Origin of the sequence: Micromonospora sp. NPDC049274, assembly GCF_040678875.1 — a bacterium.
In the GTDB taxonomy this organism is placed as follows: domain Bacteria; phylum Actinomycetota; class Actinomycetes; order Mycobacteriales; family Micromonosporaceae; genus Micromonospora.
The window spans coordinates 57672-112080 of sequence record NZ_JBFAQS010000023.1 but is presented as its reverse complement, the minus strand read 5'-3'; the positions used below and the strand labels follow the sequence as shown (position 1 = coordinate 112080).

At 69.7% G+C, this 54409-nt stretch carries 22 protein-coding genes and 1 pseudogene (1 of these 23 running past the window's edge); 12 read left to right on the top strand and 11 right to left on the bottom strand.

The genetic code is table 11. From position 1 onward, the window contains the following. The 3 genes and pseudogenes from AB0K10_RS30300 to AB0K10_RS30290 form a co-directional block, all read right to left on the bottom strand. Window positions 1-10163: pseudogene (locus AB0K10_RS30300) on the bottom strand (hypothetical protein); the annotation flags it as partial. A gap of 66 nt (window positions 10164-10229) precedes the next feature. Further along, window positions 10230-10544: a hypothetical protein gene (locus AB0K10_RS30295; protein WP_363689176.1), complete on the bottom strand. Its 315-nt coding sequence runs from the start codon at window positions 10542-10544 to the stop codon at window positions 10230-10232. A 569-nt stretch (window positions 10545-11113) separates the two neighbouring features. Further along, window positions 11114-12766: a VWA domain-containing protein gene (locus tag AB0K10_RS30290; protein WP_363689174.1), complete on the bottom strand. Its 1653-nt coding sequence runs from the start codon at window positions 12764-12766 to the stop codon at window positions 11114-11116. Window positions 12767-13449: 683 nt separating this feature from the next. Here AB0K10_RS30290 and AB0K10_RS30285 point away from each other — a divergent pair. From AB0K10_RS30285 to AB0K10_RS30260, 6 genes are all read left to right on the top strand, one after another. Beyond that, a complete protein-coding gene (locus AB0K10_RS30285) occupies window positions 13450-14328 on the top strand; it encodes a tetratricopeptide repeat protein (RefSeq protein ID WP_363689172.1) in 879 nt (292 codons plus the stop codon). Between the two features lie 273 nt (window positions 14329-14601). Then, window positions 14602-16659 (top strand): hypothetical protein, encoded by a 2058-nt coding sequence (locus AB0K10_RS30280; RefSeq protein ID WP_363689170.1) that lies wholly within the window; start codon window positions 14602-14604, stop codon window positions 16657-16659. A 238-nt stretch (window positions 16660-16897) separates the two neighbouring features. Next, window positions 16898-17230 carry a transposase gene (locus AB0K10_RS30275; RefSeq protein ID WP_363689168.1) on the top strand — a complete coding sequence of 111 codons (333 nt, stop codon included), beginning with the start codon at window positions 16898-16900 and terminating at the stop codon, window positions 17228-17230. A 642-nt stretch (window positions 17231-17872) separates the two neighbouring features. After that, complete coding sequence (locus AB0K10_RS30270; RefSeq protein ID WP_363689166.1) at window positions 17873-18535, top strand: hypothetical protein; 663 nt, start codon at window positions 17873-17875, stop codon at window positions 18533-18535. Between the two features lie 9 nt (window positions 18536-18544). Then, window positions 18545-18862, top strand: coding sequence for a hypothetical protein (locus tag AB0K10_RS30265; RefSeq protein ID WP_363689164.1), 318 nt, complete (start codon window positions 18545-18547; stop codon window positions 18860-18862). 40 nt (window positions 18863-18902) lie between these two features. Further along, complete coding sequence (locus tag AB0K10_RS30260) at window positions 18903-19649, top strand: hypothetical protein (protein WP_363689162.1); 747 nt, start codon at window positions 18903-18905, stop codon at window positions 19647-19649. Window positions 19650-19661: 12 nt separating this feature from the next. On the opposite strand, the gene AB0K10_RS30255 is transcribed toward AB0K10_RS30260, so the two are convergent. Continuing rightward, window positions 19662-20291 (bottom strand): hypothetical protein, encoded by a 630-nt coding sequence (locus tag AB0K10_RS30255; protein WP_363689160.1) that lies wholly within the window; start codon window positions 20289-20291, stop codon window positions 19662-19664. Window positions 20292-20356: 65 nt separating this feature from the next. Between AB0K10_RS30255 and AB0K10_RS30250 the strand changes: the two genes are divergently transcribed. Next, on the top strand, window positions 20357-20614 hold the full coding sequence (locus AB0K10_RS30250) for a transcriptional regulator (RefSeq protein ID WP_363689158.1): 258 nt from the start codon (window positions 20357-20359) through the stop codon (window positions 20612-20614). A 416-nt stretch (window positions 20615-21030) separates the two neighbouring features. Next, window positions 21031-21534, top strand: a complete 504-nt coding sequence (locus AB0K10_RS30245) for a hypothetical protein (RefSeq protein WP_363689156.1) — start codon at window positions 21031-21033, stop codon at window positions 21532-21534. Window positions 21535-21784: 250 nt separating this feature from the next. Here AB0K10_RS30245 and AB0K10_RS30240 read toward each other — a convergent pair whose 3' ends face one another. From AB0K10_RS30240 to AB0K10_RS30230, 3 genes are all read right to left on the bottom strand, one after another. Further along, window positions 21785-26398, bottom strand: a complete 4614-nt coding sequence (locus tag AB0K10_RS30240; protein ID WP_363689154.1) for a LamG domain-containing protein — start codon at window positions 26396-26398, stop codon at window positions 21785-21787. Window positions 26399-26443: 45 nt separating this feature from the next. Continuing rightward, complete coding sequence (locus tag AB0K10_RS30235) at window positions 26444-32236, bottom strand: RHS repeat-associated core domain-containing protein (protein ID WP_363689153.1); 5793 nt, start codon at window positions 32234-32236, stop codon at window positions 26444-26446. A gap of 107 nt (window positions 32237-32343) precedes the next feature. Continuing rightward, entirely contained in the window at window positions 32344-38520 is a 6177-nt protein-coding gene (locus tag AB0K10_RS30230) for an RHS repeat-associated core domain-containing protein (RefSeq protein WP_363689152.1), read from the bottom strand. 500 nt (window positions 38521-39020) lie between these two features. Between AB0K10_RS30230 and AB0K10_RS30225 the strand changes: the two genes are divergently transcribed. After that, window positions 39021-39395, top strand: a complete 375-nt coding sequence (locus tag AB0K10_RS30225) for a VOC family protein (RefSeq protein ID WP_363689151.1) — start codon at window positions 39021-39023, stop codon at window positions 39393-39395. A 41-nt stretch (window positions 39396-39436) separates the two neighbouring features. Here the strand turns inward: AB0K10_RS30225 and AB0K10_RS30220 are convergent, their stop codons facing one another. The 4 genes from AB0K10_RS30220 to AB0K10_RS30205 form a co-directional block, all read right to left on the bottom strand. Next, on the bottom strand, window positions 39437-39835 hold the full coding sequence (locus AB0K10_RS30220; RefSeq protein ID WP_363689149.1) for an integrase: 399 nt from the start codon (window positions 39833-39835) through the stop codon (window positions 39437-39439). 118 nt (window positions 39836-39953) lie between these two features. Continuing rightward, window positions 39954-40889, bottom strand: a complete 936-nt coding sequence (locus tag AB0K10_RS30215) for a fatty acid desaturase (protein WP_363689147.1) — start codon at window positions 40887-40889, stop codon at window positions 39954-39956. A gap of 31 nt (window positions 40890-40920) precedes the next feature. Continuing rightward, window positions 40921-41832, bottom strand: a complete 912-nt coding sequence (locus AB0K10_RS30210; protein WP_363689145.1) for a pyridoxal-phosphate dependent enzyme — start codon at window positions 41830-41832, stop codon at window positions 40921-40923. Window positions 41833-41858: 26 nt separating this feature from the next. Further along, window positions 41859-48800, bottom strand: a complete 6942-nt coding sequence (locus tag AB0K10_RS30205) for an amino acid adenylation domain-containing protein (RefSeq protein ID WP_363689143.1) — start codon at window positions 48798-48800, stop codon at window positions 41859-41861. A gap of 386 nt (window positions 48801-49186) precedes the next feature. Between AB0K10_RS30205 and AB0K10_RS30200 the strand changes: the two genes are divergently transcribed. From AB0K10_RS30200 to AB0K10_RS30190, 3 genes are all read left to right on the top strand, one after another. Then, entirely contained in the window at window positions 49187-49441 is a 255-nt protein-coding gene (locus tag AB0K10_RS30200) for a three-helix bundle dimerization domain-containing protein (RefSeq protein WP_363689141.1), read from the top strand. 253 nt (window positions 49442-49694) lie between these two features. Then, entirely contained in the window at window positions 49695-53552 is a 3858-nt protein-coding gene (locus AB0K10_RS30195; RefSeq protein ID WP_363689180.1) for a Pls/PosA family non-ribosomal peptide synthetase, read from the top strand. Beyond that, on the top strand, window positions 53549-54409 hold the 5' portion of the coding sequence (locus AB0K10_RS30190) for a M1 family metallopeptidase (protein WP_363689139.1). Its footprint extends 480 nt past the window's final position; the window shows 861 of its 1341 coding nt (coding positions 1-861); it begins with the start codon at window positions 53549-53551; the stop codon falls past the right edge of the window. The genes AB0K10_RS30195 and AB0K10_RS30190 overlap by 4 nt, the downstream gene beginning before the upstream one ends.

The window sequence follows — 54409 nt, the reverse complement described above, 5'->3', positions numbered from 1 at the left end:
CGTGGAACCACCACCGCAGCCGAGCCATCCGCGCGCCCCGCATCCGGGCCAGCCCCCAACCCCGGCGTCACCCTGGTCGGCGGATCAAGCAACGCACCGACAGCGGAACTCGCACCAGGAGACACCGTGGTCGCCTCGTCGCCAGACGGGTCGTCCTGCGTGATCTCGACGAGATGCACCGATCCGTCGTCAAATCGTTCGGTGACAGTGAAGCGGGTACCGGCGGGGATGAAAATCTGGATCCAGTCGCCGTGAGTCAGCCCAGTCCTCAGGGTGAAGGTGACGATGGGTGGTGGCCGGCGTCCTCGCAGCGGTCTCACGACGAGCGGGTGACTCAGGGTCAGGACGTCGTTATCGACGCCGAGCGCGGTCATGGCGACATCAGACAGCTTCACGACAGCCTGACCTGTGTAAGTGCTCGTGGGGGTTACGTCCAAGATCCTGCTGACGTACTGCGCGGTAATCTTGGCTAGGTCATGCTCTTCGTGATCGAGATCATGCAGGATCTCGACAAATTGCGTCATGCCGGCGACGCGGAATGCCCGGAGCAGCATCTCTCGGCGGCTCGCCGTGAACACCTCCTCCGAATCCATGTACTCAGCACCGAAGTACGCAGAAGCCATCGCGAATTCCTGCTGGGTCAGGTCGCCCTGGCCCCACCTCGATGCCCGCATGAGATGCCCCGCAACGGCTGGTAGCGGGGTCCGACGGCGCAACCCATACCGGTTGGCGTGGACCGCCGCCCGCTCGATGACCTCAGCTACGGGGTACGAGGGCGATTGCCGCAGGTCCCTGTCGATCTCACTCAGGAACGTTCTGAACAACTGGGCGCCATCGCCGCCGGGGACCAGGTACGCGTCGGCGATGGCCTCAGCCTGCACACGCATCCGCAGATTCGTCAGCCTCGGCGTGCTCATCGGGGGATCCAAGGTGCGCAGGTCACTCTCAGGTGCCACGAACACGGTCTCCCCGAGTTGCTCCGACAGCATCGCGGCGACGTTGCCGAGCCACCACAGTCGGTCCCGGTTGTACACCTCCCCGCGGGTCCCGACCATATAGCGGCCCGATGAGTCGTTCACCTCCCAGCGGCGGCGGTCCTCGCGCCAACGCAGCTCACCACTGATCCGAGCCGCCTGGACAACAACTCGGCCGCTCTCGTCGAAGGCCACAGCGACGGAGGCATGCCCGGTATCCAAAGCAACGGCGAGATCTTCGGCGCTGATACTTTCACCCGCCGAGGAGATGTTTGCAGCCAGCTTCTCCAATTCCCCTTCGTCAAGCCCTTGGCCAAGAAGTTCCGCGCCAAGGTTCAACTGGCCCGACTCGGTGACAGTAAAGGTCCAGGCGAGCTGGCGATTATCGGTGACAAGCCCCGGCGGCAGGTCACCGAGCGGACGCCACAACGCATTGAGCTTGCCGCGCTCCTGGACCCGTATTTCGCTTGGACCCACGATTTCGCCGAACCGCAGGTCGAGTTGTCGACGGAGTTCAGCCGTACTACCGAACGTACCGAGTATGTCACTGGGATCCAATGCGACCGCTCCTGGCGGTACTGACACCGCGGCGGTCAGCGGAAGGAAGATCAGCTCGGCATCAGGTGGCGTCGGCCGCATCAATGTGCCGCGCTGGCCATCGAGGAAGGTGACCCCGACCGAGTCGGCGATGACATTGAAGGCACGGGTTGCGCCACCACGGCCTTCAACCAGAATCAGGCCTCGCGAACCCAGCGGCGATGCCCACAGCGCCCAGGAGACGGCGTCCAGGTGCGGCACCCGGAAGATCGGGTGGACCTGGTCGTCCCGCAGTCCGAGGGCCCGACGCTGATAGTTCAGCAGGTCCGCTCCCGGCTGATCGCTCGCGGGCGGCGCCTCGTGGCCCAACGACCTTTCGAGCGAGACGTCCGTGGCGATCGCAGCCATCAGAGAGTTGGTGTCGAGCGGTTCGCCGCGGTCGCGGTCCGGGTTCACTCCCGGCAACCAGGGGAAGTCGCGCATCACCTCCTCGGCGTCGCGTCCCCGCGGAGGCACTGGCCCTCCGGTACGACCGGATGAATCCGTCACCTTCGCAGCCAGCAGCACGAGCGGTGTCCCAGTGGGCACGAGCACCGTTGCACGTCGAACTCGCGACACGTCGAGGCCGTATGGGAAAGAGATTCTCAGGTACCCGGGAGGGATCGGCCTGGACGTTGTGCGCGCCACCACCGGATGAGCGAGGACGAACTCCCCAGCGCCGTTACCAATTAGTCCCAGCCGCTGCGCCTGCGGGAGGGCGAGTTGAACAGGGCGGGCGTAGCGCGGCACATCGGCCAGGCCGATCACAAACTGAGCGATGTCAGCGAGCGCCTGGGCCCCGGCGCGGAGACTTTCCGACCCGGTGCCGCCCACCAGGTGCCGCAGATAGGCGGCCATATCGGTGCCCAGAAAGGCTTGGGTGAGGAGCCACTCCTCCGCCGCGGCCGGCGACTCTCGGCCGGGGCCCCACCCGGGCGGCTGCGCTTCCGATCCGTGGGCCTGCTGGGCGGCCCTAACAGTGTTGAGATACATCCGCGCAACATGACGCTTTCTCAGCTGGTTCACTTCGTTCGGGCCCGGCAGATCTTGGTAAACAACCCTGCCACCCACCTCGGGCCCGCGTCGCCACAGGGCCGTTCCGGGATGAATGAGCATCTTGCCGGGCCGAAGTTCTTTGATGTCGACGGCATGGTCGGTGTCGATGACCACATGCACGTACTGCGGGGGGACCTCCATCGGCTCAACCGAGGCCAATAGCGGAAATGGCAGGAACAGACCGGGATCCGCCCCACCGAGCCGACGAAGTTGTTCGCGGGGCAGCACCACGTGGACCCTCGCCCGATAGGCGGTGGTGGCCTCGGCGCCGAAAACTTCCTGCACCAACTCCGCGAGAGCGACAAGAGCATCATGTCGGGGGTTGTTCCCGTCGGCCCACACGCCGACCAGTTCCGACATCTCTATGCTCAAGTAGGCATCGGCCAGCGCGATGCGGTACTCCTGCTCAGGATCGGGCACCTCGCCGGGACCCCGCAGACGCTCGACCCGCTCGGTCAACTGCTCCTGCGGAAAGTAACTTGCCGCCAGCGCGAACGGCTCGGGTGCGCGCTCCGGGTAACGGGCGAGGATGTCGTCGCGCCGCCGCACCAGGGTACGTGCGACGGAGAAGTCGAGGCCCACTTCGGCGATGGTGCGGTAGATCTCGTCGTCGGTGATGTCTCGGAGGCGGCGGGCGGAACGCCGGACATGATCGTCGGTGACGCCACGGAAGACGGTGCCGTTCCGGCTGTGCTCTGGATCTCGCAGGGTGTCCAGTTCGTCGACCCGCTCGCCCAGCCGCTTGGGTAGGCCGTGGCGGTCGAAGAGCAGCGCGGCAGCAAACCCTGTACGCCAGGGCACACCCTTGGCGGTGACCACCCGGTCGTACCCGGAACCAACGACGTCGTCGTTGCCCAGCCAGGCATCCACGGCGATGCCGTCGCCCAGCACGGCCAGATAGCCGGCGTCGCCGAGTCGATCTTCTAGATCGCGCTTAGCCGATGGTACAAGTCCAGTCGCTTGCAGTGGGCCTGCCGGCAACTCGGGGGCGTTGATCGCCATCCGCACTAGGGGCACGTTCACTTTAGCGAGCTGGTAGAACCTTGCGACCACGACCGCATTCTGGGCTTGCAGCGGTGACGCGACCGCCTCCACATACCAATCTCGCCCTTTTGAGTCGACGAAATAGCCGGCACTTTCGGCCACGTCGCCAAATCGCAGTGCTCCGGTGAGGTCGCGAGAACGGCCGAGCTTGGGAAGTTTATCGTTGAGTCGGAGCCGACTCCAGGTGTCGATCAACTGTTGTTCGAGTCGTTGCCGGCCGGCCACGCGTTCGTAGTGATACCGCAGCGTAGCGGGTTCGGTGAACATCGTGTCGAGTTCGGCGATCTTGTCGGCGTACGTCCCGCGGTAGACGAACAGCCCGTCACGCTCGATCAGATCGCCGGCCGCGTCCGTGGCGAAGTGCTCATCGAACGTGACCTCACCGGTTCGGATTTCCCCATCCCGCGGATACGGCTCGTATCGACCGTGCCGAGTATACGACGAGAAGTCCGCCTGAAAATACTGATGGACGCGGTAATAGGTTTGCCGGACGGCGAAGACGTCCGCGTCGCGCAACGGGCCGGGCGCGGTCGTGTCGCCCAACGCCAGCCGCACCACGAACGAGAACGCCTCGTCCGCGCCATGCTTTCCGGTCAGGTAGAAACCAAACGGATCGGAATCGACCAGTCCCAGGACGAACCGCAGCTGCCGCTGCTCATCGCGGTGCCCGGACCCGCGCACCAGCAGATCCCGATACCGTCGGATCAGCTGCACCGCCAGCCGGTGCTCCGGCACCGCGTCGTGCGTGTGCTGATCCTCGCCGTACTGCCGCCTCGAGTTGACTTTGTCCATGTCGTGGAACAGGATCCCCAGCGCCACAACAGCGGTCTCGCCGCTCCCGCGGTCGGCGTAAGTCAGCCGTCGATACTGACCCAGCACCATCTGCACGTGCGCGTCATAGGTGTAGTCTTCATCCAATGCCGCGATTTCGTCGAATCGCCGGTCGAGTTCAGGTACCTCCTGGCGCAGCAGGTCCACCATCTGAACCACCGCGCGCGGGTCGTCACCGGCCCACAACTCGACAAGTCGCGTGCGTAGCGTCGCCAATTCCTGGGCCCGCTGCGCCGCTGTCGCTCTCAACTCGACGAAATTCTGCGCCTGGTGCTTGTCGGTGACGCTGAGATCGACACTCAACTGACGGTGGTTCTCCGCCAACGCGAGAGCGATCGCCGCCTGATCAGCCCAGGGCACCACCACCCGCTCCATGAAAGTGTCAGTGGCGGCGACGTCAGCAGGCTCCACCCCATGGGCGGCAAGAAATTCCTCCCACATCTCCCGGCGGGCGGCGAACGGCAGCAGCTCGTCCTCTGGCGCCAGCGGATAGGCGCGGCGCTCAACGTAGGGCTCGCGCGCCTGCCACCACGTCACCACCATATTACGTAGCAACGCACCCTTACGCGCCAGGCTGGACTCATCAATTGAGCCCTCCTGCAATTCATGAATGGACGGCCACGGATCGAAATCGGGACGCAGCCGCTCAACCGGCACATACAACCGGCTACGCAACTCATCCAACCCCCGAACCTCACCCGCCCAATCCGCCATCGGCCCCCGCACCGGCAATGTCTCCGGATGATCGGTAAACGTCACCAACGAGCCGCGCAACACCGACGGCGCCACCATATTCCGAACCACGTCAGCCGGCACCGAGAACACATTCGGCTCCAACTCCCCCCGAATGCCGAACACCCGTTGCCCCGCCAACGCCGGATCGACCAGCGCCGACGCGGTTCGACTCACCTCGACGTAGTCGGGCACGGCCATCAGGAACGAGCGCACCAACGGCGTAGCGTGATGCCCCTGCGGAAGATTCAACTCGGCCCGGAACCGCACCATCGATGCCGCGATCTTCAAAGCCGCCAACGGCCGACCACCGATCAACGTCAACGCCCCGTCCACCGGCAACGCCAACACCACCCGACCACCCGGCCCCGGCTCCTGCTGCACATCCGCAGCATCAGCCACCGCCACCTCCGCATCGCGGCCACCGCTGAGATCCTGCCGCTGCGACGCGACGACATACACCCGCACGAACTGCCGCCCACCACGCCGCTCCACCTCAAACGGCGCCCGTGCCACCACCCCCGACAACGAGGCCGCGCCGTCCCACGGACCCGTATACCCGGGCCTCGTGGATACCGGATAACCAACCCCGTCAATCAACGAACCCGAAAGCACGACCTCTGCCGACGACGGCCGGCCACCCCCCTGCCGAGACATGACGGGCCTGGCCGAGACACGATCCGGCTTCTGGAAAAGCGGATTCCGCCACTCAGGTACCCATTCTTTGCCGGCGCGCCGCCAAGCCCGCACAACATGCTCGATCCGGATACCGCCCGGAAAAACAACCTCCGCTTGCATAGGGAAGTGCGAACGCCGCATCGTCGCCGGGATATCCACGCCACCCGGTGGCCTGACTTCGTACAGGTATCCCTTCTGGAAAGCCACCACACTGCTGTCGGTTGACGGCTTTACCCGCGAGGTGGAGACGAAGCCCTGCGCGCCCTGGAAGAACTCTTGGTAGGCGTGCAGATCCGACGGCAGCGTCGGGTCACGTGGCGCGAACCCGCTCCGCACGATCTCTGACCAGTGTCGGGTGTCCACGCGATACAACGGCTCATCATCGACCCGCCAAATCAAGACGTCACGTCCGTCAGAGTGTTCGCTCCGCTGCAGCCTCAGCAGATCCGTTTCCGATACCTTGACTCCGGGAACGGCCGCGGCGAACGGGGCGCGCGGCCAATTTGGTGAGACGCGCCGACGGTACGGGAAGAGGACCGAATCTTCATAGAAGAAGTTTGAATGTTCCAGATATGGTTCGGTCCGGCGCCGGGAACGGGTCGAAAGCAGATCCTTTTCGTTTTCTTGCAGAACGTCGATGGCCCGTCGCAGCCGCTCGACGAAGTCCTGGCGGAAACTCTCCGGGTCGGCGCCCTCCAACGTCTCCGCGTGTCGGCGCGTAAGCCATTGGTAGGTCTGGATCAGGCCTGCCGCCACAGCCGGCAGACCACCTGGACCACCCGCCTCATCCAGCAACAAGCCGGCGCCGCCGAGGCTCGGGTTGATGACCAGGAACACGTCGCGCAAGCGGTGGATCGCCGACTCCATCACGGCAGACGTCACGACCTCGGCGGTCGCCTTGTTCAGCGTTTCCGAGATCGCCTCGAGATTTTGGGTGAAGGAGGCTTCCGCATCCGAGGCGGAGTCGGTGCTCTGCTCGGACGAGCCGTCCGGCATGTTCTCGTGATCGCGGGGCGAATCCGCGTCGAACTCGCTCTGGGTGGTTTCCTCCGAGGAAGAAGTGTCCTCAGTTTCGGAATCGGGTGACGGGTTGTCGCCCCTGAGAACGCGTGCGCCCGGCATCATCCGCGTCGGTGAATCGACGAGGGCATCAGAGTTTCGGGCTCCCTCGATTGAGCCCGGCTGCTCTCGCCCGTCGACTGTTGGGTCGCCACCGTGCTGTGCGAGGACGCCCTGCGCGGTCACCGGCATCGACAGCGGCCCCTGCAGAGCCAGAGGCAGAGCCTCCCAAGTCCCCCGCTTGGGCAGCGAGAACAGGGTCAGATGGCGGGCGGCGCCCTGTTTCTGAGCAGCGCCTTCTCCTTCGGCAACCTGCGTCTCGACGAGGACCAACCCGCCGGTGTCCAACCGGTGCACGAGGACGATGTGCGTCGGGATCCCCGGCTTCCTGCTCAAAACGGCCGTGTAGGCGCCACGGCGTAGCTCAGCCAATGACGTAATGCTCTGGGCAGCGAACGACCCACCGAACGACCGAGCCACCGCATCGGCGTCGGTCACGCCGGAGCCGTCATCCCGGACGCCCACCGGAATCGACAACGCCCGCATCACCTTCCGCACACGCGACACGCAGTCCGGCGTCCGCCCATCCCAAGCCGGCAGACCCACTAGCGCGGCAATGAGCTTCGGGTCAGGCGAGAGACGCGCCTCCTCCCCATTCGACTTCTTCACGGCCTGGTCGACGGCAACGGACAACTGCCCTGGCGGCTCAGACACATCGACGCTGTCGGGGATCGGTTCCGGTGCGACAAAAAGGTTGTCGGTGGCCGGACGCTCACCATCGGTCATCGATGCCAGCTCTACGGGTCGGCCAGCGGGTCCTGGCTGGTTCGCGGCGGGCCCAGACAAGGGCGGAGCTGACGGTCGAGGGCCGAGCTGCGGCGTCGTGTCGAGAATCGCTTGTTCTGTCCCGGTGAGGGCTCGCGAATCGACTCGTGTCGGCGTGGGGTTCAGGTCACCGCCGCTGCCGCGCACACCGGACAACGAACTTCTGGGCGCAGCGCCACCATCGAGGGCTCCGCTGCCCTCCACATCGACCTGCCCCCGACCCGCCCTCTGTGGCCCGACATCTGTAGCCTGCGCCGACTCCGGTGACACACCCACAGAATCTGACGGCCCCACGGCAACAGCGGAACCCTCGACCGACGCCGGCCCAGAAACCGGGGGCGCTCCGGAAGCCGGGACTGGAGCGGACGCCGGGGGCGCCGGGACAGGATCGGGAGCTGGAGGCGGGGAGACGGGAGCAGGAGTCAGGGGGGTGGGGACGGCCGGGGCGGGGCCGAGGATGACGGCTCGGGTGGGGTTGGTCTGGTCGAGGCTCGGTGTTGTTGATGTGTGGGGGTGGGTGAAGGCGCTGAGTTCGTGTCCGGCGGGTAGTGAGGTGTGGGCGCTGGGCAGTCGGATCGCGGCGGGTGGGATGTCCAGCGGGACCGACAGTCCGCCGTGGTGCGCCACGACTGCGGCACGTACGGCGTCGACCGGTACCGGCCCATCGAGGGTCGGCGGCTGCTGGGGAATGAGGGTGCGCCAGTTCGTGACGCTCGCCCCGGGCACCTGCGCGGCAAGGTCCTGTGGGATCGTCGGGCTTGTCGTGTCGATCCACACCTGCACGTGCCAGCCGTTGCCGGTGGCGTGCGTGACCCACTGCTGCACCTGCGCCACCGTGTCCTGACTCCACGCACCGGTGTCGGCGGGCACCAGATGCACGACCTGCGGCACCGCGCCCGGCGTCGACACCGAAGCACCCACCACCCACCCACCGCCACCCAAACCGGCGCCGGCGCCCGCTGTCTGGGCATTGCCCACGACCGGGGTAGCCCACTGACCGGGAGCCGCCGACGGCGACGGTGACCCCACCGCCCAGCTGCCCACGGTCGGCGGTGACTGCCCGCCCGCCGCGACAAGAGCTGCCCGACCCGCGGCGTCGCCAACTCCCGACGGATCGGCCCCCGACAGGCCGACGCCGGACGGATCGGCCGTCGTCGGGTCGACGCCCGCGCGCGTACCCGTCGCATACCCCGGGTTGGCCGCATGCTGCGGGCCGTTCGCATGCTCCGGGTTCGCAGCGGACTCCGGGTACGGCGAGTAACCCGCGCCGTACGCGTGCCCCGGGTTCGCAGCGTCCTCCCGGACAGGCGAGTAGTCCGGGGGTGAGTAGGCCGGGGGGGCGCCCGCGTCGTCGCGGATGCTCGCGTCGTCGTCGGTCTCGGGTGGTGTGGGTGGTGGTGTCGTGGGCACCACGCTGGTGTCGATGTCACTCGGTGGGATTGCGGCGCGGCCCGCCCACGACGGTGGGTGATGTGCCCGTAGCCATTCACCCGCCCGGGTGCCGGAACTACCCGCCAAACCCGACAGGGCTCCCGACGCGCCGGTCATCAACGGGCTCTGCACCGAGAACCCCTGCCCCTGAATACCGTTCGCGGCGCCCTCGGTCAACACCTCCGTGAACGCCTCGACCTGCATCTCACCCAGCGTCCGAGCGTTCTTCTCCCCCACGCTGTGCGTGAACGCCTCACCCACCGTCTTGAGCTGCGTGTGCGCGAACCGCTTCGCCACCGCCGAGCCCGCCGAGTGCACACCCAACCCGACCACACCACCCAACGACCCGATCCACGCCGACGTCGCCAAACTCTTACCGTTGAGCCCCCGCCGGTCTCCATCGGCGACCTGCACCGCCTGCACGAACAGGTCCATCAACACCTGCATGCCCACACCCACGGCCTGCATCGTGGCCACCGCGACCACCAACTCCGCCAACCACTTCGCGATCGTCAACTTCCCCGTCAACAGACGCACCAGCATCTCGCTGAGCACCTCAGGAAAAAACCACGCGATCGCCAACGCCGTCGCCAACTCGATCATCAACTCGACAATCGTCGCGACGATAATCAGCTTCGTGTACTCCACCTGCAACGCCGCATCATCAAAACCCTGCGACACCCGATGCACATACTTCGACGCCAACGGCAGATAACCCGGATCCTCCACATACCGCCGAGCATGATCCACAAAAGCCCGCTGCGTGTTCCCCTGCACACCACCAGCGATCCCCGCCAACACCGTCGCCAACTGCGGAGAAACATCACCCAGACTCGCACCCACCTCCGCCAACCGCGCGGCCAACAGACGCAACGCATCCTCACTCAAACCCGGGAACTGCTCACCGGTCAAGAAAAGGAAGAAACTCGCCACATCATCGGAAACCTCGATGGCCACGCTGCCACGCTCCCACTGCAATAACGAACCCGCACGCCACTCCGAAGAGGCGAGAACGTACGAACGTCAGGGATGACTTCTGTTGCGCCCGGCCATCATTTGGGCATCCGCTTCCGCTCGCGCGAAAAATTCGGCGGCACTCTGTACCCCCTCATGGGTCGGGTTCGTGAGCCCCGCCGTGAGGATTGCGAGATTCGCGGTAGCGGTACTGACCGTGCCCACCAGCTCCATGATCTGCTTGTCCGCCTCGCAACGGGGATGCGCCTGGTCCAGGAACTCCTCAACCGCCGACTTGGCGTCCTTCGACGCGTCGGTCAGCAACGCCATCACCGGCCGCAGACCGTCCGGATTGAACCGCGCGTCAACACCGATGATGGTCACGGAGCCCCTCTCCTGAGCCTAAGAGCCTTGCCGCACACTCGTTTGACGCGCCTACCGCGCCCCTCGCCATCGCCACCGACACCGCAGCCGCCCCTGGGGTGCGAGCATCACCGCGGCGCAGACTGGCGGTGAGACGATCAACAGGCACGACACCACGGACGGCCACGTCGGCGGGAACGCCACGGGACGATGCAGAACGCCCCGCAGCAACAGTCATGCCTGTCACAACGGATCCGGAAACAAAAAGTTCAGTGGTTGTTTCAAGATGTTTCCGGAAGCTGGCACTGCCCAAGATCAGCAGACGACGGTGAGATGCTCTGCCCCCGTGGAGCGCGTCGAGTTGCAGCCGAGGGCTCGCAGCAGCGTCCAGCACTCGGCCGCATCCACCGCGCCACGAGGGCACCCGACCGGCGACGGGCCCAAGCGGACGTCGTGCCGCCTGCCTGGCTCACCGTCACGGGTCGAGGCTGCACATCGACGAGCGGTGTGCAGCTCTCATCGAAGTGACGCCACCGCCACAGAACGTGGAGGTAGGCCGAGGTACGGGATCCTCTGGTGACCCACTCCCGCTATTTCGCAGGTAGCGCCACGGCCAGGAAGATGCGCGCCATGGCAGAGGCGAGATCCTTCGGGTCCTGGGCGGATTCGGCTTGACCACCGGTGGCTGCCGCCACCGAGCGCAATGTTTCCATATCTGCGCTCGCGCCGACACCGATGGAGAAGACCGGCACCTGCGGCTTGCTCTGCTTCAGTTGCGCGATCAAGGTTTTCTTGTCGATGGCATACGTGGAGTCGTCATTTCGGCCGTCGGTCAGGACGACGAGGATGGTTCGGCGATCCGGCCTTGCCTTCGGTCGCATGTAGTTGGTGGCGTCGAGCAACGCCTTGTACAGCGGGGTTCCACTCTTCGCGGCCGGCGTGTATGTCGCAATCTTTCGCGCGAAAAGCGCACGACGCGTCTCGCCGCCGACGGCAGCCGTGAGGGGTCCTACCGGGACCGCAGCCTCCGTGGGTGGGCTTCCGGGAGTCGGCATGCCGAAGAACCACAGGCCCAGGTCGGTGTCATCGGTGAACGTTTGCGCAGCCACGGCACCGAATGACCGGAGGAGGGATGCCTTCGTCTCGGTCCGGCCCCGCCCCACATCGACCGGAGCCGCCATCGAGCCGGAGCGGTCGATGATCACGAGGACTTGAAACAGTTCCGGCTGATAGCGGGCCCACTCGGTCACTGCTTGCCGCAGGTCAAGGTCCGGCAGGTTGATAGCTGTCGGCTCCGCGATCCTCACCGGCAGACCCGGCGGAACGGACCGAAGCGATGACGGCCCCCCATAACCATTGGGACGGAAGCCGGCGGCGAGAAGAGCGTTGCTGGTCTCAACCGAGCGAAGCTCGCCAATGAACCTGGTCAGCAGCCGACGTTGCGCCACCGTGGCGGAAGATTGTGCCGCTACGGCCACCGGGTAGTTGGCCTCGACTGTGATGCCGGTGGGATAGAGGCCCTGCACCTCGGCACGTCCGACGTCGTGTTGGTATCGCCAGAGCTGCTGCTCAAGGACGGGGAACACACCGAGATCGGCCAGCGCTTGCGAACCCGAGGGCAGGGCCGCAACTCTGCTCAGCAACGTGTCGGCAGATGTGCTTGCGTCGTACAGTCTGCCCCTCAGCGCGAGGGCCTTGAGCTGCGCCACACCGGCGTCGGTCCCGGCGGTGGCAACTGCGGCCTGTACCGCCAGGAATGACAGCAGGCCGACGGTGTCCTGACTCGGGTCGGGCATGCTGACCTTGACCGGTTTTCCCGTGACATTGGCCAGCAGCGTCTCCCAGGAGAACCCGGAGTGGGCCCAGGGGGTGGCTTCCACCTTGCCGGGCACGCCCAGGATCACCGGTGAGTGCGCCAGGGATTCGTCGTGGATCGGGTACGTGCGTCGATCTGGGTCGGCACCGTCCAACCAGCGGCTCGAAGACGGTATCCAGACCTGGAGGCCCTGAGGCAGGCCCTTCTGCGCGGTGACGGCGGACTCCTCCACCACCAGCTGGACCCGGTCGCACGCTGAGCCGCCGGTGTTGACGTCCTCGATCGCGGCAGCAACGACTGGCGCGATGTCTGGCGCTACGACAACCCGCAAGAACTCCGGCTTCGCTGTGCACGACAGACCGTGAGGAAGGACGCCAATGATCCCCGCGTGGTTCGCCGACACGGCAGCGGTGACGCCGACCAACACGACAGCGAGAAGGGCCGCCAATTTGCCCCGACGACGGCTACGACGCCTGTGACTTCGCGGTTCCGCGTTTTCCCCGGCTCGGTTCGCGTGGTCATTCTGCTGTCGTCCGTCCCCCGCCTCGCTGCCGCCTGGCGGCATCCTGTCTGCCGAGGCGGACTGGGGTGACACTTGGACAACCTGTTCTCGATCGAACGGTCCGCGGCTGTTCAGGTCCCTGGGGAGACGACCTCCTTCATTACTTACGGTAGCCATTCACGTCCTCACAGTTCACAGTGGTGCCTGTTTGGCCACCACTCGCGTGCCGAAGTGTTCGAGCAGGCTTGGCTTCGGGGGACCAAGGGGTTCGACCTGCTGCGACTCAACGGCCGGCGACGCCGCGAGGTTCAGACAGCCTTGAGCCGGGCCCCGGTGTTCGCTGCGCCGACAGAGGGGCATCCCGTCTGAACCAACACCGTCCGCAACGCGTTGAACTGGTCGCCCCCGACCCCTCGACAGGGCGCCGGGGTACGAACGTCCGAGGACGGCCACGCCGGCCGTGGGCGTCCCAGCTGCGCCCAGAGAGGAAACCATTGCCGGACGGGAGAAGGGACGCAATGGCCGCCGAGGCTGTCGGCTCGGGCCCAGGTGTGCCACTACAACTGTTACCCACGAGATTGCTCGTCTGCGGTCTCTGCGGGACTTCGATGGTGCTGTTCTGGTCGCAGACGAAAGCGCTCTACAGCTGTCGGGAATCCTGCCGCTCGTCTCACCTCGTCGCCGTCGCGACCACCCTCACCGTCGTACAGGCAATCCGAGCTCGAGCGCCGAAGCTCCTGCCGACGCGGCACGTGGCCACCGCGGCGCTGTTGCTGCCCGAGGTGGTCGCGTCGATCCGCATCGGGCTGAACATGTCGGACCTGTGGGTGCAGTGGCGCCAGCATCCGGCCATCCGCAGACAGCCGGGGGTCGAAGTCTCTTCGCAAGTGCGGCATGCTCGGGAGCTGGTGGCCAGTGGCAGCCTCGGGAAGGCTCTCCACGTGCTCGGAAACGCGCTCGCCACGGTAGACCCCGATTCCGTCCAGATTCGTCCGAGCGAAGCGGAAGGAGCCGTCCTGCTCGCCGAACTCGCGGTGCGGTGCGGCCGTCCCCGTGCCGCGACACGCTGGGCGGAGTTCGGTCTACGGGCATGCCAGTCGATGCACGGCATCCACTCCGCACCAACGTTGGCAGCCCTTCGCGTACTCGCTTCCAGCTATCGGTACGCCGGCCAGTACCACCTCGCCTGCCCGCTCTATCGCGAGCTCGCGGACACGTCCGTCGCAGTGCATGGCGATCAGGCTCTCAGTACGCTTGCCGCCAGGGCGAGTCACGCGTTGATGCTCTACGAGACCGGCCACTGCATTGCGGCCCGCCGGCAACTCAGCGCGACAATTTCGGCCCACCGTGACGCTTATCCGCTGCATAGCGACAGCGTCCGGATGACCGAATACCTCAACGTGATGCGGCAGCGCTGTGAGGCGTCACAGCACGTGCATCGCAAGCACGAACGCGATGCGGACCTTGCCAGCTCCTCGGGATCCTGAACGGGACCAGGTCCGCGGTCCGGGTTGCGCGGTCCTTGGCCAACTGCGGAAGGGCGGGCCCTGCTCACCCAGGCCGCCGTCATACGCCCGTCGCCAGGCTGACCACCGTCACACTGATCGAGGACGCGTCTGCCCATCGTCCGCGTCTCTCAGCGGACGCGTCGCGCCCTGACGGCCGGCACCGTTTTCGTCGACTCGAGTGCACCAGATGCCGAGCCGAGCGGGTGACGACGGGTCTCTCGCTAGCGTCGATCGGGGACGTAAGCTGCGGCCGTGCTGCAGGGACTGGACGAGGTCAGCTGGAATGAGTTGAGCCACGCGTACGGGGAGGCTCTCGACACGCCGAACCTGTTACGGCAGGCGGCCTCGCCGGACGAAGAAGCTGCTCAGGAGGCAGTCTCGGAGCTGAACGGCAGCATCTTCCACCAGGGCACCGTCTACCTCGCGACAGTGGCGGCCGTACCTTTCCTGGCCGAGCTGGCGCTGGCCGCGCCTCACGGCCGGGCCGACCTTGCCTGGATGCTCGGACAACTGGCCGACCCACAGCATGCGTACGGCGACGACTTCCCCGATGTGCGTGCAGCAGTCGTCGGGCAACTGCCGGCGCTCCTGGCGCTGCTTGAGGACGGCGATCAGGAGGTACGCGAGGCTGCGGCTTACGCGGCGGCTCAGGCCCGGACAATCCCCGAACCGCTCTGGCAGACATGGTGGGTGGAGACCAGTGAGCCGGTTCAGGCGTCACTCGCTCTGGCGCTGGGTCTCATCGATCCGGCCGCCGCCGAGCCGGTGCTGGCCGACCTGGTCCTACGTGCAGCGCCGCTGGTACGGGTGGCCGCAGCGGTGGCGCTGCTCCGGGCCGGGTTACCGTGGCCGGACGGTGCGATCGCCGCGGTGGTCGCAGCGATCGACGATGGCGCTTCGGTTACCTACTGCTGGGCGCACGGCGGTGACTGGTCCGACGAGCTGATGGTGGCGCCGCCGGCGCCGATCGCGCGGGATCTGCTCAACCGCCTCTTGCGGGCCCGCAAGCCGAAGACCCGGGAGCTTGGACTGTGGGCAGCATCGGCACGGTGCGACGCCAGCCGTTCGGCACCGCCGCAGATCGCTCCGTTGGTCGCTACTGCGTTGCACGACCCGGATTCCGGTGTGCGGAATCATGCTCTCGACACGCTCAGCCGGGCGGGAAAGGCTGCAGGGCGGTTCGCGGACCTGTTGGCGAGTGTCGCCGCCGGCTTCGCGCGGGAGGCCGGGGCGCCCGGGTTCACCGCCGAGTACCGAGCGGTCAGTGCCCTCGCCCGGCTCGGTGATCCTCGCTGGATCGAACCGGTGTGTGCGGCGGCAGCCGCAGGGCACCCTGCGCAGCGGTTGCTCGACGGCGCCCGCTTCGAGCCTGCGGTGCTGGCTGCGGTCCGCCAGCGCCTAGCCGACGAACCGGCCCGTGCCGATGTGCTGGCCGGGGTGCTCGGCACGTGGCGCGCCGCGGAGGCGGTGCCGGAGCTGCTTGCCGCCCTGCCGTACGAGGGGCCGCAGGTGGCGTGGGCGCTCCTGGAGATCGGACACGATGACGTCGCCGCTGTGCCGCACCTACTCGCACGGGCGACACAGACCGACGATCAGGTGGCAGCCCTGGCCATTCGACGAATCTCCGGCGACGTGCAGCCGCTCCTCGACATCCTCGACGCTGCCCTGTCCGGAAAGCGGCGTCTGCGGCCCGGCCCGCAGACGTTTGTCGACGAGTTGGGCGACGAGCTGCGCCCGGTACTGCCCGCAGCTCGCGGTCAGCTCACCGGCACGGCGGCCAGGACGCACCCGCAGCGGGAGGCACAGATCCTCGCCGCTCGGATGGTCGCCACCATCGACGGTGTGCAGCCCATCCTGACAACCGTGCGCGCGGTGCTCGCCGGTGGGCACACCCCGGCTCGCGCCGCCGCGGAGCTCGTTGCAGACCTGGCCCCTGCCCACCGCGACGCTCTGACCGATCTCGATCCGCTGCTGCGCAACCGGCTGGGCGATCGGTGGAGCCGAGTGGCGGCGTCGCGTGCCCTTGCTCGGCTTGGCGTGCCGTCCGTGGACCTGACCGAGCCGCTGGTCCACGGCGTCACCGACTACGCCGGCCGGTACGGCCTGGCAACGATCCTGGAGCTACAGGCGGTCGAGACGATCCCCGGTCTTGAGGAACTCGCCGCACGTGACAGCCGCCTCGGTGCCACCAGCTTCGCCGACGACATCGTCTGGGCCGACGAACTGCTGACCGACCGCATCTGTGCGGCCGTCGCCGCCCTGCGCCGCCTGGTCACGAACCCTCATGGTTCCGTCCATGGTGTGGCGTGACAGACCAACGCCACGGTGCGATGCCGACAAGATCAACAGCAGGTTGAGGCGCAGGATCCAACCGATCATGGCTCCTTCCACAGCAGCGTCGCGAAGTTGGCTGCGATGAAGCCGATGACCAGGCGCGGCGGTACTGGCGGGCACTGCGCTGGGCATGCCAAGAACGTCGACGGTGTTCCGCAGGCCCTGCGCGACCGGCTGCGCACCCTGTCGCTGCCACCAAGCGGTGCCGCAGCTCATGGCGATCAAGAACGTTGGAGCAGACACCGGCGGCCGGCTGCTGGTCGCGGCCGGCGACAACCCCGAGCGGCTGCACCACGAATCAGCGTTCGCGCACCTGTGTGGCGTCGCGCCGATTCCGTTCTTCTCGGGCATGACCAACCAACACCGGCTCAACCGCGGCGGTAACCTGCACGCCAACCGCGCCCTCTACGTCCTGGCGTTGGGCCGGCTCAGCTACGACGAACGCACCGCGGATACGTGGTCCGGCGCACCGCCGAAGGCAGGACCAAACGGGAGATCATCCGCTGCAGCAAGCGCTACCGCGCTAGCGAGATCTTCGGGGTCCTGACGGCCGCCGGGCAGACCCCTGTGCGTTCAGCCGGAGCGTCGGATCTTGCGCATGAGCATCGCCCAGACTCCGTACCCGGACCCGACACTCCCGGTGATGGCGCCTGCGGCGGAGCCCATGAACAGGGCGTTCGCGCAGTCCGGGCAGACCTCCCGGCCAGTGATGGTCGTCTCGAACGGCTCGCGGACACTGCGACCGCAGTCAGGGCACTCCCTGCCTGAAAGACCCATCATCACCTCGCGGTATCCGCCACGCGAACTGCTAAGCGACGTGCAAAGAGCGCGCCATGTCGCCAACGTAGCAACTGGAAGCACGGACGATCGCCTGGATTGTCACTGCTTCGCCGAACTCCTGCACTGAGCGCTTGGCCTTAGGAGCATCGCCAACGGGTGCGGCCGGCTCTTTGGCGGAGATCGGTGCCTCCAGCGGTCCCACCGCCCGAGGGGGTCGAGAACCTGAGCGGATCGATGTCCTGTGTCAGCAACCCTCCGGGCATGTCCGCCCCGGCCATGTGCTCGCCGGGCCGAGACAACCAGCCCAGCGCCGGGGTCACCCGGATCTCGGTCATTCACGTACCGTGGTCCTACCTCGCCGTGACGGGCGCATCACGGAAGGCGTTGACCGAGCAGGAAGCCGGGGCGAATGCAGCAGGGCGACGGACATGAACGCCACAAACTGGCGAGTCTGGACTTCCTGGGCGACGACTCCGCCCTGCGGGAGCAGGCCGATCGTGCGCTGCACGAAGCGGGACGAGAACTGCGAGCCGGGCAGTGCTCCGGGACGGACCACACGGGCTCCGTCCGCGTGATGGTCGACGCCCGGCGAGAGGTCTCAGCTGTCGCGGTCGCTCGCGACTGGCGCAGCCGGCTCGGCCCCAGCGAGTTCGCCGGTGCGCTCTTCGAGGCGTACGTCGCCGGCGTGCAGGCTGCCCTCGAATTGGCGGCGCTTCTCCGTCTGCAGGCGGAGGAGAGGGAGAGTGGTCCTGCAAGGCTGCAAAAGAGACCGCCGGACAGGGGCTCCGAGCGCGACGTCGACGAGCACGCCTGGCTGCGCGACACCTGGCGGACGCTGCACGACCTGGACGTGAAGTTGGAGGCTGCAGCTCGCCTGGGCAGATTGGACGACGAGTCGAGCATGTCGAGCCCCAACGGCTGTCTGACGTTGCGCGTCCGCAGAGGCGGCATCACCGGCATCGCCGGAGATGTCAGGCGGATCGCACGGGTGGATGCGGGTCAGCTGCAATTCGAAGCCCGTTCCCTCTTCCGCGCGTTCGAGCTGGCCAGCGCCGGACGGACTGGATCGTGAGGTAGTGAGATGATTGCCCTCAATGTCATCACCGACTCGCTGCGCGATGAGGGAGGCAAGTGGCTGACGTTGTCGGACCGGGTCGCCGCCATCAAGGTCGCTACGGAGCAGCTACATCTCGACCCCTCGGCCTTCTTCATCGGTGAGGCGAACGTCCTCATCCACTCGCTGGCGTACAACGACTTCCACGCCTTCATGGTCGCCGTCCTGGATGGCGCGGTGACCGAATTCGAGCAGGTCGGCACGGCCCTACGGCGCATCGCCGACGAGTACGACCGAGCCGACGAGGTCGTCTCACTGGACCTCAACAAGATCTACAAAGCCTAGCGACTCGTCGGGCGGCGTTCGGAGAAAGGGGGAGCACCCCGTGCCAGGTACGACTGATCTCGAGTACGGCGAACCGTTCAACAAGGCGTTCGACTACATCCGCTCCGGCATCGACACGGCGATCGCCAATTTCAACGAGATCGTCGAGAAGGTGCGGGAGTGGAAGTGGCTCCTCGGGCCGGCGGCACTCTTGTGGATCAAGCAGAGTCTGGAAACCACCCAAGCGGCACTGAACGCCGTCCTCGACCGCGTCGAGCAGTCCTTGGAGCGTCAACTGCCGGTGCTCTCGCTGATCGAGGTCAGCTTCCGCTGGGTCAACGACGTGAAGACACCGATCTCCGAGCTTTCGTCGGCCACCACCGATCCGGTCAACGAGAACCTGCCCAAGTGGACCGGTGACGCGGCGAGTGCCTACAACACCAAGGCCCTCAAGCAGAAGGCCGCGGTCGACGAGGCCGTCGTCAAGTCGGAGTTCATCAGCCAGTGGCTGTTCACGATCGCCAAGGCGAACGTCGACTATGCCGTCGAACTCGCAAAGATCGTGACGGGGCTGGTCGGCAAACTCGTGCAGGCAGCGAGTGAAGGCGGAACTGTGATCGACCTACCGTGGGCCATCTCCACCCTCGCCGAGTCGGTCGGTGAGTTGGTGACGGCCGGCCTGGACACTCTGCTCACGATCGGCCAACGCTTCGCCGACGCGCTGGGCAACATCCGGGACATCGCCACGCAGGTCGGCGACCACTCGAAGCTACCTGGTGGGCGGTGGCCGGAGGCCGTCCGAGGGTGACCGACGGGCGCATCACACAGTGGGTACGACCGCCTGGGTCGCCTTGAGGAACGTCAGCGCCTTCGACGCGAGCGTTTCCGTGGCGGCGTACGAAACACCGCCGACGGCCAACCAGACCTTCACCACCAGGTTGCCCGTGCGGGCGTGGACCATGTACTCGGCGTACTTGAAGCCGGGCTCGGAGCGCCTGGTGAAGGCTTCGGCCTCGTCGCCCACACCGGTGACGGCGCCGGCCGGAGTCATGACCGTCACCTGCGCCTTAGCTCGGTAGAGCAGCCGAGCCTCCTGCTCGCTGGCAGGCGTGGAAGCCTCCACCCGCAGGGTCGCCTCATGCCCGTCCTTCGTCCGCATCTCGAACAGACACGCCGCACCCGGCTGCCCGAGAGGTGGCTTCGGATCGGTACGGGCCACCGTCAGGGACAACTCCGCCAACGGCCGAAGATCAGTACGCTTGCACAGCTCCAGGTCCTGAGCGCGGTAGAGGGGGCCGGCCGAGGCGGTGGGCGCGGTGGAGGCAACGCTGCTCGTGGCCGGCCCGGCGATCGGCGCACCCGCAGGAGCCGAGGCACCGTCACAGGCGGCAGTGGCGAACACCGCAACAAGCGCCACGACAAGGCGAACGACACCGGCGGACGCGGACACGCCTCGAACATACCGGCTGCTGAGCTCGCCGACTGCCCGAGCGACGAGCCACTATGGTGCCGGATATGACCGCCGCAGAGACCCCGGAGCACATCACCCGGACCCGCATGGTCACCGCCCGGGCGATCCTGCAGGGCCAAGCCGATCTTCGGACGTACCCCCATCGTCTGCTGGCGGTGGTCTCCCATCACGGCCTCGGCGGCGACAAGGTCAGCGAGGCGGTTGCTGCCGCCGAGGTCCTGGGCCAGTTCGGCTGGGACCTCGTCAACATCTCGGAATTCGCCTCCAACAAGATCGTCTACGCCTTCCTGCGGAGACGGTGACGATGACTCTCAGCGCCTGTTGACCTGACCTCACCAACCTGCGTCAGCCGACCCGCTTCGTCACCGATGGAGTAGGCCTCCAGGCAGCACAGATATCCGCACCATCGACGAGTAGCACAATGCCGGCGTAGAACTCGTCGTCGCTGATGTCAGCCGACACTCGTGCACTGGATGACAGCGTGGCCGGCGCTGCGGCGTAGCCCACAGCAAAGTGGACGGTCACGCAGCCGCACCCGCACCCAGACCGACCCTGGACTGTGGCGAACGGCATCTGCGCGCAGGTGCCGGTGGGGCGGGATCTCTGAAGCGGTATCGCAGGCAGGCCCTCATCCGACATGTGCAGGCACCGCCGGGGGTCCTCTGCTGGACGGGAGAACTGCCCTACAGTCGACGGCACGCTCGACGGGAGGAGCCTCATGGACGAGAACGAAACGGTGTTCCGTACGTCCGCCCGTCTCATCTTCGTGTTCATGCTGCTGATGGGCTTGCTGGCTTGGGTTGTCGTCCAAGCTGTGCTTGCACTCCTCGCCGGACGGCCGCCTGCCGACTTGACGAGCATCGCCGCTTCGGGCGTCCTCTACGCCGTCGTTTTCAGCGCTCTCTCGATCGTGCTGCACCGCAAGAACTGGCCATCGGTCGAAGTCACCGACCGGGCACTCGGGCTCGTCGAGAAGGGACGCACCGCGATCCTCCCATGGCAGGCGATCCAGTCGGCGACGGTCCGCCGGCCTGGCCCGTTCGCCGTCCTCCAGGTCACTATGCTCCCAGGAGTGGTCGTGCCGTCGGGCACGACGCTTCGTCCACGGATCCAAGCCGGTCAGCCTGTCTACACGGTCAACGTCGGACTACTTCGGCCCGCGACGGGCGTCCTGCGTACCGAACTTGCTGACCACCTGCCACAGGTCGCCCACGACGCCTGATTTTCGCCGCGAAGTCACCCGGACGACCACCGCCAACACCGGCTCAGGGCCGCCGCGCGACCCATCGTCCGTCCCCGCTGCCAGGCGCCGAACAAGACACAGCGCAGGTCTTTCCTCTGCTCGGCCGGAATGGATCTTGCCGTTCAACGGTATGCAGCGGCCCAGTTTCGCCGGTTGGTCCGCCTGGCTGCCGAACATACTGAGGACGTCAAACGGTGACCAGGGATGCTGGGATCCGCCGCGGCGTGGATCAGCCGCCCGGGCAGCCCGCCATCATGGCCTGGACGTCTGCCTGGCTGGAAGCGCGCCCGAGAGCCCGTGCGTCGTCGATCAGCCCCGGCCAGCGGTCCACCAGGTTCCCGTTCCACTGGGCCGCGCCGATCCTGGTCATGCCGACGGCGTCCCAGGTGGCGCTGACTGCCGTCGCCGTCGACGGCACGCCGTTGACGTAGAGCCGCATCTCGTGTGCGGTCGCGTCGTAGACGCCGGCCAGGTGGGTCCAGACTCCCGACCGGGCCGGACTGGTCGAGAACGCGACGACGTCATCGGGGTTCGCCGAGTCGGCGGTGGGCAGGATGAACCACCACTTGTTGAGCTTCACGTTGTAACCGAGGTAGAAGCTGCTGGCGAGCAAGCCGTCCTGACTCATGGCGGCGAAGTCACCGCCGAGGCGGTCGAGGCGGACCCAGGCCGCCACGGTGAAGCTCTGGTCGGTGCGCAGGACCGGACCGGGCGCGGTGGCCCCACCGGTGTGCCCGTCCAACTGAAGCGCGTTGGCGCAGCGCCCGGTGGTCCAGCTCGCACCGCCAACCAGAGCGAGTGGGAAACCGTTGCCGGAGTCGTCTGAGGCGTTGACGCCGGTGCCGGCATTCAGCGACCACCAGGCGCCGGGCCCCAGAATGGTCACGTCCAACAGGTCCCGAATCTCCTCGGGAGCCGAGGTCCGGTCGATGATGTGGACCTCGTCGACCGCGCCCGGCAACCAGTTGACAGGTCCGCCGGCGGCCATGGCGCGGCCGAGGACGGCCGGTCCGGTGGCGGTCCAGGAGTTGGTGTGTGCGACGGTGCCGACGAGTTCGCCGTTGACGTACAGCTTGATCTCGCGTTTGAGGCCGTCGTAGGTGGCTGCCAGGTGGGTCCAGGTTCCCGCCACCGGCGACTGGACCGACCGGACGACTGTGCTGCCGCCGGGCCGGGTCGGGCCGTCCTCCTTGCTCATGGCGAATTCCCACCGTTGCGACGTGGCGTCATAGCCCAGGCTGAACCCGCTGGCGGTCTCGCCGTCCTGGCTGACGGCGGTGGCTGGGCGATCCAGCCGGTCGAGCTTGACCCAGGCCGCGATCGTGAAGCCACTGTTGGTCCGGGCGACCGGCCCGGCGGTCCAGGCGGCCGCGCCGGCGGTACCGGGGAACGCCAGGGCGCTGCCCCGTTTCCCGGCCTTGCTGCTCACGCCGGATGCGACGAAGAGAGTATGCCCGTTGCCGGTGGCGTCCCTGCGGGTGGCGCCAACGGCGATGTCGTCCAGATCCCAGGTGGCCCGTGGCCCGTACGAGACGTCGCTGGCCATCCACTCCCGAATCTGGTCGGCGCCGGCGGCGACGCCGACGGCGTGCACCTCGTCGAGGGCGCCGGGCCAGTACACGTCCCGACCGCCGAGTCGACCCCGGCCCAGGACGAAGGATCCACGGGCGTCCCACGTGGCCTCGTGGCCGGCCGTGGCGGCCAGTCGGCCGTTGATGTAGAGGGACAGTTGGCGCCGGTCGTGGTCGTACACTCCGGCGAGGTGGAGCCACACGCCGAGTTGCGGGGGCGCGCGGTACGCGGCGACGTCGGACGGGACCGTGTCAGCCGTGCTGTCGGCGCGTTTCCTGCCGAAGACCCAACCCACGCCGGCCCGGTAGCCGAGGACGAATCCGCTGTCGGCCTGACCGTCCTGGCTGACCGCCACGGCGGTGGCGTCCCGGTCCAGGCGCACCCAGGCGGCGACGCTGAAGCTGGCGTCGGTGTGCACGACCGGGTTCGCCGTGTATGCCTGCGCGGCGGCGCCGTCGAGGGTCAGCGCGTCGGTGCCCTGCCTCCGGGTGGTCCAGCCGGTGGCGCCGATCCGGGCGAGGGTGTGCTGGCCGCTGGTCGCGTCGACGTCGGTGCCGTCCAGCGGCCACCAGGCGGTCGGACCCCAGCGGCCGAAGGCGCCAGTGATCTCGGCGACCCGGCGACTGGAGGCGGCGTACGGATAGGCGTGCACCTCATCAAGGAGGCCCTGCCAACGCGACGGCGTGAATCCGTACCAGTTGCGGTAGCCGACGGCGAACGGACCGGCGGCGTCCCAGGTGCTGCGGTGGGGCGCCCGCCCCGCGAGCCGTCCGTCGACGTAGATTCGCAGTTCACCGGCCTCGTGGTCGTAGACGCCGGCGAGGTGGGTCCAGACCGCGACCTGTGCCAACGTGTCGGACAGCGCGATGTCCTCGGTGCCGGCCTCGGTGTCGCTGGTGCGCATGACGAAGGCCCACCGGTTGGTCACGTCGTACCGCAGTTCCATGCCGGCGAAATTCACCCCGGACTGGCTGACCGCGACCCGCCAGTCGCCGGAGGCGTCGAGCCGCACCCAGGCGGTGACGGTGAAGCTCCTGTTGGTGTGCACGACCGGGCCCGGGGTCTCTCCGCCGGTGCCGTCGGCGCCGTCCAGCCCGATGGCGTCGCCGCCGGACTGGCCCTCCCGCCAGGAGTAGCCGCCGCGCAGGGTGACGGGGTTGGCGGTACGGGTGTCGGCCAGGACGCCGCTGTCGGTGCGGTCGACCGGCCAGCCCGCCGCCTCGGCGGGCAGGCCGGTAGCGAGCAGCGAGTAGTCGGTGGACTGGCTCCGGTTGCCGGCCCGGTCCACTCCGTAGACCCGCAGGGTGTCCAGGGTCTTGATCGGGGTGACGGTGATCGTCGCCTGACCGTCGACGGCGGGCACGGTGGTGGCCGAACTGTCCTTGAGGTGGTAGGCGAGGGCGACGACGTCCGGCATGGCCCGGGCGTCGAGGCGGAACTGTGCGGGCTGGTCGACCTTGAACGTCGTGGGGCAGGCCCCGACGCATACCCGGGTCACGGCTGGCTTACCGGTCGGTGAGGTGGTGTCCACGACGAACCCGCACCACGGGCTGGCCGGACCGATGTCCACCACCCCTTCGAACTCGTTGTTGTAGGCCGACGCCCGCCATTCGTAGACGCGATCCTGTTCGAGGGCGGTCGGCACGGGTACGGCCACCTCCTGTCCCGAGGCGTGGGCGTCGGAGTCGGTGGAGAAGATCGAGGACGAGCCGGCCTCGCGCCACTCGAACCGGGTGAAGATCGCCTGACCGTCGTCGGCGTCGAAGAGCCGGACCCGGAACTCCGGACGGGCGGTGTCCACGAAGACCGGGGTCGTGGCCGAGCATCCGGCGACGCGCGCGGTGCTGACCTGGGTGGGCGCCGCGGGCAGACTGTTGTACCAGACGTCGACGAACGGGTCGTTGTCGAACACCTTGCCGCCGTTCCCACCGCCCGACTCGTCCGACGCGACGGCGAGGGTCACCTGTGGCAGGTGTCCGGCAGCCGCCTCGGTGATCAACGGTTGGAGATCGAACTCAACCGTCTCCAGCGTCTCGCAGTCCGAGGTAGGTGTGGTGACGGAACCGAGGTTGCGTAGCAACGCCGGCTTGGCGTCCCAGCTCCCGGTCGCCGCGATTGATGCGCTGGTCCACAGGAACACCGGCTCCGGGTTGCACGAGTAGCGCCACTTCTCCTTGAGTGTGAAGATCGCCTTCTTGATCTGCTTGTCGGCCAGGTAGCCGGTGTCCAGTTGGAAGTACGACCGGAACCGGTCCGTCGTCGAGTCCTCCGGATCACGTCCGACCCGGGCGTCGTAGGCGGAGTCCCACCAGCCGTAGTACGAGAGGTCCTGCTCCACCATGAGCCAGTGCTGCCGGTCGGCCGACTGCGGCGGGTCGAGATACACCGGGAAGGTGGTCCGTGGGTCGGTCAGCAGGCGCCGGTCGGGCACGACTGTGAGCGAGTCCCGCTCGACGCGCAGACCCATCCGGGCCCGCCGGTCACCGGGCGCCGGCTCCCGCTCGCGGGACACCACCGGTTCGGCCCGCCCAGACACCCCGGTCGTGGCGGCTCGCCGCCGGGCACCGGAAGAGTCCCACATCCAGGCGGTTCCGAAGGTGACCGCGGGCGTACCGTCGGCGGCCACCGCCACGGCCGTGCCGGCCGGATCGGTGCGCACGGTGAGGCCGGCGGTCCGCAATCCGAACCGGATCCGCGCCAACTCCGGTCGCCGGGCCGCCTCCGCCGTACGGACCACGAGTACCTCGGAGAAGCCGACGTCGGTGGCGTGCATCAGCAGGTCCACCCCGGGGATGACGTCCGGGTAGCGCGCGGTGCCGGCAGTGAGCACCGGACGGGGCAACGGCTGGGACCAGCTCAGCGCCAACTCCGCCCCGGCGGCGGTGCGCAGCACGGCGAGGTCGCCGGTTCCCCCGCCGGACAGGGTCAGGTCGACGGTGGTGGCCCGGGGCGAGATCCGCCCGTCGGGCCGCCGGTGCAGGGTGGTGTCGATCGGCACCCACCCCGCCCCGGAACGGGCGCGCACCGGGCGGGCGTGGATGCGGGCCGAGTAGGTGCCGTCGGGGTGGGCGAAGACCTCCCGGTTCGCCGAGCCCGACGCCGCGTCCTCGGTGGGCCGCCCGGTCTGCCGGGCCCGGGCCATGGCCGAGCCGTCCTGCCCGGCCCCGGGCGGCTTCGGTGGCCGGAACTGCGTCGTGGTCGAACCCGACGGGACGACCAGCAGCGCCGCCCCCACCAGGGCCGCAGCCGCGGCGTACGCCAGTCGTCCCATCGTGTTGTCCTCTCCTGCGGTTCCCGGTCGAAGCGTGCGGGGTGGTCAGCCGAGGTAGTAGACGCCGCCGCTCGACGGCCAGCCACCGGTGGAGCGGCCCGTGCCGCCGCCCGTGCCGCCGTGCAGGAACCGCTGTATGTCGATGCTGCTGCGCGGCGCGCCAGTGCTGCCGTCCGGTTCGTCGTCGTAGACCTCGGTCCGTACGTTCTCGTGGGGCCGCGGGCTGAGGCAGTCGTTCCAACCCACGCAGTCGCGCTCCAACCACTCGTAGACCACCCGGGGCGCCGGGTCCGGCCGGTTACCGCAGGCGATCGCCGGTGCCGGATCACCGTTGTCGCAGGCGTTCCACCCGTTCTCCCGGATGTCCCGGCCGTAGTTGCGTGGGTAGACCTCGTAGATCGGCAGGTCGATCACCCACGAGTCGGACTCCCGGACCGGGGAAGGTCCGTTGATCTCCCCCGTGACGGAGCAGGTGCCGGCATGGCACTGTGGTCTCGGTACGGGCTTGCCGGTGCTCGACTGCGATGCCACCCGGACCGGGTCGCCGACGCCCAGCCGCTTGAACAGGCTGTCGTACGGTTCCGGGATCCGGACCCGGCGGCCGTCCGGGTCGCTGAAGGTGGTCGGGTTGTTGTTCGCGTACGCGTACCCGTTGACCTGCTGTCGGTCCTGGTGGTCGACCACCGGGTCGGCGGAGCCGAACCGACCGGTGCCCGGGTCGTAGTCGCGTGCGCCGAGGTGGGTCAGGCCGGTGAGCGGGTCGACGGTGCCGTCGAGGAAGCCCCGGTCGCCCGGCCAGTCGACCGAACCACCGCGCGGGTCGCCGAACGGCAGCGCGTGGCGGCGGGTCACCTGGTGCGTCGCCGCGTCGACGGCGAGTACGGCGGTGCCGCGCCGGTCCGGCACCAGCCGCGTGACGCCGCCCTTGACCCGCAGCGCGATGGTCTCCCCGGCGTGCCGGTAGTACCGGTTCCCGGTCGTCGCCGCGCCGGACCGGCGCACCTCGGTGTCGCCGAGATAGAGGGTGCTGCCGCCCGGGTCCCGGCGGATCAGCCGGTTGCCGTCGGCGTCGTAGACGTACGAGGTGGTCTGCCCGTTCGTGGTGACCGACGAGACGCGGCCCTCCACGTCCCAGGTCAGCGACTGACCGGGCCGGCCGGTGGCGTTGCCGGCGGCGTCGTGGCCGTACTCGTCGGAGCGGTTGCCCGCCGGGCCGGTCGTGTCGACGGTCCGCACGGTGTGCGGCTGAGCCCCACCCGGCGCGGGGTAGGTGTAGGTGCGAGTGACGTCGCCGCCCGCCGCGTGCCGCACGTCCCTGGTCCGGTTGCCGGTCGGGTCGTAGGCGTAGGACTGCCAGTAGGGTGCCGGACCCGCCAGGTCACCGGTTGACGGGCCGGCGGCGCAGTCGCCGGAACCCGCCCACGCCTCGGTCAACCGGCGCAACCGGTCGTAGCGGAAGCACTGGTCATCGCCGGTGGCCAGGTCCGCTGCCCGGGTCAGGTCACCCGCCGGGTCGTACTCGTGCACCGTGGCGGTCAGCAGCTCCTCGCCCAGCACCACAGTCGACTGGGTGAGGGCCCGGGTGCCGTCCTGGTAGCCGAAGCCGCGCACCACCTGCTGACCCGCCGGGCCGAGCGCCGACTCCTCGGGCTCGCCGAGGCTTGTGTAGCTGGTACCGGCCACGTAGCTGTCCAGGGGCGAGGTCAGGCTCGTCGGGAAGCCCAGGTTGTCGTAGCCGTGTCGCAGGGTCTCCGCCGGCAGGTCCCCCGCGGCCGGCAACCCGGTGGAGGTGACCTGGTCGCCCTCGTTGTAGGTGTAGGTGGTGGGGTAGGTGCCGGCCAGCCCGGTCTCCGTGGCGGGAACCACCACCGCGGTCGCGGTCCGTCGGCCCCGCAGGTCGTACTCGACGACCCGGTTCTCGTACCGCTGGCCGGCCTCGTAGCGGACCGCCGAGGCCGGTAGTCCCTTGCCGAGCGTCGCGGTGTCGTACGTCCACTCGGCCAGCCGCGGGCCGTCTGTCGAACCGGCGTACGCGCCGATGCGGCGGCCCAACGGGTCGTAGCTGTACGCCACCGTCTGGCCCCGGCCGTCGCGGACGCTTGTCACCTGACCCCGCGCGTCGTAACCGGTGAGCGTCGTGCCGGTGTCCGGGACCTCCTCCCGCACCTGCCGGCCGCTCAGGTCGTAGCCGTAGCGCCACACGTTGCCGACCGGGTCGGTGACCGTCGCCAGTTGGCCGCCCTTGGCGTACGTGTAAAGGGTCTCGTCGAAACCGCCGGTCGGGGCCGGTCCGGCGTACTGCCGCAGCGCCGCCCGCCGGCCGTGGGCGTCGAGGATTTCGGTGGTGGGGGTGCTACCGGCAGGCGGTGTGACGGAGATCCGGTCCCCGCCGTACGTCGTCGTGGTGCGCCACCGTTCCGGGTCCTCGCCAAGGACCTGGAGCGCCCTGGAGATCTGGCGGTCCGCGCCGTCGTAGCCGTACACCGTCTGCGCCGTCACTAGTTGCGGATCAGGTGCCAGCGCCCCGTTGACGAGGCCGGGATCGTGCCGGGGTCCGACGACGACGGCGACCCGGCCGTGCGCGTCGTACTGGGTGTCGGTGACGATCCGCCCGCCCCGGGGCGAGTCCCGCTGCGTCTGGCGTTGCCGCAGGAGTCCGTCGAAGAGCTCGTAGCTGTTCTGGTAGCTCGACCCGGCGAGCAGGGTACGGGCTAGCACGGCGCTCGGCCCGTCGCTGCGCACCGTGTAGCTGAACTCGACGTTCGCCGATGCGCTCGCGGGCCGTCCCGGCCGCCACACCCGCGTGATCCGGCCCAGGGGGTCGTACGCCCTGGTGGTGGTGCCCCCGTTGGCGTCGGTCGTGCTGGTCTCGACACCGCGCAGCGGCTCGTAGTCCGTGGAGGTGGCGAAGCCGAGGGCGTCGGTGACCACCGTACGGGTCAACGGTCCACCCACGGACGGGGTGTAGGCGGTGCGGGTGGCGTTGTCCAGCGCGTCGTACACCACAGTCGGCCGGCCGTGCTGGTCGAGGGTGCGCCGGCTGATGGTGACGTACGTCGGACCGCCGGTCCCGGTCTGCGCCTCCTCGACCCGGGTGACGTCACCCGCGCTCGGCGGGGCGCCCCACGGCGTGTTGTCGTCGTGGTAGTAACGCTTCTCGGCGACCAGCTCGGCCGGGTAGGCCCCGGCGGCGTCGCAGGCCACGCCGAGGGTCATCTCCCGCTTGACGGCGCTGACGACCCAGTCGGTGGTGTTCTCGGCGTACTCGACCCGGGAGCAGGTGTCGTCACCCGGTTCCGCCACGTCACCCCGGTCGTGCGTCTCGATCAGGCGGCCCCTGGCGTCGTACGTGTAGGCCCGCTCAGTGGTCCGGGTGCCACCGCCGGCAAGTGCGGTCTCGACGCGTTCCCACTCCAGGTCGGTCAGGTGGGCCTCCAGGGCGCCGCCGGTCCCGCCGACGCGGGGGCGCTGGGCGGTGAGCCCGAGGTCGCGCGGCTTGGCGACGGTGCGGCTGACGAGCGCACCACCGTCGCCGTCGAAGACCGTGACGGACCGGTTGAAGCCCCGCCACATCGGCAGGTCCGACTCACCGTCGACACTGACCTGATCGGCCTGGCCGCTGCGGTTGACGTCGCCGTTCATGCCCCGCATGAACAGGTGCTCGGTCAGCGTGCGCCGACCGCCCGCCGCGCCGGTACGGACCTTCACCCGTTGGTAGCCGCGCCACTGTCCCCAACTCTTGCGCCCGGCCGGCACCAGTTCGGCGTCGTCGTGATGCCAGCCGCTCCCGCCGAACACGTACTCGTAGGAGGTGGTCTTCGGTGGGTTGCCACCGACCAGGTCAGACTCTGTCACCTGACTGACCACATACTTGTGGAACCAGTCCTCGGTAGGGGTGGTCCCCCAGATCGCCGGAAAGCAACGCTTCTCGTTGCTGTCGACGGCGGGCACCGTCCCCGCCCGACACTCGGTCGGTTGGTACGCGACCTGGACCAGCCCGCCGGTCTCGGTGTAGATGGAACTGATCCGCCGCTTGTACATGGCCGGTCGAGTGTCGGCGCGGTCCACCCGGTTCTCCGCCGGCTGCCCGTCGAAGGTCACCGCCGGCAGGGTCGCGGTCCCGCCGACCAGACCGGCCCGGGTGATCGAGTCGAGCCACAGCGCCGCCGGCTGCCGGTCGGCCGGCACCGGGTACGACTGGCCGAAGGTCCAGGAGTCCACGTCCCGGGCGGCGCCACCGCTGACCACCTGAGTGGTGATCTTCGAGAGCCGTCTGGTCGACCAGAAGGTCGGTGACAACACCTGACACCCGGTCGCGTCGCACCACTGGTCCCACGGCGTGTCCGGCCAGTTCTGCGGCTGCGAGCGGACGCAGCTGGTGCCCGGCACGCACCGGTCGGCCGGGGTGAACACCACCCGGGCCGCGGGCTGCGCGGTGTAGACGGAACCGATCCGCTGCCCGTAGTCGATCCGGGTCGGTTGCCCGCCCCGCACGTACGGGGTGGGCAGGTCCGTCCGGCCCGCGCGGCCGTAGTGATTGGACTCCGGGGCGTACCAGTACGACATCACGTCGTTGTGCCGGTCCACGACGAAGTCCAGGTTCCACCGGTACGCCTGTTGACACCAGGACGCCTCGAAGGTGGTGCCGTGACAGGGCTCGCCGGTGCCGTTGCCGAAGATCGGCACGGTCCAGGTGGACCCGGTGGTCGGGCTGCTTCCGGTGCCCTCCGGGAGCCGCTCCCGGCCGAAAAAGTACTGGGTGCCCTCGGGTGAGGTCAACCGCCAGTACTCGCCGTCGCGGGCGCCGTTCGGCGCTCCGGTGAGATGGTCGACCCGCCAGCCGTCGTCCTGCTCGGCCCGCCACAGCTGCCTGCCCGCGTCGTAGACCAGCTCACTGGTCAGACCCGGCAGCACCACCGTGGCGTTGTCCGTCGCCCAGCACAGGTCGCCGCTGGTCGCCGGTCCGCCGTCGTCGCCGCACCGGACGTACGACCGCTCGATGAAGCCGGGTTGGTAGTCGAATCCCTCGCCGAGCCAGGACGGCTGGTTGTTGGTGGACGCGACCCGCCCGTCGACCGAACCCGACGAGTAGCGCAACGCGATCTCCGGCGTCGGGCCGGGCACGCTCGGCGTGCTCACCGGGTAGGACCAGGTGAAGTCGCCGCTCTGCAGGCCCACCTGCCAGGTCGCGGACGGGGCCAGCGAGGTGGGCCGGAAGCTGCCGGCGCTGCCTTCGGGGCCTGCCGTCACGGCGTAGAGTCCGTCGCCGACCTCGGCGCGCAGCAGACCGCTGTCCACCGCGTTGCGGCTCGGCACCGCCGTGCCGGTCCGGCACCCCTTTGCGGCAGGGGTCGTCAACGCGCAGTCGGGCAGCCGGACCAGCCCGAGCCGGCTGGCGTAGTCACCGCCGTACGCCTGCCGGAAGCCCGAGTAGTCGACCTCCACCGTGGTCTCCCGGGCCGCCCTGTCGGTGTGGCCGATCCGCAGCACCATCCCCCGCGCGCCGACTCGGGCGGTGGTGGCGCGGTCGAAGACCTCGACCCGCGCCGTACCCGGGCCGGTGGCCGCCCCGGTGGCCGCAGTCGGGGCGCCCACCTTGACCGGCAGATTGCCGGCCCGCACCAACGCCGGCACGTCGTCGGGCGCCCGCCCGTCGACCTTGCGCGGCACCGGCACCTCGGCGATGCCGGCCGCGGGCCAGGCCACCTCGGGCGCCGTGCGCAACGCGACCTTCGCCTCCGGGTCCGCCCCGCGCGGCTGGGCTGCCAGCCGCTGCGCCGGCTGCCCCGACCAACCCTCTGAATGTGCTGGCGGCCGGGCCGCCGCCGGTGCCGACAATCCGGCAACGGTGATCAGGATCCCGCACAGGGCCGATCCGATGCGTTGTCCTTGCCGTGGCCGCATTGAAGCCTCCGAAGGTGACGAGGTGCTACTGGGACTAATCATCAATCGCGCCATATCATGTCGCCGACCTTGTCGCCGGCAACCTCTCCGAGAAACCCGAAGACGGGCATACACGCGGGTGCGGCAGGGCCGCACAGTGAGCCCAGGCCGACTCCCAAAAGAGTTCCGACGAATTCCACAGACTTTTTGAAGCCGAATTTCTGCAGTGCCTTTCCCGCCGGCATGCCACTCTCGATGTCGCTCGCGACGCCGAGCACATCCGATGCCGGTCCCAGCAGGTCGCCGCCGTGTCGTACCAGCGGATTGTCCCCGTACGCGGCAAGGAATCCGCGACTGCCCTGGCCGCTTTTGAGAGCCGTCTTGGCCGGCTCGCGCACGCTGGGATTTCCGCTACGGGCCTGCTTTTTCAATTCTTTCTTGGATGGCCCCTTGCTATCGGCCGCGGCCCCGAAACCGCCCTCGGCCTTGTCCGCCCGGGACACCGCATCGTTGATGGCGCCGATTGGCTTGCTCTTCGATGTCGCCCGCTTGTCCCGAGCATCCAGTTGGGCGTCCTTGTCCAACAGGCGGTCGCGGGCGGACTTCGGTGCCTTCGCCTTCTTCGGCTTGACCTTGCCGCGCTTGTCGCGATTGTCGAGTTGCTTGTCCTTGGCCAGCAGCCGGTCCCGCGCCGACTTCGGTCCGGCCGCCGGACGACGCACGGCCTTCACCTTCGGCTTCGGCTTGGGCTTCTTGACGTACTTCTTGCCGTTGTAGCGGTGCGTCTTGTTGAACTGGGTGCAGCCCTTTCCGGTGCCGCAGTCCGGCCGCAGCCCGTCCGGGTCGGAGTAGGTGACCGGGCTGTTGTTCGCGTACGCGTAGCCGTGCATCTGCTGCGGGTCGGACTCGTCGATGACCGGGTCGACGGACAGGAAACGGCCGGTGTCCGGGTCGTACTCGCGGGCGCCGACCCGCACCAGGCCGATCCCGGTGTCCAGGGTGCCGCCGACGAAGCCCCGTTGACCGGGCCAGTTGCTCGTCGCGGGGCCGCGGCTTCCGCCGTACGGCAGGCTGTAGCGACGGGTCGCGGTAAGGGTGGCCGCGTCCACCGCCACCGCGGCGGTGCCGTTGTGGTCGTCCACCAGCCAGCTGAGCCGGTTGTCCGCGGCCCGTACGGCGACCACGTCGCCGTCCTGGCCGTAGTAGCGGGTGCCGAGTGCGCCGCCCCCGCCCGCCGGGCGGAACAACTCCGCGTCGCCGAGGAAGTACGTGGTGCCGGTGGCGTCGCGGCGCAGCACCCGGTTGCCGTCGGCGTCGTACCCGAAGGAGGTGGTCCGGCCGTCCTCGGTGACTGCCGTCAGATTGCCCTCGGTGTCCCAGGTCAGGGTCTGGTCCTTGCCGGCCACCGCGCGGGTGGTGGTGTTGCCGTCCGAGTCGTAGCCGAACGTGTCGGTCCGGTTGCCGGCCGGGCCGGCGGTGGTCACCGAGCGCAGCGTGTGCGGCTGGGCGGCGCCGGCATCCGGATAGCCGTAGGTGCGGCGGGTGTCGCCGCCGGCGGCGTGCCGCACCTCCTCGGTGCGGTTGCCGACCTTGTCGAACCGGTACGACTGCCAGTAGGCGGCCGGGCCGCCGAGAACGGACGGGCTGGGTTCGCCGGCGCAGTCGTCGGTGGCGGTCCAGGCTTCGGTGAGCCGGCGCAGGTGGTCGGTTCGGAAGCACTGGGTGTCACCGACCGCGGCGTCGGCGATGGAGGTGATGTTGCCTGCGTCGTCGTAGCGGTAGTTGACGTCGCTCACCATTGTGACGTCCTCGGTGCTCACGCCGACGGCCTGGGCGGTGCTGAGCCGGCGGCTGCCGGTCTCGTAGCCGAAGGCCCGCAGCAGCACCGCGTCCGGGCCGCCGAGCTGGTACGACTCGACGTCACCCAGCGGGTCGTACGCGGTGTCGTTGACGTAGGTGACGCTGCCGCCGGAGCCGGTCCGGGAGGTCATCCTGGCCGGCAGGCCGAGCGAGTTGTAGGTGTAGGTGACCGTCTCCGCGCCGAGGCTGCCGACGGCCGGCAGGCTGGCGGAGGTCACCGCCCCGGCGGCGTTGTAGCCGAACGTGCTGGCGTACCGCTCGGTCTGCCCGGCCGTGGCGGCCGGGACCGTCGCGGCGGTGCCGGTCGGCCGGCCCGCCGGGTCGTAACCCAGGGTCTCCGTCCGGTACGTGTCGCCGCCCGCGTACCGGGTGGCGGCGGTGGGCATCCCCGTGCCGCCAGGAAGCGTGTCGTAGGTCCAGTCGGCCAGCTTCGTACCGTCCGGGGAACCGTCGTACCGACCGGTGGGGCGGCCGAGCGGGTCGTAGGTGTTGGCGACGGTGTGCCCACGCGCGTCGGTGACGCTGATCAGCTGGTCCTCGTCGTCGTAGCGGGAGGTCGAGGTGCCGCTGTCCGGGTCCTCGGTGTGGATCCGGCGACCGCGCAGGTCGTAGGAGTAGCGCCAGACGTTGCCGGCCGGGTCGGTGACGGTGGCCAGCTCACCACCCTTGGTGTACGTGTACCGGGTCTCGTCGTAGGCGCCGGTGGGTGACCCGCCGGTGTACTGCCGCAGCGCGGTGACCCGGTCGTCGGCGTCGACGACCGTCGTCGTGGCGGTGCCACCGTCGGGCGGGTCCACCGACGTCCGGTCGCCGCCGTACGCGGTGCCGGTACGCCACTGCTCGACGCCGTGGGAAAGGAAGATCTCCACCGTCTCCCGGTCCGCTCCGTCGTAGCCGTACCGGGTCTCGCTGGGCACGCTGCCGGTCGGCCGGAACAGCTCCGGGACCGGGTCGCGGCTGGCCTCCCAGTAGTCGTCGTAGGTCCGCTCGACGCGGCCGTGGCCGTCGTGGAACGTGTCGGTGATGATCCGGCCGCCGGCCGGGGAGGCCGTCTGGGTCTGCCGGGGACGCAGGAACCCGTCGTAGAGGGTGTACGCGGACCGGTAACCACCGCCGGCGTCCCCGGTCAGGGTCTCGGCGCGGGTGGCGCTGGTCCCGTCGGCGCGGACCACGTACTCGAAGCGACTGTTGGGGCTCTGGGTGTCCTTGGCCCGGCCGGGCAGCCACACCTGACGCAACCGGCCCAGCGCGTCGTACGTCAGATCGGTCCGTCGCCCGTTGGCATCCACGGCGCTGACCGGGCTGCCCAGCAGCGGGTCCAGGGTGCTGGTGGTGGTGTGGCCGAGGGCGTTGGTGGTGCTGACCTGGGTGGTCGGTCCGCCCAGCGCCGGGGTGTACGCGATGGTGCTGCGGCTGCCCAACGCGTCGACCTCGGCGGTGGGGCGGCCGTGCCTGTCGACCTCGGTCGAGCCGGCGGTGACGTAGACCGGACCGCCGGACCAGGAGCCGGCCTGCTCGCTGCGGGTCTCGTCGCCGGCAATCGGCGGCGCACCCCAGGCCAACTGGCCGTCGTAGTAGCCGCGTTCGTCGGAGATGAGGTCGTCGGGGTACGCGGGGGTGGCGGCGCAACCCACGGCCACCGTCTCGGTTCGGGACACCGTGTCCGTGATCCACCTGTCGAGGTTGCGGGTGTACCAGGTGCGGGTGCAGGTGTCGTCGTCCGGATCGGCCAGGTCACCCCTGTCCTCGACCCGGGTCATCCCGGCGTAGTCCGGGTCGTAGCCGTAGTTGGTCTCGGTGGTACGGGTCGAGCCGTCGCTGAGCGCGGTGAGGATCCGTTCGGTGGTGCCGGTCACCAGGTACGCGGTGAGCGGTTGCAAACCCGCGCGCTGCCGGGCGGCCGTGGCCCGTACGCCGGTCAGCGCGGAGACCCTACGCTGCAGCCACGGACCACCGTCACCGTCGTACGTGGTGACCACCCGGTTCAGGCCGCTCCACTGCGGATCGTCGGACACACCGTCCACCCGGACGTCCCGGTCCGGCGGGCCGGACTTGTTGACGTCGCCGTTCATGCCGCGCATGAAGACGTACTCGGTCAGGGAACGTTGGCCACCGGCGGCCCCGGTCCGCACCCGTACGGTGCGGTAGCCGTGCCACTGGCCCCAGGTCTTGTGGTCGGTCGGGACCAGTTCGGCGTCGTCATGGTGCCAGGCGTGCCCGCCGATGTCGTACTCGTAAGAGGTGATCTCGGGCGGGTTGCCGCCCACCAGGTCCTCCTCGGTCACCTGGCTGACGGCGTACTTGTGGAACCACTCCAGCCGGGAGGTGGACCCGATACCCCAGTACACCGGGAAACAGCGCCGGTCGTTGTCGTCCTCGGCCGGCAGGCCCCCGGGCCGGCACTGCACCGGCGCGTACGCCACCGCGATCCGGCCGCCGGTCTCGGTGTGTACGGCGCTGATCCGGCGTTTGTACAGCGCCTGCACGGTGTCGGCGGTGTCCACCCGGTTCGGCCAGGTCTGCCCGTCGAAGGTGACCGGCGGCAGCGTGGTGGTGCCGCCGACGTGACCGGACTGCCGGATCTCGTCCAGCCACAGCGGCGGGCTGGTCTGGTCCTCCGGCCGGGGGTAGGACTGGGTGAGCTGCCAGGAGTTGATGTCGCGGTAGGCGCCGGCGGTGTACACCTGCGTGGTGACCCGGTCGAGGCGTTTGGTCGACCAGAACGTGGGGGCGAACACCTGGCACGTCCCGCTGGACGTGCAGGCCTGGTCGAGCGGAGTGTCCGGCCAGTTCTGCGGCTGGGAGGTGACGCAGCTGCTCCCCGAGATGCACCGGTCGGCCGTGGCGAACGTGACGCGGGCAGCGGCCGGCACGGTGAACAGGGTGTCCGCGCGCTGGCCGTACTCGACGCGGTCGAGTTGGCCGCCCCGGACGTAGGGGGTCGGCGCGGTGGCAGTGGCGTTGCGGCCGTAGTGGTTGGTCTCGGGGCGGTAGTAGTAGGACATGGCGTCGCCGTGCGGGTCGACGACGTAGTCGAGGTTCCAGCGGTACGCCTGTTGGCACCAGGCGTCAGCGGGAGTGCCGCGGTAGCACCGGGCCCCGGGTTCCTTGCCGAAGACCGGCACCGTCCAGGTCGAGTTCGTCTCGGCCCGGCCGGTTACCCAGCCCGGTAGCCGGTTGAGGCCGAAGTAGTACTGGGTGCCGTCGGGTGCGGTGAGTCGCCAGTGTTCACCCTTGTCGCCGTCGTCACCGTCGTCGCCGTTGGCTGCGCCGGTGAACCGCTCCACCCGCCAGCCGTCGTCGTCGGCCATCCGCCAGGTGTGGCTGGCGTCGTCGAGGACCAGTTCGCCGGCCGCGCCGGGCAGCGACACGATCGCGTTGTCGGTGCCCCAGCACAGGTCCCCTAGGCGAGAGGCGGGTTCGGTCGAGCAGGGCTTGTAGGAGCGTTCGATGAAGCCGGACTGGAGTTCGAAACCCTCGCCCACCCAGGACGGCTGGTTGTTGTTGGCGGCCACCCGCCCGTCGATCGACCCGGACGAGTAGGTCAGCGCCAGGTCGGGCTCGACGCCGGGAACCTCCGGCGTGTCGATCGGGTACGACCAGGTGAAGTCACCGGACTGGAGCCCCACCTGCCAGGTGGCCGTGGGTGACAGCGAGGTGGCCTGGTAGCTGCCGGCGCCGCCGGACGGACCCGCGGTGAGCGCGTACAGGCCGTCGGGAACCCGGGCCTCGACCCGGCCGGTGGCCGACCGATTGCGACTGGGCACCGGCGTGCCGGCACGGCAACCGGGGGCGGCCGGCGTGGTGGCCGCGCAGTCGGGCATCCGGACCAACTGCAGCCGGGAGCCGTAGTCGCCGCCGTAGGCGGTACGGAAGCCGGAGTAGTCGATGCTCACCTGCGTCCGGGCCGCGTCGTTCCGGCGGGAGAGCCGGACGAGCAGGCCGGTCAGCCCGGCCGCTCGTACGGCGTCCTGGCCGAGGAGCTCGACGCGCACCGTGCCGGCCCCGGTGGGCGATCCGACCCACAGAGGTAGGGCGCCGGCCCGGGCGAGGGAGATCTCCGGCTCGCTCGACGTCGGCCGGACGGCGGCAGCGACGGGCACGTCCACCGCAGCGGCGGACGGCCACTCGGGGCGGGCCGCGACCCGCAGCGCGGTGGGCTCCTCCAGGTCGACGGCGCGGGGGCGGGCCGGCGCCGAGGTGCCCTTGACCGGCACGACCGGGTTCTTCGGGGCGGGCGGCCGTGGGCTGCTGGCGGGCCCGGCCTGCGCGGGGGCCACCCCCACCAGGCTGAGAACCAGCGCCAGGACGAGAGCGCCGGCCAGTGAACCACGGCCGAGGCGTATCCGGCCGATCCGACGGGTACCTGGTAGAGGCATCCTGTTCTCCCCGGGTGCTGTGGTGGCGACGTGGACGAGGACCGACCAACCAACCGGCGGCCCTGTCGCGCCGGGCCGCCCGTCCGACTAGGACATTGGGCGTACGCGGCCACCGTGGGCAATGGCTCCAGCGCGTTCGGGACAGTCCCGAACAGGCCTGCACGACGGTCCCCTCCCATTGGCTGAGATCGATAACTTCCATCGAGATCAATCGACCCATGGGGAAGCCGCATGTCCGAAGCCGAAACGGGGCCGCATGTTGCAGAAGCGGTGATGATCCGCCCCGCGCCGCTGTGTTAGCCTCGGTGCGCGCCCCAGATGGGCCTACCCCCGGAGGTTCTGGCTACTTCAGCCACCACGCCGAGATCGACGCGATATACGCGTCTCTCGTGCGGGATCCGGGGCGTCGGCGCCCTCGGGGCTTTGTCATCTGCGTGGCTGGGTGAACGCTGTGGGCCTCCGGTCGGGTCTTCGGATCGACCGGGAAGAAGACGGTACGCATGACGGTCACGTTCAACCACACCATCATCGCCAGCAAGGACAAGAGCGCCTCGGCCGCGTTCTACCGGGAGCTGTTCGAGCTGCCGGAGGCGCCGTCGTGGGGGCCGTTCGCCAACGTGCAGTTGGACGAGGGACAGCTGCTCCAGTTCGCCGAGCCGCCGGTGGACATCCAGATGCAGCACTACGCGTTCCTCGTCGACGACGAGTTGTTCCTGCGCTGCCTGGCGTTCGTCGAGGGGCGTGGCATCACGTACTGGGCCGACCCGCAGCTGAAGCGGGAGGGGGAGACCAACACCGAGCACGGTGGGCGCGGTTTCTACTTCTTCGACCCGGCGGGACACGCCATCGAGATCATCACCCGCCCGTACCTGTAGCAGGCGCGGCGGCCGGTCGGGCGCGGTTGCCCCACCGGCCGTCAGCGTCGCTGCTGAGCCTCGCGGGTCGTGGGGTCCGCGCTCTCGCCCGGGCGTACGGGATTGGTCAGCTGGAACCCCGGCGCCGCGAGGTTGGCCCCGTGCTCGCGATCGGACAGCACGAACGTTCCGCCCCGCTGCTCTGGCTGCCAACCACTCTTCAGGCCGCAAATGATGACCGCCCGCACGTCCGCGGGTGTGGGGTAGCCGTTGTCGACAACGTACGGCCCGGGAGCCGACAGCAGATCCGCTTCGAGTTTCTGGCTGTTCTTACCGCCGGGACCCCAGGCGCGAACGTAGACGGCCCGGTGGGAGAAACCGTTGACCTGGACGCGGTGCAGCGCAGCGCGCCACATGTAGGTGTGCCCGTCGATGTGTATCTGCCGTAGCCGAGCCCGCATCTGCACCGCCTCCGTGGCCGGACCTCCTGAACCACAGATTGTTCCTTCCTCCGGCACGCTCGCAGAGCACTGGTGCGGCACTTCGACTGAAACGCAGCTAGAGCGGCTACTCGTGGTGCTACTTCGGGGCGCGCAGCGCTTGCCACAGCGTGCGGTAGAAGTCGGTGTAGGTCCGCTCGACGTGTGTGGCGAACCGCCTCGTTTCCTCGTGCCGGGCGGGGAGCTGGTTGATGGGTACGCTCATCGCGGCGTGGTGCTCGATGTGCAGGTTGTTGCCGTTGGTGTACCAGGTACTCAACCAGCTGCCACGGATCGACCGGGTGTTGTGGAGCACCTCAGTGGTCTCGGTGTCGCAGAGAATGTGCTCGGGCAGTTCCACGAGAAAGTGCATCGGCACGGCGGCGACGACCGGCAGCACCCAGAGCAGCAACACGTACTCACCGAGACCGGCGAGAGCCAGACCGATGGCGGTGAGAACCGCAATCCCCTGGACCAGGTGCTCCTGCACGACATGACGCCGCATCTTCGGGCTGATGTCACCGAACTCGTAGTTCCACCGGCCGGCCGCGCTGCGGACGACGTCCCGCAGCACGACCAGGATGCGGTGGTAGTCGAGCGAACCGCGCAGCAGCGTGGCGAGCGTCAGCGGTTGGCGCGTGTCGAACCCGAAGAATTCGGTGTCGTGTGGGGTGCCCAGGAAGCGGTGGTGCTGCAGGTGCCGTACCCGGTAGTGGCTGTAGACGACGAACAGGGGCAGGCCGAGTGGCACCCCGACCAGGCGGTGAGGCCAGGCCCTGCGGAACGCGGAGTGGTGCAGTGCCTGGTGTTGAAGCTCGACCGCGTGGGTGTACATGGCGGCCAGCAGCAGCACGCCCGCGACGACCGCGACCGGCTCCGGGCGCAGGGCCAGGGTGGCCCCGGCCGCGATGATCAGAGCCAGGACGCCGAGCTTGCCGAGGAAGACACGCTCGTCGACGCCTGTGGTGCGGGCGCGGGCGAACAGCAGGGTGGGCGCGGGGGCAGGGGTGGACGCGGGTACGGCGGTGAGCGTCATGGTTCTTCCTCGGGGGCGGGTGTGGGTGGGATCAGCGGCCGCTGAGCAGGACGACGTGGGTTCCGGTCAACGCGGTGCTGCGGGCGTGCGCGAGCAGCCCGGCCAGGGCGACCGAGCCGGCGGCGGTGGGCTGGGCTCCGTACTCGGCGAGCAGGTGCCGAGCGGTGAGCAGTTCGTCGTCGGTGGCCGCGTGCACGGCCCCGCCGCTGGCCCTGATCGCGTCGAGCGCCTCGGGGCCCTGTAGTGCGTGCCAGTTGACGAGCGGCTGGTTGTGGTCGGTCGTGGTGACGCCGTCCGGGTCGAGCATTCGGTACGGTCCCGGCCAGCTCGTGACCAGCGGGTTGTTGCCGGCCGAGCCGACTCCGTGCAGCGGCACGTCCCACCCGAGCCGGCCCAGAGCCTTGTGTACGGCGATGACTGTGGTGCCGTTGCCGACCGGGATCCACAGCGCCGCAGGCGGTTCGGCCAGCTCGGCGTGCAGGGCGTGGGCGACGGTGCCGTGGCCGGTGAACACCGCCTCGACGTAGGGGCCGTCGACGTTGCCGTCGATCGCGCCGTCGAGGGTGGCCAGTCGCCGAGACTCGTCGACCGCGTCCTCGTAGCTGCCGTCGATCAGGTGCACGTCCGCGCCGGCCGAACGCATGAAGGCGCCGCCGTCGCTCCAGCCGGTGGGCAGCACGACGGTGCAGGGCATGCCGATGGCGCCGCAGGCCATCGCCATCGCGCGTCCGTAGTTGCCGCAGGTGGCGATGACGATGCGCCGTCGACCTTCAGCGATCGCCCGGGCGACGACCTGGCGTGCGGCCGGTTCCTTGTGGCTTCCGGACGCGTACCGGGTCTCGTCCTTGATGAGGATCCGGGCGCCGGGGACGAGGTCCTGCGCGTCGATCAGGGGGGTTCCGTACGCGTCGATGGGGTGCTCGACGTAGGTGTCGACGGACATGTGGCGGCCTTTCGCGAGGGTGGATGTCAGCGGGGGGTGGGCAGGGCGGCGTCGGCCGCGCGCTGCAGGTCGTCGCGGGAGCCGATCTCGGCCGGTGGGAGGGCGTCGGGCAGGTCGTCCTCGAGCAGGCGTAGGCGGCGGTCGAGCCAGCCCCGAACGGCCCACGCGAGTTGCAGCAGGCCGCTGACGGTCACCAGCAGGGCGAGCCCGCGGCCGGGTCCGGTGCCGAGCACCTCACCGACGCTGCCGGCGAGGGCGCCGCCGGGCTCAAGCAACGGCTGGACGTACCGTTCGGCGAGAGGACCGACCACCAGGTAGCCGATCGGCATCGTGAGCATCATCAGCGAGATGAAGATCGACAGGACGCGGCCCTGCAACTCGAAGCCGACCTTCGTCTGCACGGCGGCGATCCAGTGCCCCTCGGCGAGCGACTCGCCGAAGGTCAGCAGGAACATGCCCACGATCACCCACACCGGGCCGGTGCCGAGCCCGACGACTGTCATCGCGATGCTCGCCAGCCCCATGAAGAGGATGAGGCCGTGGGCGCGGCGGGCGGTCCCGCCCCAGACGCCCATGACGACACTGCCGGCGAGCCCTCCGACGCCCCCGGCGCCCAGGGCCAGACCGAGCACCGCCGGGCTCTGCTCGATGAGCAGCATCGGGGTGATGACGGCGAAACCGAGCGTGTAGAAGGCATGGTCGACGATGAAGAACCGCAACGCGGCCCGCAGGCCGGGGCGGCGGATGATGTAGCGCCAGCCGTTGGCGATCTCGGTGCGGAACGTCTCCTCCCGCCGGTGGAACATCAGGTTCGGGAACCGCACGAGCAGGAGGGACAGCACCCCGGCGACGAAGGTGGCGGTGTCGATGAGCAGCACGCCGGAAACGCCGATTGAGGCGATCAGGCCGGCGCCGAGCAGCGGGGCGAACACCGTGCCGACCGAGACGCCGAGCTGGCTGATGCCGTTGGCGTGTCCGAGGAACCGCTTGGGCACCAGTTGGGCGACGGCCGCGAGGTAGGCGGGCCGCTGGAACGCGCCAGCCATCGAGGTGACCGACACCGCCAGGTAGATCTGCCAGAGCTGTAGGCCGCCACCGGCGAACACCGTCACCGCAAGCGTCGCCATGGACAGGCCCGCGACGGTGTCGCTGGCCAGCATCACCCGCCGCCGGTCCCAGCGGTCGGCGACGGCGCCCGCGATCGGCCCGACGAGAATGCCGGGCAGCAGGCCGATCGCGTTGACGACGGCGAAGTCGGTGAGGGATCCGGTGCGTTGGAAGACCCAGATGCTGAGTACGAGAGCGCTGAGCCCACTGCCGATCATCGAGAGGAACTGGCCGGCAGCGACAGTCGCGAAGCGCGCGAGACTTGGCGCCGGCCCCGCCTGGTGGTTCTGATGCACCGGTTCGGTCGTCGCGCCGCCCGCGAACGCCACGAGCTCGGCGGCAAGCGGCTGCGCGTGCGACTTGACGAAGAAGTGCCCGGCCTTGGGCAGGACCGCGAGGTGCACACCGCCCTCGCCGAAGTGCTCCCACTCGCGGAAGCGCTCCTGGTAGTGCTCGGTCACCCGGTCACGGGAGCCCACGACGGCCAGCACGGGAGCCTTCAGTCTGGTGGTCTGCCCCCCGTAGGCGGTGGTGAAGAACTCCTCGGCGTCGCGGGCGTCATGCCGGACGTTGCGCAGCACGAACGCCTGCTGCTGCGGGTCGTCCACGTCGGTGAAGCCGCCGCGGCCCCGCAGGTAGGCCAGGTACTCGCGGTCCGAGGTGAGCGCGTCGGTCGGGACGAACCGGTAGAACCAGTCGAAGATCCGTCCCGGCAGCCGGGCCGTCGGGAAGCCCGCACCGAGCGCCACACCCGCGAGTTCGACGCCCGCCTCCTCGGCGCGCTGTGCGATCCGCATGGTGACGGCGACGCCGAGGCAGTGGCCGTAGAGCAGCACCGGTCCGCTGACCTCCCGCAGCTCGGCGAGCACCCGCTCGGCCACCTCGGCCGAGGGCAGCAGCGGCTCGTCGGGTCGGGCGTAGTCGTGTCCGGGCAACTCGACGGCCAGCAGCGCCCAGGTGGCGGGCAGCGCGTCGGCAAGCGGCTGGTAGGCGACCGCGCTGCCACCCGAGTACGGGACGCCGACGACTGTCAAGCCACCGGCGGCGAGGTTTGCGTCGCGCGGGGTGAGCCGGTGCAGCATCCGCCGCTCGGCGGGTGGGTTCTCCACACGGCTGTCCAGCAGTGCCGCGAGCCGGCGTACGGTCGGTTGCTGGTAGAGGTCGAGCAGCGTGGGCGCCGGCGTGATCTGCCGGACCACCCTCAGCGCCGCGAACGAGTCCCCGCCGAGGGCGAAGAAGCTGTCGTCCAGACCGACGTCGGCGACACCGAGCACGGCGGACCACGCCTCGGCGATCGCCTTCTCCCGTGGTGTCTCCGGCGCGGGGCCGGCCACTGTGGCACCGGCCTGCGGCGGCGCGGGCAGACGGCGCCTGTCGAGTTTGCCGTTGGGTGTCAACGGCAGCGCGCTGAGGCTCAGCACGCGGGCGGGGACCATGTGCACGGGCAGGGCGCGGCCCAGCGCGTCGCGGAGCGCGGCCTCGTCGGCCTCCGCACCGGTCGTCGTGACCACGTACCCGATCAGCCGGGCGATACCCGAGGTTGGAGTGTGCACGGCGACAGCGCACGACGTGACGCCCGGCAGGGCGCCCAGCGCGGCCTCCACCTCACCCAGCTCGATCCGGTAACCGTTGACCTTGACCTGGTCGTCGAGGCGGCCGAGGAAGTCGACTGTGCCGTCGGCGTGGAAGCGGGCGGCGTCGCCGGTGCGGTACATGCGGGCCCCGGATTCGGGGGCGTGCGGGTCGTCGACGAAGCGTTCGGCGGTCAGCTCGGGCCGCCCGTGGTATCCGGGGGCGACACCGGCGCCGCCCAGATACAGCTCCCCGACGACACCTGCGGGTACCGGCTCGCCGTGGGCGTCCAGCACGTACACGCGGTTGCGGGGAAACGGGCGCCCGATCGGCAGCGGCGCCTCGGCGGGCAGGTGCGCCGCGGAGGCGTCGAACCAGACGTTGTCGACTGTCACCTCGGTCACGCCGTACGCGTTGACCACCCGGCCGTGCGGCCCGACCAGGCGGCGGGCCAGCTCGTACTCGTGCACGTGCCACTTCTCGCCGCCGCCGATGAGCATCCGCAGCCAGGAAAGGCCAGCGCCGGTGCGCTCGGCGTGTGCGAGCAGCCCGCGCAGCACGGCCGGGACCAGTTCGGTGCACTCGACCCGTTCGGCGCGCATCAGCTCGTACAGGTCGGCCGGGTCGAGCAGCGTCTCGCGGGGCACGACGACCAGCCGTCCGCCGGTGGTGTGGGCCCGCAGCGTCTCCCCGACGAACATGTCGAAGGAGAAGCTCGCCGCCTGCTGGTACGTCCATTCCGGGCGCAGGTCGTAGGCGCGTTGCCACATGTCGGCGGCGTGCACCAGGTTGCGGTGTGTCACGACGACGCCCTTGGCCTTGCCGGTGGAGCCGGAGGTGTAGATGACGTACGCCGGGTCGTCCGCCGCGGCGGCCGGCGGCAGGTCGCTGCCGTCCTCCGGTAGCGGGCCCCGCAGGTACGCGGCGTCGACGAGCACGGCGGCGCCGCTGTCGGCGAGCATGTAGTCGAGCCGTTCGCGCGGGTAGGCGGGGTCGAGCGGCACGTAGGCCGCTCCCGCCTTGAGTACCCCCCACATCGCGACGAACAGGTCGAGGCCCCGGTCCAGGCAGATCGCCACCCGGTCGCCGGGTTGGACGCCCTCGGCCCGCAACCGCCGGGCGATGCGGTTAGCCCGCATGTTGACGTCGCCGTAGCTCATTGTGTCGCCGCGGAACGTCAGCGCCGGCGCGTCGGGGGTGGCTGCGGCGTGCCGCTCGAACAGCTCGTGGACCGTCGTCGCGTCCGGGACGGGCGCCGTGACGTCGTTCCAGTCGTGCAGGATCCGGTGCCGCTCCTCGGCGGTCAGCAGCGGCAGCCGTAGGACCTCGGTGCCGGGGTCGCTCGCGGCGGCGGCCAGCAGGGTGAGCAGATGGTCGGCCAGCGCCGCCACCCGTGGCTCGTCGAACAGTTCGGTGGCGTAGTCGATGGTCAGCAGCGGTCCGTCGGCCGGGAAGTCCAGGCCGACGGCGAGGTCCACCATGGTGGCGGCGGGCGCGACTTCTCCGGCGTACCGGACGGCCGTGTCGCGCGGCGCCGGGGTGTTGTGCACGGTGAGCATCACCGGGCTGACCCGGTTCCGGTTGCCGCTGCCGGGCCGCGCCAACGCGTCGACCAGGTCGGGCAGCGCGAGCGTCTGGTGGTCGAGGTCGGCCAGGACAGCGTCGCGGACCCGTGCGACCAACTGGGCGAACGTCGGCGCGCCGGCCACGTCGCCGCGCATGGGCAGGATGTTGAGCAGCGGCCCGACCAGGGCGGCCTCGCCCGGCCCGGTGCGCCCGGCGACCGGAGTCAGCACGGTCACGTCGGTTCGGCCGGTATAGCGGGCGAGGACCGTCTGCAGCCCGGCCAGCACCACCATGAACAGACTGGCGCGCTCGCCTCGGCCGTACACGCGCAGCCGCTCCAGGAGCGCTGGGTCGACGTGACGGGTCAGCCGCGCGGCAGCGAAGGACCGGGCCACCGGGCGCGGCCGGTCGGCGGGCAGTTCCAGGTCGAGGTCCGCGTCGACGAACCGCTGCCGCCAGTACTCCCGCAGCTCCGCGTCGGAGCGGGCGGCAGTGTTCCGCGCCGCCAGATCGGGCAGCGCGACGGCAGGGGCCAGGTCGGGCTCCGCACCGCTACGGGCAGCGCGGTACAGCGCGGCCAACTCCTCCCCGACGACAGTGGCGGACCAGCCGTCGAACACCAGATGGTGCACGACCAGAACCAGCTGCGTGGCGTCGGCGGCCAGGTACGCCCGCGCGAGCGGCCCGGCGGCGAGGTCGAACTTCGCCGCGACCGGCTCCCCCCGCACCAGCTCGAGCCTGGCGTCGGAGCCGATCACCATCCGCGGCTCGGCACCGTCGTCGGGAAACCGGGCGCGCAGCAGTGGGTGTCGACGAGCCAGCGCAGTGAGGGCTCGAGCCAGCGCGGCGGGCTCGACCGGCTCGGCGAAGCGGTAACGGATGCCCAGGGTGTGCGCGGGCAGGTCGGCGCAGACCTGCTCGGCGACCCAGAAGTCCCGCTGCAGTGAGCTCAGCGTCACCGGAACGCCCTCGGCCACGGCGACCGTCTCGGCCATTCCGCCGGCGTCGGCGCTCGTGACAAGGTTGGCCACCTCCGCCAGCGTGGGCGCCGCGTACAGCCGGCTCAGCGTCAGCGCCACGCCGTGCTCGTGCCGCAGGGCGCTGATCATCCGTACGGCGTCGAGTGAGTCGCCGCCGAGCGCGAGAAAGTCGTCGTCCGGGCGTACCTGCGCGATACCGAGCACCGCAGTCCAGATCCGGGCCACCGCGCGCTGCGCCGGGGTGAGACCGGTGTCCACGACCGGGCCGTCCGGGACGACCGCGGCCAAGGCCCGCCGATCGACCTTGCCCTGCACGGTCAGCGGCAGGCGGTCGTGACGCACCAGAGCTGCCGGGACCAGGTACGCGGGAAGCTCCTCGGCCAGGGCGGCGCGAACCGCGGTCAGGTCGATCCCGCGATCGGCCACCACGTGCCCGGTCAGCCGCGCCTGGTCGCCCCGCTCACCGAGCACCACCACGGCGTCCTCGATGCCCGGCGCGGCCCGCAGCGCCGCCTCGACCTCCCCTGGCTCCACCCGGAAACCACGGATCTTCATCTGCTCGTCGAGGCGCCCCAGGAACTCCAGCGACCCGTCCGCGGCACGGCGCACCCGGTCCCCGGTGCGGTACTCGCGGCCGGTGGGCCCCGGCCGGAACCGCTCGGTGGTCAACTCCGGCCGGCGCAGGTACCCGGTGGCAACCTGAACTCCGCCGATCGCCAGCTCGCCGGCTTCGCCGTCGGGGGCCTCGGCGCCGTCCGCGCCCAGTACGCGGCAGGTGACGCCGGGCAGTGGGTGCCCGATCGGCACGGCGTCGCCGACCCATCCGGTCAGGTCGGCGACGGTGGCGACGACAGTGGTCTCGGTCGGCCCGTAGGTGTTGAGCAGCCGTACCCCGGGACTGGCGGCGCGCTGCCACCGGCGCACCGCGTCGGGCCGCGCGGCCTCGCCCCCGATGATCGCCAGCCGGACCGTGGCGGGCAGTGTCGCCTCGGCACGGTCCAGGGCGGCGACCAGCTCGTGCCAGTACGCGGTCGGCAGGTCCAGCACGGTGACGCCCAGCCTCGCGCAGCCGTCCAGGAACAGGTCGGGGCGACTGATCATGTCATCGTCACGCAGCACCACGGCCGCCCCGCAGGTCAGTGCCGGGAAGATCTCCTCGACGCTGGCGTCGAAGCTCAGCGACGCGAACTGCAGGACGCGGTCGGCGGCGGTGAGCTCGTAGCGCTGCCGGGCGGCGGCGCAGAACGCGGCGAGCGCGGACATCGGCACGACCACGCCCTTGGGCCGCCCGGTCGATCCGGACGTGTACACGGCGTACGCCGCTCCCGCGCCAGCCGCTGCGTACGCTTCGTCGCCGACCAGGGTGTTCGTCGCGGCGACGCCATCCGGGGTGATGATCGCGCGGGGTCTCGCGTCGGCGAGGATGAGCTCCTGACGGGCCGCCGGATAGGCCGGGTCGATGGGCACATAGCCCGCGCCCACCCGCAGGACCGCAAGCATCGCCACGACCGCGTCCCGGCTACGCGGAAGGCGCAGCGCCACCAGGTCGCCGCCGGACACCCCGGCGACCGTCAACGCCGCCGCCCGCTCCTCGACGCGGGCAACCAGCTCCGCGTAGGTCAGGTCACCCGCGCCGTCGACCACCGCTGCGGCCGCGGGCCGGCGCCGGGCCTGCGCGACGACCTGCTGCCACAGTGGACCCTCCCCCACGGGCGATGTGCGGATGTCGATGGCCTGACTCATGAAGGGCTCCCGGGTGTCGCAGACAGCGAAAGGCGTGCCGGCGCAAGACCCTAGGGATCGACTGAGGTTCGCGGATGAACGCCGACCGACGCTCGGAAGGACCTTGATCGGTGGAGCGTTCACCTGGTGAACGCCACGGCCCACCGGCCAATGTTGCCGCCGCCTGCCCGAACACCGCTGCTGCACAACGGTTGCGATGAACTGCCCGTGAACTCGACGCCGCAGGGGTGGGTAGTGGTCGCGCACCAGAGGAGGAGTCGCGGCTGACCGACTTGAGCGCGGGAGGGGCTGCTCCGGCAGGTGAACTTTGGGCAAACGAATGAATGTCGAGTGGATGTCCGGGGCACCACCTGTGCAGACACTCACGACGACGTGCGAGGTGTGTGATGACCGAACCCGCAGCCAGTGGCGGTATCGTGGACCCTGAGATCGCCTTGCAACGCCAGGTCGAGACGCTGAAACAACGATTCCCGGATGCTGACGAAAGCGAGATCTCCGCCCTCGTGCACGAAACGCACAAGCGCCTCAAGGACGGGGCGAGCATCGACTCGCACCTGGTCGCCCTCACCGAGAAGCAGGTGACGGAGGAACTGCGCGGCGGCGGTGGGACCGTTCACATCCGTAGCGACAACACGGCCTGAGCAGAGACACGAGAGTGATCGGCCGCTGGCCTGTCGCGCCGATCGACGTTGTCGCAACGGGTCCCTGTGGTGGTGGACACGAAGCCGCCGCCCGCAGCCGGATGCGACGTAGCGTTGAGGGCTGCCCAGGGCCGATCCGCATACGGCATGCCTGGTCGACGCCGATCCGCGAGACGAAAATGGTGAACGCCGGGTGCCCGTGACGAGTGAACCCCAGGTGGTCGCGCTAACGCCGACAACCGTCGCACCGACGATCCCGGCGGTGTTCCGATCCGCCTCGGCCCCCGCCCGCCGCACGCTTGTCGACATTCTCGACGACTCGGTGCGCGCGCACGCGGATGCCTGCGCGCTCGACAGCGGTGCCACCACCGTGACGTACCGCGATCTGGCCGACGAGGTCGAGGCCGTCCGCAGGTCGCTGGCCGGGCACGGCATCGGTGTCGGCGACCGCGTGGGCATCCGCATCTCATCCGGTACGGCCGAGCTGTACCTGGCGATCCTCGGCGTTCTCGCGGCGGGCGCCGCCTACGTGCCGGTCGACGCGGACGATCCCGAGGAACGCGCGGAACTCGTCTTCGCCGAGGCGGGGGTCGTCGCAGTGCTCGGTGACGGCCTGGCGGTGTCGCTGCGTCGTACCCCCGTGGGTCGGGTCGGTCGGCCCGGCCCGGCCGACGACGCCTGGATCATCTTCACCTCCGGCTCCACGGGCACCCCGAAGGGGGTGGCGGTCAGCCACGGCGCGGCGGCGGCTTTCGTCGACGCCGAGGCGCGGTTGTTCCTCGTCGACGAGGCGAGCGAGGCGATCGGCCCGCAGGATCGGGTACTGGCCGGGTTGTCGGTGGCGTTCGACGCGTCCTGCGAGGAGATGTGGTTGGCGTGGCGGCACGGCGCGTGTCTGGTGCCGGCCGCGCGGTCGCTGGTCCGCAGTGGCGTCGACCTCGGTCCGTGGTTGGCCGAGCAGCGCATCTCGGTGGTGTCTACGGTCCCGACGCTCGCCGCGCTGTGGCCGGTCGAGGCGTTGGAGGAGGTCCGGCTGCTGATCTTCGGTGGAGAGGCCTGCCCACCGGAGCTGGCGCAGCGCCTGGCCGTCGAGGGTCGCGAGGTCTGGAACACGTACGGACCGACCGAGGCGACAGTGGTGGCCTGCGCCGCGCGGATGACCGGTGAGGGACCGGTCCGCATCGGGTTGCCGCTGGCCGGCTGGGAACTCGCCGTGGTCGACGGGTCCGGCGCTCCGGTGGCAATGGGTGAAACCGGCGAACTGGTCATCGGCGGGGTGGGGCTCGCCCGCTACCTGGACGCGGGCAAGGACGCCGAGAAGTTCGCGGCGCTGCCCGCGCTCGGCTGGCAGCGGGCGTACCGCAGCGGTGACATCGTCCGGGCGGAGCCCGAAGGGCTCCTGTTCGTCGGTCGCGGTGACGAACAGGTGAAGCTCGGCGGACGCCGAATCGAGCTGGGTGAGATCGACGCCGCGCTGCAGGCGCTGCCCGACGTCGCCGGCGCCGCCGCGGCGGTGCAGCGCACCGCCGCGGGCAACCAACTGCTGGTGGGGTACGTGGTCCCGCACGAAGGCGTCACATTCGATGCCGCGGCGGCGGCGCTGCGGATCCGTGAGCAGTTGCCGGCAGCGCTCGTGCCGCTGCTGGCCGTGGTGGATGCGCTGCCGACCCGGACATCCGGCAAGGTGGATCGGGCCGCGCTGCCGTGGCCGCTGGCCACCGGGCAGGACACCGCGGGCGAGCTGACCGCGACGGAGGAATGGCTCGCCGGTGGTTGGGCGGAGATCCTTGGCGTACGTCCCACCGAGGCCGACGCGGACTTCTTCAATCACGGCGGCGGGAGCCTGAACGCGGCGCAACTGGTGGCGTGGATCCGGCGCCGGCACCCGCGGGTGTCGGTGGCCGACATTTACCTCCACCCGAAACTGTCGCGGCTCGCGGCCGTGCTCGACGCGCTCGACACCACGGCGGCGACGCGCCGGGAGGTCCGGCCGACGCCGAGGCGTGCCGGGCTGATCCAGGCGGCGACGATGGTGCCGATGCTGGCGCTGGTCGGACTGCGCTGGCTGACCGTCCTGGCCGTCCTCGGCAACGTCTTCGCCCTGCTCGCGCCGGCACCCTGGGCGCCTGTCGTGTCGTGGTGGTGGGTGGCACTGGGCTGGCTCCTGATGTTCAGCCCGCTCGGCCGGATCACAGTGGCCGCCGCAGGAGCGCGACTGCTGCTGCGCGGGGTACGCCCCGGCAGCTACCCACGCGGTGGCGGCGTGCACCTGCGGTTGTGGGCCGCCGAACGCCTCGCCGAGCTGACCGGTGCCACAAGCGTCGCCGGGGCGTCCTGGATGATCACGTACGCCCGGCTTCTCGGCGCGCAGATCGGGGCCGACGTCGACCTGCACTGCGCGCCGCCGGTGACCGGCCTGCTGAAGCTCGGGCGCGGCGCGGCGATCGAGCCGGAGGTCGATCTGTCCGGCCACTGGGTCGACGGCGATGTCGTCCGCATCGGCAGGGTTCGCGTCGGTGCCGACGCCCGGGTCGGGTCCCGCAGCACCCTGATGCCCGGCGCTCGGATCGGCAAGGGCGCGCGCGTCGCCGCGGGCTCGACGGTGGCCGGCGCCGTGCCGGCCACCCAGTACTGGGCCGGCTCACCGGCCGCAGCCGCAGTTGCCAAGGATTCCGACGGGTGGCCCGGGCAACGTCCCCCCCGATCGCGAACAGGGGCACGCCTCTGGCCGCTCGCGTACGCGCTGACCTCCCAACTACTGGGACTGGTTCCGGTCGTGGCCGCCCTGCCGGCGCTCGCCCTGCTCGGCTGGACGCTCGCCATCCGACCCATGGTCGGCGCTGTGCTGGCCGCCGTCGCGGTGGCGACCGTCGCCTATGTCGTGGGTTACGCGCTGCTGGTGCTCGGGGCCGTCCGGGCGCTCAGCATCGGCCTGCGCGCCGGGTACCACCCGGTGCAGGGGCGGGTGGCGTGGCAGGTGTGGACGACCGAGCGGCTGATGGGGATGGCGCGGGTGGGGCTGTTCCCGCTCTACGCCAGCCTCTTCACGCCGGTGTGGTTGCGGCTGCTGGGCGCCAAGGTGGGGCGCGGGGTGGAGGCTTCCACAGTGCTCGCGGTGCCGGCGATGACCACGGTCGCCGACGGGGCCTTCCTGGCCGACGACACCATGGTCGCGACCTACGAGCTGAGCCACGGGTGGCTGCGCGTCGCTCCGGCCCGCATCGGTAAGCAGGCGTTCCTGGGCAACTCGGGAATGGCGGCGCCCGGACGTTCGGTGCCGAAGCGGGGCCTGGTCGGGGTGTTGTCGTCGGCGCCGTTCAAGGCGAAGAAGGGCTCGTCCTGGCTCGGCGCGCCGCCGATGCCGCTGCGCCGGACCGTGGAAGCGGCCGACACCAGCCGCACCTTCGACCCGCCTCTGCGGCTGAAGCTGGCCCGGGCGGCGATCGAGCTGTGCCGGATCGTTCCGGTGATGTGCGCCGGCGCCCTGGCGATCGGCGTCCTGGCCGTCCTCGCGCTCGTCTGGCGGACCGGCGGGTGGTGGGCGGCCGCGCTCGCCGCCGGGCCGGTGCTGCTCGGCGCGGCGATCATCGCCGCCGCCGTCGCGACGGCCGCGAAGTGGCTGCTGGTCGGGCGCTTCCGGGTCACCGAGCGCGCGTTGTGGACCTCCTTCGTGTGGCGCAACGAGCTCGCGGACACGTTCGTCGAGGTCCTCGCCGCGCCGTGGCTGGTCCGTTTCGCGACCGGCACGCCCCTGCTGACGGCGTGGCTGCGCACGCTCGGTGCGAAGATCGGTCGGGGCGTCTGGCTGGAGACCTACTGGCTGCCCGAGTACGACCTGGTGCGCCTCGGCGACGGCGCGACGGTGAACCGCGGTTCTGTGGTGCAGACCCACCTGTTCCATGATCGTGTGATGAGCATGGACGAGGTGACACTGGGCGCGGGGGCCACACTGGGCCCGCACGGCATCGTTCTGCCGGGCGCGAGTATCGGCGCGCGGACCACCGTCGGGCCCGGTTCGCTGGTGACCCGCGGCGACGCCGTGCCCTGCGACAGCCGGTGGTGGGGTAACCCGATCACCACCTGGCCCGCGCCGGCTTCGCGGCCGGCATGAATCCGAAGGCGTCGACATCGCGCGGTGCCACACCCGGCGCTGATCGCTCCGGCGACTCGTACCTGCCCGAGCACGGCAACGGCGGCTACCGGGTGCGGCACTACGACCTCGACCTCGACTACCGGGTCGCGACGAACCGTCTCGGCGGCCGGGCGGACATCACCGCGGTGGCCGTCCAGTCGTTGTCCCGGTTCACTCTCGATCTCGGTCGGCTCCGCGTTCAGGACGTCCGCGTGGACGGGCGCCCGGCGAAGTACCTGCACCGGCCGAACAAGCTGCAGATCAAGCCCGAGCGGCCGATCGACGCCGGGGACACCTTCCGGGTGGAGATCCGGTACGCGGGAAAGCCGGTGCCCATCTCCGGCCGGTGGGGCGAGCTCGGATGGGAGGAACTCACCGACGGGGTGCTCGTGGCCAGCCAGCCCAACGGGTCACCGTCGTGGTTCCCGTGCGACGACCAGCCCGGCGCCAAGGCCACCTTCCGGGTGGCGGTCACGACCCCTTCCCCGTACACCGTGCTGGTGACCGGTGATCCGGTGCTCCAGCGGCGGGGTGCGGGCGGCACGACCTGGGTGTACGAACGACGCGAGCCCACCTCGCCGTACCTGATGAGCGTCCAGATCGGACGCTACGACCTGGTCGACCTGGCTGTCGGTGACGTGGTCCAGCGCGCGGCGGTCCCGCCCGCGCTGCGTCGCAACGCCGCTCACGACTTCGGCCGGCATGGTCAGATCATGTCGGCGTTGCAGCGGCTCTTCGGGCCGTACCCGTTCCGGGAGTACGTCGTCGTGGTCGCCGACGACGACCTCGACGATCCGGTCGAAGCGCAGGGCATGGCCGTCTTCGGGCGGAACCAC

Coding starts and splice junctions, on each gene's coding strand:
- AB0K10_RS30285 (WP_363689172.1), top strand. CDS start 13,450: ATGGTGCTGTTCTGGTCGCAGACGAAAGCGCTCTACAGCTGTCGGGAA.
- AB0K10_RS30275 (WP_363689168.1), top strand. CDS start 16,898: ATGGCGATCAAGAACGTTGGAGCAGACACCGGCGGCCGGCTGCTGGTC.
- AB0K10_RS30270 (WP_363689166.1), top strand. CDS start 17,873: ATGCAGCAGGGCGACGGACATGAACGCCACAAACTGGCGAGTCTGGAC.
- AB0K10_RS30265 (WP_363689164.1), top strand. CDS start 18,545: ATGATTGCCCTCAATGTCATCACCGACTCGCTGCGCGATGAGGGAGGC.
- AB0K10_RS30250 (WP_363689158.1), top strand. CDS start 20,357: ATGACCGCCGCAGAGACCCCGGAGCACATCACCCGGACCCGCATGGTC.
- AB0K10_RS30245 (WP_363689156.1), top strand. CDS start 21,031: ATGGACGAGAACGAAACGGTGTTCCGTACGTCCGCCCGTCTCATCTTC.
- AB0K10_RS30240 (WP_363689154.1), bottom strand. CDS start 26,398: ATGGGACGACTGGCGTACGCCGCGGCTGCGGCCCTGGTGGGGGCGGCG.
- AB0K10_RS30230 (WP_363689152.1), bottom strand. CDS start 38,520: ATGCCTCTACCAGGTACCCGTCGGATCGGCCGGATACGCCTCGGCCGT.
- AB0K10_RS30225 (WP_363689151.1), top strand. CDS start 39,021: ATGACGGTCACGTTCAACCACACCATCATCGCCAGCAAGGACAAGAGC.
- AB0K10_RS30220 (WP_363689149.1), bottom strand. CDS start 39,835: ATGCGGGCTCGGCTACGGCAGATACACATCGACGGGCACACCTACATG.
- AB0K10_RS30215 (WP_363689147.1), bottom strand. CDS start 40,889: ATGACGCTCACCGCCGTACCCGCGTCCACCCCTGCCCCCGCGCCCACC.
- AB0K10_RS30210 (WP_363689145.1), bottom strand. CDS start 41,832: ATGTCCGTCGACACCTACGTCGAGCACCCCATCGACGCGTACGGAACC.
- AB0K10_RS30205 (WP_363689143.1), bottom strand. CDS start 48,800: ATGAGTCAGGCCATCGACATCCGCACATCGCCCGTGGGGGAGGGTCCA.
- AB0K10_RS30200 (WP_363689141.1), top strand. CDS start 49,187: ATGACCGAACCCGCAGCCAGTGGCGGTATCGTGGACCCTGAGATCGCC.